56 protein-coding genes, 1 tRNA gene and 1 riboswitch (2 of these 58 running past the window's edge) are annotated in these 57,671 nt (G+C 71.1%); of the genes, 10 read left to right on the top strand and 47 right to left on the bottom strand.

Annotated features, from left to right (window positions below):
• Both BJ986_RS14215 and BJ986_RS14210 read left to right on the top strand, forming a co-directional pair.
• Positions 1-812 carry the 3' portion of a hypothetical protein gene (locus tag BJ986_RS14215; RefSeq protein WP_179422702.1) on the top strand. It extends 70 nt beyond the left edge of the window, so only the last 812 of its 882 coding nucleotides appear in the window; its start codon lies off the left edge, out of view; its stop codon occupies positions 810-812.
• Positions 813-951: 139 nt separating this feature from the next.
• A complete protein-coding gene (locus tag BJ986_RS14210; RefSeq protein WP_179422700.1) occupies positions 952-1,572 on the top strand; it encodes a hypothetical protein in 621 nt (206 codons plus the stop codon).
• Positions 1,573-1,609: 37 nt separating this feature from the next.
• Here BJ986_RS14210 and BJ986_RS14205 read toward each other — a convergent pair whose 3' ends face one another.
• Entirely contained in the window at positions 1,610-3,244 is a 1,635-nt protein-coding gene (locus tag BJ986_RS14205; RefSeq protein WP_179422698.1) for an NUDIX hydrolase, read from the bottom strand.
• A 220-nt stretch (positions 3,245-3,464) separates the two neighbouring features.
• Here BJ986_RS14205 and BJ986_RS16685 point away from each other — a divergent pair, with 220 nt between their 5' ends.
• The gene (locus tag BJ986_RS16685) at positions 3,465-3,587 is read left to right on the top strand and encodes a hypothetical protein (RefSeq protein ID WP_272955407.1); all 123 of its coding nucleotides are present in this window, start codon (positions 3,465-3,467) and stop codon (positions 3,585-3,587) included.
• A 40-nt stretch (positions 3,588-3,627) separates the two neighbouring features.
• The gene (locus BJ986_RS14200; RefSeq protein ID WP_179422696.1) at positions 3,628-3,951 is read left to right on the top strand and encodes a hypothetical protein; all 324 of its coding nucleotides are present in this window, start codon (positions 3,628-3,630) and stop codon (positions 3,949-3,951) included.
• A gap of 20 nt (positions 3,952-3,971) precedes the next feature.
• On the opposite strand, the gene BJ986_RS14195 is transcribed toward BJ986_RS14200, so the two are convergent.
• From BJ986_RS14195 to BJ986_RS14085, 23 genes are all read right to left on the bottom strand, one after another.
• Positions 3,972-4,054, bottom strand: a tRNA-Leu gene (locus BJ986_RS14195).
• 118 nt (positions 4,055-4,172) lie between these two features.
• A complete protein-coding gene (locus BJ986_RS14190; RefSeq protein ID WP_179422694.1) occupies positions 4,173-4,697 on the bottom strand; it encodes a hypothetical protein in 525 nt (174 codons plus the stop codon).
• A 49-nt stretch (positions 4,698-4,746) separates the two neighbouring features.
• A complete protein-coding gene (locus tag BJ986_RS14185; protein ID WP_179422692.1) occupies positions 4,747-5,973 on the bottom strand; it encodes a hypothetical protein in 1,227 nt (408 codons plus the stop codon).
• On the bottom strand, positions 5,970-6,710 hold the full coding sequence (locus tag BJ986_RS14180) for an ATP-binding cassette domain-containing protein (protein WP_179422690.1): 741 nt from the start codon (positions 6,708-6,710) through the stop codon (positions 5,970-5,972). The genes BJ986_RS14185 and BJ986_RS14180 overlap by 4 nt, the downstream gene beginning before the upstream one ends.
• A complete protein-coding gene (locus BJ986_RS14175; RefSeq protein ID WP_179422688.1) occupies positions 6,707-7,153 on the bottom strand; it encodes a hypothetical protein in 447 nt (148 codons plus the stop codon). The genes BJ986_RS14180 and BJ986_RS14175 overlap by 4 nt, the downstream gene beginning before the upstream one ends.
• Before the next feature lie 126 nt (positions 7,154-7,279).
• The gene (gene pyk, locus BJ986_RS14170) at positions 7,280-8,731 is read right to left on the bottom strand and encodes a pyruvate kinase (RefSeq protein ID WP_179422686.1); all 1,452 of its coding nucleotides are present in this window, start codon (positions 8,729-8,731) and stop codon (positions 7,280-7,282) included.
• A 113-nt stretch (positions 8,732-8,844) separates the two neighbouring features.
• Positions 8,845-10,299 (bottom strand): glutamate synthase small subunit, encoded by a 1,455-nt coding sequence (locus BJ986_RS14165; protein WP_179422684.1) that lies wholly within the window; start codon positions 10,297-10,299, stop codon positions 8,845-8,847.
• Complete coding sequence (gene gltB, locus BJ986_RS16480; protein WP_179423915.1) at positions 10,292-14,836, bottom strand: glutamate synthase large subunit; 4,545 nt, start codon at positions 14,834-14,836, stop codon at positions 10,292-10,294. Before gltB ends, BJ986_RS14165 begins: the two co-directional genes overlap by 8 nt.
• A gap of 137 nt (positions 14,837-14,973) precedes the next feature.
• On the bottom strand, positions 14,974-15,849 hold the full coding sequence (gene lgt, locus BJ986_RS14155; protein ID WP_179422682.1) for a prolipoprotein diacylglyceryl transferase: 876 nt from the start codon (positions 15,847-15,849) through the stop codon (positions 14,974-14,976).
• A 62-nt stretch (positions 15,850-15,911) separates the two neighbouring features.
• Entirely contained in the window at positions 15,912-16,598 is a 687-nt protein-coding gene (locus tag BJ986_RS14150) for a hypothetical protein (RefSeq protein ID WP_179422680.1), read from the bottom strand.
• Positions 16,599-16,695: 97 nt separating this feature from the next.
• Positions 16,696-17,472, bottom strand: a complete 777-nt coding sequence (locus tag BJ986_RS14145) for a DsbA family protein (RefSeq protein ID WP_179422679.1) — start codon at positions 17,470-17,472, stop codon at positions 16,696-16,698.
• A 67-nt stretch (positions 17,473-17,539) separates the two neighbouring features.
• On the bottom strand, positions 17,540-18,022 hold the full coding sequence (locus tag BJ986_RS14140; RefSeq protein WP_179422677.1) for a DoxX family protein: 483 nt from the start codon (positions 18,020-18,022) through the stop codon (positions 17,540-17,542).
• Positions 18,019-18,837 (bottom strand): tryptophan synthase subunit alpha, encoded by an 819-nt coding sequence (gene trpA / locus BJ986_RS14135; protein ID WP_179422675.1) that lies wholly within the window; start codon positions 18,835-18,837, stop codon positions 18,019-18,021. Before trpA ends, BJ986_RS14140 begins: the two co-directional genes overlap by 4 nt.
• On the bottom strand, positions 18,834-20,105 hold the full coding sequence (gene trpB, locus BJ986_RS14130) for a tryptophan synthase subunit beta (RefSeq protein WP_179422673.1): 1,272 nt from the start codon (positions 20,103-20,105) through the stop codon (positions 18,834-18,836). The genes trpA and trpB overlap by 4 nt, the downstream gene beginning before the upstream one ends.
• Entirely contained in the window at positions 20,102-20,896 is a 795-nt protein-coding gene (gene trpC, locus BJ986_RS14125; RefSeq protein ID WP_179422671.1) for an indole-3-glycerol phosphate synthase TrpC, read from the bottom strand. Before trpC ends, trpB begins: the two co-directional genes overlap by 4 nt.
• 151 nt (positions 20,897-21,047) lie before the next feature.
• On the bottom strand, positions 21,048-21,308 hold the full coding sequence (locus BJ986_RS14120; RefSeq protein ID WP_179422669.1) for an HGxxPAAW family protein: 261 nt from the start codon (positions 21,306-21,308) through the stop codon (positions 21,048-21,050).
• A gap of 49 nt (positions 21,309-21,357) precedes the next feature.
• Positions 21,358-21,957 (bottom strand): Trp biosynthesis-associated membrane protein, encoded by a 600-nt coding sequence (locus tag BJ986_RS14115; RefSeq protein ID WP_179422667.1) that lies wholly within the window; start codon positions 21,955-21,957, stop codon positions 21,358-21,360.
• A complete protein-coding gene (locus BJ986_RS14110) occupies positions 21,954-23,507 on the bottom strand; it encodes an anthranilate synthase component I (RefSeq protein ID WP_179422665.1) in 1,554 nt (517 codons plus the stop codon). The genes BJ986_RS14115 and BJ986_RS14110 overlap by 4 nt, the downstream gene beginning before the upstream one ends.
• The gene (hisI, locus tag BJ986_RS14105; protein WP_337795335.1) at positions 23,504-23,869 is read right to left on the bottom strand and encodes a phosphoribosyl-AMP cyclohydrolase; all 366 of its coding nucleotides are present in this window, start codon (positions 23,867-23,869) and stop codon (positions 23,504-23,506) included. Before hisI ends, BJ986_RS14110 begins: the two co-directional genes overlap by 4 nt.
• Before the next feature lie 92 nt (positions 23,870-23,961).
• On the bottom strand, positions 23,962-26,010 hold the full coding sequence (locus BJ986_RS14100; protein ID WP_179422661.1) for a spermine/spermidine synthase domain-containing protein: 2,049 nt from the start codon (positions 26,008-26,010) through the stop codon (positions 23,962-23,964).
• Positions 26,011-26,114: 104 nt separating this feature from the next.
• On the bottom strand, positions 26,115-27,461 hold the full coding sequence (locus tag BJ986_RS14095; RefSeq protein WP_179422659.1) for an FAD-dependent monooxygenase: 1,347 nt from the start codon (positions 27,459-27,461) through the stop codon (positions 26,115-26,117).
• Positions 27,462-27,558: 97 nt separating this feature from the next.
• Positions 27,559-29,340, bottom strand: a complete 1,782-nt coding sequence (locus BJ986_RS14090) for an ABC transporter transmembrane domain-containing protein (RefSeq protein WP_179422657.1) — start codon at positions 29,338-29,340, stop codon at positions 27,559-27,561.
• Complete coding sequence (locus BJ986_RS14085; protein ID WP_337795332.1) at positions 29,337-31,166, bottom strand: ABC transporter ATP-binding protein; 1,830 nt, start codon at positions 31,164-31,166, stop codon at positions 29,337-29,339. Before BJ986_RS14085 ends, BJ986_RS14090 begins: the two co-directional genes overlap by 4 nt.
• Positions 31,167-31,234: 68 nt before the next feature.
• On the opposite strand from BJ986_RS14085, the gene BJ986_RS14080 reads away from it, so the two are divergent.
• Positions 31,235-31,879: a TIGR03085 family metal-binding protein gene (locus BJ986_RS14080; RefSeq protein WP_179422653.1), complete on the top strand. Its 645-nt coding sequence runs from the start codon at positions 31,235-31,237 to the stop codon at positions 31,877-31,879.
• Between the two features lie 95 nt (positions 31,880-31,974).
• Here the strand turns inward: BJ986_RS14080 and hisF are convergent, their stop codons facing one another.
• On the bottom strand, positions 31,975-32,748 hold the full coding sequence (hisF, locus tag BJ986_RS14075; RefSeq protein ID WP_179422651.1) for an imidazole glycerol phosphate synthase subunit HisF: 774 nt from the start codon (positions 32,746-32,748) through the stop codon (positions 31,975-31,977).
• Positions 32,749-32,779: 31 nt separating this feature from the next.
• On the opposite strand from hisF, the gene BJ986_RS14070 reads away from it, so the two are divergent.
• The 4 genes from BJ986_RS14070 to BJ986_RS14055 are packed head-to-tail and all read left to right on the top strand — an operon-like array spanning position 32,780 to position 36,311.
• Positions 32,780-33,346: a nucleoside/nucleotide kinase family protein gene (locus BJ986_RS14070; protein ID WP_179422649.1), complete on the top strand. Its 567-nt coding sequence runs from the start codon at positions 32,780-32,782 to the stop codon at positions 33,344-33,346.
• Positions 33,347-33,395: 49 nt separating this feature from the next.
• Entirely contained in the window at positions 33,396-33,971 is a 576-nt protein-coding gene (locus tag BJ986_RS14065) for a DUF5655 domain-containing protein (RefSeq protein ID WP_179422647.1), read from the top strand.
• A 1-nt stretch (position 33,972) separates the two neighbouring features.
• Complete coding sequence (locus BJ986_RS14060) at positions 33,973-35,091, top strand: FUSC family protein (RefSeq protein WP_179422645.1); 1,119 nt, start codon at positions 33,973-33,975, stop codon at positions 35,089-35,091.
• Between the two features lie 23 nt (positions 35,092-35,114).
• Positions 35,115-36,311, top strand: coding sequence for an MFS transporter (locus BJ986_RS14055; RefSeq protein WP_238338103.1), 1,197 nt, complete (start codon positions 35,115-35,117; stop codon positions 36,309-36,311).
• Positions 36,312-36,440: 129 nt separating this feature from the next.
• Here the strand turns inward: BJ986_RS14055 and BJ986_RS16825 are convergent, their stop codons facing one another.
• From BJ986_RS16825 to ribD, 8 genes are read right to left on the bottom strand one after another with little or no spacing between them, the layout of a single operon-like run.
• Positions 36,441-36,950: a PH domain-containing protein gene (locus BJ986_RS16825; RefSeq protein ID WP_337795328.1), complete on the bottom strand. Its 510-nt coding sequence runs from the start codon at positions 36,948-36,950 to the stop codon at positions 36,441-36,443.
• Complete coding sequence (gene hisG / locus BJ986_RS14045) at positions 36,947-37,792, bottom strand: ATP phosphoribosyltransferase (RefSeq protein ID WP_179422643.1); 846 nt, start codon at positions 37,790-37,792, stop codon at positions 36,947-36,949. Before hisG ends, BJ986_RS16825 begins: the two co-directional genes overlap by 4 nt.
• Positions 37,793-37,807: 15 nt before the next feature.
• Positions 37,808-38,071, bottom strand: coding sequence for a phosphoribosyl-ATP diphosphatase (locus BJ986_RS14040; RefSeq protein WP_179422641.1), 264 nt, complete (start codon positions 38,069-38,071; stop codon positions 37,808-37,810).
• Positions 38,068-38,553: a 6,7-dimethyl-8-ribityllumazine synthase gene (gene ribH / locus BJ986_RS14035; protein WP_179422639.1), complete on the bottom strand. Its 486-nt coding sequence runs from the start codon at positions 38,551-38,553 to the stop codon at positions 38,068-38,070. The genes BJ986_RS14040 and ribH overlap by 4 nt, the downstream gene beginning before the upstream one ends.
• Entirely contained in the window at positions 38,550-39,776 is a 1,227-nt protein-coding gene (gene ribB / locus BJ986_RS14030) for a 3,4-dihydroxy-2-butanone-4-phosphate synthase (protein ID WP_179422637.1), read from the bottom strand. Before ribB ends, ribH begins: the two co-directional genes overlap by 4 nt.
• Positions 39,773-40,477, bottom strand: a complete 705-nt coding sequence (locus BJ986_RS14025; protein ID WP_179422635.1) for a nicotinamide mononucleotide transporter family protein — start codon at positions 40,475-40,477, stop codon at positions 39,773-39,775. Before BJ986_RS14025 ends, ribB begins: the two co-directional genes overlap by 4 nt.
• On the bottom strand, positions 40,474-41,079 hold the full coding sequence (locus BJ986_RS14020) for a riboflavin synthase (protein WP_179422633.1): 606 nt from the start codon (positions 41,077-41,079) through the stop codon (positions 40,474-40,476). Before BJ986_RS14020 ends, BJ986_RS14025 begins: the two co-directional genes overlap by 4 nt.
• Complete coding sequence (gene ribD / locus BJ986_RS14015) at positions 41,079-42,104, bottom strand: bifunctional diaminohydroxyphosphoribosylaminopyrimidine deaminase/5-amino-6-(5-phosphoribosylamino)uracil reductase RibD (protein WP_420372049.1); 1,026 nt, start codon at positions 42,102-42,104, stop codon at positions 41,079-41,081. The genes BJ986_RS14020 and ribD overlap by 1 nt, the downstream gene beginning before the upstream one ends.
• Before the next feature lie 118 nt (positions 42,105-42,222).
• Positions 42,223-42,351, bottom strand: a riboswitch (FMN riboswitch).
• 158 nt (positions 42,352-42,509) lie between these two features.
• On the opposite strand from ribD, the gene BJ986_RS14010 reads away from it, so the two are divergent.
• On the top strand, positions 42,510-44,045 hold the full coding sequence (locus BJ986_RS14010; RefSeq protein ID WP_179422631.1) for an HNH endonuclease signature motif containing protein: 1,536 nt from the start codon (positions 42,510-42,512) through the stop codon (positions 44,043-44,045).
• 10 nt (positions 44,046-44,055) lie between these two features.
• Here the strand turns inward: BJ986_RS14010 and rpe are convergent, their stop codons facing one another.
• The 14 genes from rpe to BJ986_RS13940 all read right to left on the bottom strand — a co-directional run.
• Positions 44,056-44,712: a ribulose-phosphate 3-epimerase gene (rpe, locus tag BJ986_RS14005; protein WP_179422629.1), complete on the bottom strand. Its 657-nt coding sequence runs from the start codon at positions 44,710-44,712 to the stop codon at positions 44,056-44,058.
• A 127-nt stretch (positions 44,713-44,839) separates the two neighbouring features.
• Positions 44,840-45,901 carry an MsnO8 family LLM class oxidoreductase gene (locus BJ986_RS14000; RefSeq protein WP_179420120.1) on the bottom strand — a complete coding sequence of 354 codons (1,062 nt, stop codon included), beginning with the start codon at positions 45,899-45,901 and terminating at the stop codon, positions 44,840-44,842.
• Between the two features lie 37 nt (positions 45,902-45,938).
• Complete coding sequence (locus BJ986_RS13995) at positions 45,939-47,561, bottom strand: RsmB/NOP family class I SAM-dependent RNA methyltransferase (protein ID WP_179422627.1); 1,623 nt, start codon at positions 47,559-47,561, stop codon at positions 45,939-45,941.
• Positions 47,554-48,492, bottom strand: a complete 939-nt coding sequence (gene fmt, locus BJ986_RS13990) for a methionyl-tRNA formyltransferase (RefSeq protein WP_179422625.1) — start codon at positions 48,490-48,492, stop codon at positions 47,554-47,556. Before fmt ends, BJ986_RS13995 begins: the two co-directional genes overlap by 8 nt.
• Complete coding sequence (def, locus tag BJ986_RS13985; protein ID WP_179422623.1) at positions 48,492-49,037, bottom strand: peptide deformylase; 546 nt, start codon at positions 49,035-49,037, stop codon at positions 48,492-48,494. The genes fmt and def overlap by 1 nt, the downstream gene beginning before the upstream one ends.
• Positions 49,038-49,136: 99 nt before the next feature.
• Entirely contained in the window at positions 49,137-51,221 is a 2,085-nt protein-coding gene (locus BJ986_RS13980; RefSeq protein ID WP_179422621.1) for a primosomal protein N', read from the bottom strand.
• 26 nt (positions 51,222-51,247) lie between these two features.
• Positions 51,248-52,468 carry a methionine adenosyltransferase gene (metK, locus tag BJ986_RS13975; protein ID WP_179422619.1) on the bottom strand — a complete coding sequence of 407 codons (1,221 nt, stop codon included), beginning with the start codon at positions 52,466-52,468 and terminating at the stop codon, positions 51,248-51,250.
• 119 nt (positions 52,469-52,587) lie between these two features.
• Positions 52,588-53,958, bottom strand: coding sequence for a bifunctional phosphopantothenoylcysteine decarboxylase/phosphopantothenate synthase (locus BJ986_RS13970; RefSeq protein ID WP_179422617.1), 1,371 nt, complete (start codon positions 53,956-53,958; stop codon positions 52,588-52,590).
• A gap of 38 nt (positions 53,959-53,996) precedes the next feature.
• Entirely contained in the window at positions 53,997-54,260 is a 264-nt protein-coding gene (gene rpoZ, locus BJ986_RS13965; RefSeq protein ID WP_179422615.1) for a DNA-directed RNA polymerase subunit omega, read from the bottom strand.
• Between the two features lie 73 nt (positions 54,261-54,333).
• A complete protein-coding gene (gene gmk / locus BJ986_RS13960; RefSeq protein WP_179420119.1) occupies positions 54,334-54,918 on the bottom strand; it encodes a guanylate kinase in 585 nt (194 codons plus the stop codon).
• Positions 54,915-55,232 (bottom strand): integration host factor, actinobacterial type, encoded by a 318-nt coding sequence (mihF, locus tag BJ986_RS13955; protein ID WP_179420118.1) that lies wholly within the window; start codon positions 55,230-55,232, stop codon positions 54,915-54,917. Before mihF ends, gmk begins: the two co-directional genes overlap by 4 nt.
• A gap of 113 nt (positions 55,233-55,345) precedes the next feature.
• Positions 55,346-56,245, bottom strand: a complete 900-nt coding sequence (gene pyrF / locus BJ986_RS13950; protein WP_238338102.1) for an orotidine-5'-phosphate decarboxylase — start codon at positions 56,243-56,245, stop codon at positions 55,346-55,348.
• A gap of 17 nt (positions 56,246-56,262) precedes the next feature.
• Complete coding sequence (locus tag BJ986_RS13945; protein ID WP_238338473.1) at positions 56,263-57,207, bottom strand: dihydroorotate dehydrogenase; 945 nt, start codon at positions 57,205-57,207, stop codon at positions 56,263-56,265.
• Between the two features lie 11 nt (positions 57,208-57,218).
• Positions 57,219-57,671, bottom strand: partial view of an iron-sulfur cluster-binding protein gene (locus BJ986_RS13940; RefSeq protein WP_179422611.1) — the 3' portion only. The gene runs 453 nt beyond the window's last position; the window shows 453 of its 906 coding nt (coding positions 454-906); its start codon lies beyond the right edge, outside the window; its stop codon occupies positions 57,219-57,221.

Below are 57,671 nucleotides of genomic sequence, written 5' to 3'. Positions count from 1 at the left end.
CGTTCCTCGGCGGCGGCCTGGTCGGACTCTTCCTCGTGCTTCCCCGGACCCGCTGGCTACGTCCACGCCGGGTGCTCGCCTGTGACCTCTGCCAGCGCCGTCACCGGCGACTGCTGGTCGCGATGGTGGTCCTGGCTCTCCTCTCCGTCTCCGGGTTCGGCCTGCGGGTCTCCCAGCGAGCCCGCCAGCTGCCTGCCTGCGTCGCCGACACGTCCATCGCGGAAGGCCGGCGCGTCATCGACCCACGCGCTCCGAAGCGGCCGCCCCTGTGGTCGACGGTCCGCTCCGTGATGACGGCACCGGTGAGCGGGCTCGCGTTGGCGTTCGCGCAGGCCCCTGGTCGGGGGCTGTGCAGCGTGGGTGACCCGCCCATCACGCTGGCCTTCGTCCCGCAGGCCGCGGGGCACATGGGCAGCATGGTCGGCGAGGTGTTCATGGCCTCCCCGGTCCCGCGCATCAACCCCATCCGGGCCCGTGACCTCGCCCAGCACGAGTCGCGACACGTCGACCAGTGGGCGGTGTGCAGCATCGTCGGAGGGATCGCCCTGCTGCCGGTGCTCTACCTCGTGGACAACACCCTCTACCCGGGATCGGAGAACCATTTCGAGCAGGCCGCCGGTCTGTTCGACGGCGCCTATCCCCCGCCTCCCAACCCGCCGAAAGGACCCCAGGGCTGGGCGATCGCCCTCTGGGTGGGAGTGCTCCTGGTGATCACCCGCCGGCGGATCCGCTGGACGGTCCGGACCGTGCTGAGTCCCGACCGGGCGCCGGACATCGGCCGGTGCGGTGTGCACACCACCGGCTGGCGGTAGTCGGCTCGACGCCTGGCGGTAGTCGGCTCGACGCCTGCGAGCGATGCGGCGCTGGCCAACTCGACAGGGCGGTCAACGGGGAGCAAGGTGGAGCGACAAGCCCTTGGACACCACTTCCCTGAACCACAAGGAGGCGCACATGACCAGCACGGACGAGACCCAGAGCTTCGGGCGCGACGAGGAGCCTGCGGCATACGGCGAGAGGCGGGTTGCAGCGCAGGCTGAACGGTTCGGCGGGATGAAGCTGGGATCCGCCTTCTTCGGCTGGCTCACAGCCATGGGTATGGCGGTGATCCTCACCGCGATCCTGGCGGCCGCGGGCACCGCCGTCGGGCTGGGCACCGGGACGGATGCGACCGCGGCAGCCGCGAAGGCGTCCAAGGACGTCGGAACGGTCGGCATCGTGGGGGCGGTGGCGCTGGCCGTCATCCTCTTCGTCAGCTACTACTGCGGCGGCTACGTGGCCGGTCGCATGGCTCGTTTCAACGGCGCCAAGCAGGGCCTTGCGGTGTGGTTGTGGGCCCTGGTCATCGCACTCATCGTCGGCATCGTCGGCGCCGTCGCGGGGACCAAGTACGACGTGCTCGGACAGCTGAACAGCTTCCCGCGCCTGCCGATCAAGTCAGCCGACCTCACCACCGCGGGGATCGTGGCACTCGTCCTCGCCGCTGTCACCAGCCTGGCCGGCGCCATCGTCGGCGGCAGCGCCGGGATGCGGTTCCACCGCAGGGTCGACCTCGTGGAAGTCGACACGTACTGACGCTGTGCAGCGCTCCGGTCTGACGGTGTCAGGCGCCTCATTCCCCACGAGTCAAACGGAAGAGGCCCTCGGGCGGCGGGCTCGGCTCCTCCCCGACCAGTGACACAACATGCGCCTGCACGCCCTCGGGCGACCCGAAACGTTCAAACAGGGCGCCTGAGTTGTGAGCGATCAGGGAGCTCGTGAGGTGGGGGGTGTGGTCTGGCGAGTTGAGCGACCAGCGCAGGACGCTGTCGACCCACTCGTCTGCCGACTGCGAACCGCCCGGAGGTCGCTCGGGAAGGAACCAGAGATCGTCGTCCAGCTCCCACAGCCCCTCAGCGGGGTCCGCAAGGGCCGCCCGGCGAGCCAGATGAGCAGCTGTCACCTCCACGCGGCACGTCGTGAGCAAGCTGTGGGTGCCCACCTCGTCGGCCGAGTCGAAGTGGGTCAACCCGAGGATGCGGAATCGGTCGGTGCTCATCTCGAGCGCCAGCTCCTCCTTGGCCTCGCGTGCCAGGGCGATGAGCGGGTCTGGCACCCCGTCCCGGTCGGCGTCGTACAAGATGCCGAAGCGCTGGCGCATTTCGAGGTTGCCGTTGATGGCAGGGGTCAGCAGTCCGGCGTTGAACACATGCTTGGAGCGTCGCCCGAAGGCCAGGAAGCCGTCGCTGGTTACCGGTGTGCACGAGAGCGTGAGGACGTTCGCCTCGTGGTTCAGCTCCTCTCGCGCTCGACCGGTGCCGCGGCTGCCCGGGTACTGCGTGGCGACGATGGCGCTGTATGAGGTTTCGGCCAGCTCGAGGTGCAGGCGCCGCCACCCACTGGCGGGGTCGCGCTCGACGAGCGCGCCCCGGAAACAGGGAAGGACTCCATCGAACGTCTTGCCCGTGATGTTCTTCGCCACGAGCTCCTGATCGGACTGCTCGAGCGAGACGGGGATGGTGCGAACATCATCTGTGTTTGCGAGCCACTCACTGAACTGTCCGGCCAGCACGACCCGCTCGTGGACGTGGGTGACCGTGAGGACGTTGATGTGGTTCCCGGGCGCGGACCCTTGCTCGATATGACTGAGAGCCAGATGGGTCTTTCGCTTGGGTAGGGCGATGGTCAGCGTCGGGTCTTCCGTCGACGACGCGCGCCCCAGCGCGAACATTGCGGTCGTCTGAAGTCGACGCGCTGTTGCGTCAGCGATCTCGGCTTCCTGACCGATGATCGGCGCGAAGCCCCCTCCCAGCAGGCCGCGGGCACGAAGCCGAACGGCGTATTTCCGGTATGCAGCGCTCAGCGCAGCGAGCTCGGCAGCGGTGTCAGACCTCCCGAACCCGTACATGGCGACCGGACGGACGGGTTCGAGTTCCTCGTCCTTGCCCTTCTCGTCTTTGCCCTTCTGGTCTTTGCGCTTCTTGCCTTTGAGCTTCTTGTCTTTGAGCTTCTCGTCTTCGGGGTCTACGTCGAGCCATCGCAGTTCGTCGGCAACATCTCGGCTGCCGCTCCCTGAGAGCACTCGCTTCGTGCGCGACTCGCACCGCTTCCGCGCAGCTCGCCGCGACTGGCCTCCATATTCTTCGAGCACGGGGCCGACCGTCTGCGTGCGATCAGCATCGAGCGCGCCCTTGACCAGCGGGTTTCGACCACGAATCCACATGAAGACAGCCGCAGCGGGAACCAACACGGTGACGAAGTTGGCCACCACCGAAAGCCCCGCTGGGACGTGGACGGCGATCTTCGTCAGCGCTGAGAGTGCGGTGGAAGCGACCCCTGCCAGGACCCAGCCAGCTTGCAACACGGACGAGTCCCCCTGTGGATGTTTCACTTGGCTGTCGATCGAAAAGAGACCGGTGTCCCGGTCTGCCCGGCCAAGGGTAGAGCCTGCCGGTGTCAATCCGGGCTGCGCGGGGTAGACATGGCCCATGCGCGTGGGAAGAGTCGACGTCCGGCCCCTTGGGGGCGCTGCAGGCTGCCTCACGATGATCCTCGTGTCAATACTTCTCTCGGTCGCGCTGACCGTCGTGCTCAACCTGCTCACGCACTGAGCTGGTGGACAGCGAGGGGCTTGCCCATCAGTCTTGGGCCATGGGGAAATGGCTGGTTGGTGGGGTGGCGATCCTGTCGCTGGGTGGGCTGATCGGTTACGGCGTCGGGCGCGATGCGGCGCAACCGATGTGGCTTACGGGCTCCGCTCACGTGTCGACCATGGGCCGGCAGGCATCCTTCGTGGCAGACGGGTGGTCCTACGGCTTCATGGGGTCGGTTTCCTGGATCGACGCTCAAGGCGTGATGCACATGGACGGCTGGCCCGACTGCCTCACCGACCAGACGAAGTCAGCTCGGTTCGAAGCGGAGTCGCAGGCGGTCGACGTGATCGGCAAACCTGTGCTCGCAGTCGACTGCCGGTAAAAGGAAACAGCTCAGCTGGGTGCCGAAGGCGGGACTCGAACCCGCACGCCCTTTCGAGCAGAGCATTTTGAGTGCTCCGTGTCTGCCATTCCACCACTTCGGCCTGCCGAACATCAGGCACTTCGGCGGGTGGCGCCGACCTGCGTCGACACCGCCGCACAGGATAGCGGGACGACGCCGCCCGACGACAAGCTAGTGGGCGGTCGGGCGATCCGATCGCGCTAGAACCCTCGGCCTCGCCGCGGATTGGCCACGTAGACGGCGCCACAGGCCAGCAGCACTATAGCCGCGACCACGACCCCGCCATCCCGCACGGGCGCGTGAGCCAGCGGCGCCCACCATCGAGCGGGCTCCCCTCGCGGAGTCAGGACGGCGGAGGCGAACAACAGGAACCCGTACAGGATCGAAGCGCCCTCCGACACGAGCGCCAGGAGACCAGCCACCCCCGCGCCCCAGCCGACGGCGAACACCAGACGCCGGGGCGCAAGGTCGAGGCCCGCCACCGACTCGGCGACTGCGACCACCACGAGCAGCTGCACGACGAACCACAGCAGGCGGTATCTCGCGCCCGCCCGGACGCTGAGGGCCCTGGCAGCGCGTGACCGCAGGCTCAGCGCGAAACCCACGCAGCTGCACAGCAGGGCGAGCAGCCCCACCGTGATCCCCTGGTACGACTCCCCCAGCGGGCTCGCGAGGATCGGCTGACCGGTCACGAGGGCGACCCCTGCCAGACCCGTGGACAACACCGCCAGATGCCAGTCGTGATCGGCCAGCCAGCCGCGGATCACCGCACACCTACTCCAGGCCGAACGACGCCGGGACCTTCGCCGGTTCGCACTCCTGGAGTGCCGTCGCCGCCTGAAGGACGAGGTCGTGTGCCCCGACGGAGCCCCGTGTCGCCAGGAGCCGGCCGTAGGGCTCGGCGCTCTGACCGTTGAGCTCGCTCATCACGTAGGACTCGACCAGCGCCGCGCTGTAGAACCAGGAGTTCGGTGGCGGCTCGGGCGCGTGCCACAGCTCGCAGGACTTGGGAGCGACGACTCCGGACACCACATCGCGGGTCCGGAGAGGGGCACGGATCTTGCCCGGATCGATCAGCATCAGGTTGTCCAGCTGGTCGTTCCCGGGTTGCCACATGACGAACCACCTGTGTGTGGGCGCCCCGAGCGCCTGCAGCGTCGCCGCGCTCGCGCCGGCGATCTGCGAGGCCTTCTCGGCCCGGGCGCGAAACTCCGGCGGCGCACACACGACGACGGGCGTGGACGTGCAGCTGTCGGCCCGCACCTGCACCACCGTGTAGCTGTCGTTGGACCCGAAGGCCACTTGCCCGATGAGCAGGGCGACGCCGAGCGCCGCGGCGAGGGGGACCCGTTTGCCCGCGCCAGTCACGACGAGGGCCACGATCGCCGCGCCGACGAGCACCATCCACACGAGCCGCATCGCGAAGTACGGCGGATTGGCGCTCGTTCCCAGCATCGTCCCGCTGGCGGTGTACTCCGCGAGCCCGGTCGCGATGACGCCCATGCGGTCGAGGATCAGGACCCCGGCCGTGAGCAGCGCGGCAACGACCGAGCCCAGCCAGGACTTCAGCACGACACCCAGGGCGTACCCCACCAGGAAGGTGAGCAGTGCGCCGCCGATCTGGGTGAGCGCCGGCCACGGCGTCGCGTTGGGGATCGACGGGTCGGTCCACCGGGAGGCCAGCACCACGAACAGGTTGGCCACGGCATACAGCACCACCACGGGGACGGCCCACACGGCGAGGGTCGCGCAGAGGTGCTTCAGGCGGAGCCGTGCATCCGGGATCAGCGTGAGGAGGCCCTGGATGTCCTGCCAGCCGACGATCGCGGCAGCGCCCGCCAGCAGCGGCAGCATCAAGCCCTGCGCGACCCCGATGGTCTCCTGGCCCCAGAGCGGGTCTCCCATCCAGTCCGCGTCGCGCAGCGCAAGCACCGTCGCCATGGCCGCCAGCATCGAGGCCGTCACCAACCAGGGCATCGGCCGCCGCAGCTGTGCCCTCATGCGCTGCGCTCCTGCGGCGCGATCAGGTCCAGGAGGAAGCTCTCAGCCGAACCGGAGGCACGACTCAGGTCGGTGCGCAGCAGGTCTCCCTCGAGAGCCTGGCCGACCACGCCGGCGTAGACGGCGACCATCTGGTCGCAGAACTCGACCGATGCCGACGCCTCGTGGGTGGCGACCACCACGGGCAGGCGTCCCGAGAGCTCGCGCATCAGCTCCCAGATGGCGCGCGCCGCACCGACGTCGAGGGACGCGGTCGGCTCGTCGAGCAGCAGCACGGTCGGCGACCCGAGCAGGCACTGACCGACCAGAGCCCGCTGCTGCCACCCACCGCTGAGCTGTCGCATCGGGCTGGCCTCGTGGTCGAGGAGTCCGGCCATCCGCAGGGCCGTCTGCACCTCGGCCTCCCGCTCGCGGCGCCCGACCCCACGCAGGGCGGCGAGGTAGCGGTACAGGTCCGCCACCGACACGGCGCTGGACAGGCGGGCAACCTGGGGCAGGACGTTCACCCGGGCCGCCTGCTCGACCTCGCCCTCGGTAGGGCGCAGCCGGCCCGACAGCAGCTCGAGGAGCGTCGTCTTACCTGCGCCGTTGAGCCCCACGACCGCGGTCAGTCCCGGCAGGGTCCGCCACTCGGGACAGGCGAGGACAAAGGACCCGCGACGCATGGTGACGTCCCGCAGCCGAGGGCGGAGGTCGCTCTCGTCGCCCTCGGCTGCCAGCTGATGGTCGTCAGTCACCACTTCTGGTTGGTCCAGGCGCTCCCCTTGCACGCGTCCGGGCCGAGCTTGTCGTTCTGGCAGGCCTCGCCGCGCAGCTCCGCGGCGCTGTAGGTGGTGTTGAGGTTGCCGTTGACGAACCTGTCGACCCAGGTGGCCGTGGCGTTGTCGACGCCACGGGCATCACGAGGGCCGTCGAAGATCGGGACGGTGTAGTTGTAGTGGATCTTGGCGTAGGCAGGGCTCCCGCCCGGTCGCGGGTCGTAGGACGTGGCGTGTCCGCCGATCACGTCCAGCCCGTAGTCGACGCCGACGGTCCCCTTTCCCTTCGCCACCAGGGTCGAGCCCTCGTAGGCGTTCACCACTCCCCAGCTGTAGTAGTTGGCGAACGCCGGTGCAGCCAGCACCACCGTGCTGAGGCCGCACACCACCGGGACGACAGCCCAGCGCTTGATCGATGTCATGAGATCCCCCTCCGTGCCCGCCCAGTGCGGACACGGTCATACAACCACAACCGCCTAGACTTGACTAGGCTTCTTCGGGTTTGTCGGGAAAGACCCGAGGGGAAACCTTGCGAGCGACGCGAGAGGTCAGTCGGCGAGGTCCTCGTAGGCCGGCGCCACCTTGTTGATCGCATCGCCCATCTTGTGGACGCGCAACGCGTTGGTGGACCCGGGGATGCCGGGGGGCGAGCCGGCGACGATGACGACGAGGTCGCCCTCCTGGACGCGGCCCGAGGCGAGCAGCGACTTGTCGACCTGCTGGGCCATCTGGTCGGTGTGCCGGGCCATCGGCACGAGGTAGGTCTCGATGCCCCAGGCCAGCGCGAGCCGCGAGCGGGTGTGCGGCTCAGGGGTGAACGCGAGCATGGGGATTCGCGGACGGATGCGGGACATCCGCTTGGCCGTGTCGCCGGACTGGCTGAAGGTGATGAGGAACTTGGCGCCGAGCAGCTCACCGATCTCGACCGCCGCCGCCGCGACGGCACCGCCCATCGTGTGCGGCTTGGTCCCGAGGGGCCGGATCCGCTCCAGCCCGTGCTCCTCGGTGCTCTCGATGATCCGGGCCATCGTCTGCACCGCGATGATCGGATAGGCGCCGACGCTGGTCTCCCCCGACAGCATCAGGGCATCGGCCCCGTCGAGCACGGCGTTGGCGGCGTCCGAGGCCTCGGCCCGGGTGGGGCGCGGGTTCTCGATCATCGACTCGAGCACCTGGGTGGCCACGATGACCGGCTTGGCGTTGCGCCGCGCGATCTCGATGGCCTCCTTCTGGACGATCGGCACCTCCTCGAGCGGCAGCTCGACCCCGAGGTCTCCCCGGGCCACCATCACGCCGTCGAACGCCTCGATGATCTCGACGAGGTTCTCGACTGCCTGGGGCTTCTCGATCTTGGCGATGACGGGCAGCCGGACGCCGACCTCGTCCATCACGGCGTGCACGTCGTCCAGGTCGGCGGCCGAGCGCACGAACGACAGCGCGATCATGTCGGCCCGCAGACCCAGGGCCCAGCGCAGGTCCTCCTTGTCCTTCTCGGACAGGGCAGGCACCGAGACGGCGACTCCGGGCAGGTTGATGCCCTTGTTGTTGGACACCGTGCCGCCGACGGTCACCACGCAGCGGACATCGGTGTCGGTGACCTCGACGGCCTGGAGCGCGACCTTGCCGTCGTCGATGAGCAGCGAGTCGCCCGGCCTCACGTCACCCGGGAGCCCCTTGTAGGTCGTGCCGACCTCGGTCACGGACCCGTCGACGTCGCGCGTCGTGATGGTGAACTCCGCGCCGTTGAGCAGCTCGACCGGGCCGTCCTTGAACCGCGCCGTGCGGATCTTGGGGCCCTGGAGGTCGACGAGGATGCCCACCGCGTGACCGATCTCGTCGCTGGCTCGCCGGATCTCCTGGTAGATCTTCTCGTGGTCGGCGTACTCACCGTGCGAGAGGTTGAGCCGGGCCACGTCCATGCCCGCCTCGACGAGCTCGCGGATGCGCTCGGGGGAGGACACTGCGGGGCCGAGGGTGCAGACGATCTTGGCGCGGCGCATGGCATCGACCCTAGCGGTCGACTCCCGGCGAACGTGACCCCGGTCACCCTGCGGACACCCGCTGGTATGCCGTGTCGCGGCATACCTCCGGGTGCACCACCCAGCGAGGTGGGTCAGACGACCAGGGGGCGGTCCTTCGGGTTGATGGGACGCGGCAGGGCGGTGGCGCCGGTCAGGAACCGGTCGACCCCGGCCGCGGCAGAACGCCCTTCGGCGATGGCCCACACGATGAGCGACTGCCCGCGACCGGCATCGCCGGCCACGAAGACACCGGGCACCGAGGACATGTAGTCGTTGTCCCGCTTGACGTTGGAGCGCTCGTCGAGCTCGACCTCGAGCTGTTCGACGACCCCTGGGCCCTGCGGACCGAGGAAGCCCATCGCGAGCAGGATGAGCTGGGCCGGGAGCACGCGTTCGGTGCCCTCGACCTCCTCGAACCCCTTGTCGCCCAGGCGCACCTCGACGACCCGGATCCCGCAGACCTTGCCGTCCTCGCCGAGGATCTCCTTGGTGGACGTCGCGTAGACGCGCTCGCCACCCTCCTCGTGGGCCGAGGCGACCCGGAACAGCATCGGGTAGGTCGGCCACGGCTGGCCCGCGACCCGCTCCTCCCCCGGCTGCGGCATGATCTCGAGGCTGGTGACCGAGCGCGCACCCTGGCGGTGCGAGGTGCCGATGCAGTCGGCGCCGGTGTCGCCACCACCGATGACGATGACGTCCTTGCCCTCCGCGGTGACCTGGCCCTCCACGGTCTCGCCGAGCGCGACGCGGTTGGCCGGGGGCAGGAAGTCCATCGCCTGCATGACGCCGTCGAGCTCACGTCCGGGGACGGGCAGGTCGCGCGGCACCGTCGCACCGATGGCGAGCACCACCGCGTCGTAGCGGTCGCGCAGCTGCTTGCCGGTGACGTCGCCACCGACGTCGACCCCACTGCGGAAGCGGGTGCCCTCGGCCTCCATCTGGGCGATCCGGCGGTCGAGGACCGACTTCTCCATCTTGAACTCGGGGATGCCGTACCGCAGCAGGCCGCCCGGCTTGTCGGCACGCTCGTAGACCGCGACCGTGTGACCCGCGCGGGTCAGCTGCTGGGCGGCTGCGAGACCGGCTGGTCCCGAGCCCACCACCGCGACGGTCTTTCCGGAGAGGCGCTCGGGGGCCTGCGGCTGGACGTACCCGGCGTCGAAGGCACGGTCGATCGTCGTGACCTCGATCTGCTTGATGGTCACCGCCGGCTGGTTGATGCCGAGGACGCAGGCCGTCTCACACGGCGCCGGGCAGAGCCGACCGGTGAACTCGGGGAAGTTGTTGGTGGCGTGCAGCCGCTCGATCGCCTCGCGCCAGTCGCCCTTCCAGGCCAGGTCGTTCCACTCGGGGATGAGGTTGCCGAGCGGACATCCGCTGTGGCAGAACGGGATCCCGCAGTCCATGCAGCGACCAGCCTGGCGCTGCAGCTGTCCGAGCTCCTGCTCCTCGTAGACCTCTTTCCAGTCACGGATGCGCACCGGCACGGGTCGGCGGGCCGGCAGCTCGCGCTCCCGCGTCTTGAGAAAGCCCTGGGGGTCAGCCACGGGAGGCCTCCATGATCCGCTCCCAGACCTCGGAGCCGTTGATGTCGAGTCCTTCCGCCTCCGCGGCGGAGCGCACGTCCAGGACGCGCTGGTAGTCCCGCGGAAGGACGAGGGTGAAGCGCGACCTGGTGGACTCCCAGTCCTCCAGCAGCCGTGCTGCGACAGGGGACTCGGTCCACTCGACGTGTGCGCCGAGCAGGTCCCGCACGACCGTCTCGTCGTCGGGTCGCAGGGGCGACAGGTCGACGAGCTCGGTGTTGACGCGTCCGGGGTCGAGGTCCAGCACGTACGCCACTCCCCCGGACATGCCGGCGGCGAAGTTGCGACCGGTGGGGCCCAGGACGAGGACCGTGCCGCCAGTCATGTACTCGCAGCCGTGGTCGCCGACTCCTTCGACGACGGCCGTGGCACCGGAGTTGCGGACACAGAAGCGCTCGCCCACGAGGCCACGCAGGTAGAGCTCGCCCGTGGTGGCGCCGTACCCGATGACGTTGCCGGCGATGACGTTGGCCTCGGCCTGCAGCGGGGCAGCCCGGTCGGGGCGGACCACGATCCGCCCACCCGAGAGGCCCTTGCCGACATAGTCGTTCGCGTCCCCGAGCAGCCGCAGGGTGACGCCCCGCGGGACGAAGGCGCCGAGCGACTGACCCGCCGAGCCCCGCAGGGTCAGGTTGATCGTGTCGTCGGGCAGCCCTTGCGGGTGCGCCTTCGTGACCTCGTGGCCGAGCAACGTCCCGATCGTGCGGTTGACGTTGCGGACGGCCACCTCCCCCGTGACCCGCGTGCCGTCGTTGATCGCCTCGCGCGCGATCGTGATGAGGTGGTGGTCGAGGGCCTTCTCGAGACCGTGGTCCTGCCCGGTGGTGTTGCGCCGGGCCGAGCCGTCGGGGCTCTCCACGTCGGTGAAGATCGGCGACAGGTCGAGGCCGGCGGCCTTCCAGTGGTTGACCGCACGGGTCGCGTCGATGGCGGAGACCTGGCCGATCGCCTCCTCGATGCTCCGGAACCCGAGGGCCGCGAGGTGCTCGCGGACCTCCTCGGCGACGTACTCGAAGAAGGTCTCGACGAACTCGGGCTTGCCCGAGAACCGGGAGCGCAGCTCGGGGTTCTGGGTGGCGATGCCGACAGGACAGGTGTCGAGGTGGCAGACGCGCATCATGATGCAGCCACTGACCACCAGCGGAGCCGTGGCGAACCCGAACTCCTCGGCCCCGAGCAGGGCGGCGATGACGACGTCCCGCCCGGTCTTGAGCTGGCCGTCGCACTGGACGACGATGCGGTCGCGCAACCCGTTGAGCACCAACGTCTGCTGGGTCTCGGCGAGGCCGATCTCCCAGGGGCCGCCCGCGTGCTTGAGCGAGGTGAGCGGTGACGCGCCGGTGCCTCCGTCGTGACCGGAGATGAGCACCACGTCGGAGTGCGCCTTGGAGACGCCAGCCGCGACGGTGCCCACGCCGATCTCGGAGACGAGCTTGACGTGGATCCGGGCCTCGGGGTTGGCGTTCTTGAGGTCGTGGATCAGCTGGGCGAGGTCCTCGATGGAGTAGATGTCGTGGTGCGGCGGCGGACTGATCAGGCCGACGCCCGGCGTCGAGTGCCGGGTCGCCGCGATCCACGGGTAGACCTTGTGGCCGGGCAGCTGGCCGCCCTCACCGGGCTTGGCTCCCTGAGCCATCTTGATCTGGATGTCGCCGGACTTCGTGAGGTACAGCGAGGTGACGCCGAAGCGACCCGAGGCGACCTGCTTGATGGTCGAGCGTCGCTCAGGGTCCATCAGCCGGTCCACGTCCTCGCCACCCTCACCGGTGTTGGACCGCCCACCGAGGCGGTTCATGGCGATGGCCAGCGTCTCGTGGGCTTCCTGGCTGATCGAGCCGTAGGACATCGCGCCGGTGTTGAACCGCTTGACGATCTCGCTGACCGGCTCGACCTCCTCGATCGGGATCGCGGGCCGAGGCGAGGAACCACCGAGGGTGAACAGGCCGCGCAGCGTCATCAGCCGCTCGGACTGCTCGTCGATCCGCTGGGTGTACTGCTTGAAGATGTCGTAGCGGCGCTGACGTGTCGAGTGCTGCAGCCGGAACACGGTGTCGGGGTCGAACAGGTGCGGCTCGCCCTCACGCCGCCACTGGTACTCCCCGCCGACGCCGAGCTTGCGGTGCGGCAGCCGCACCCCGTCCGGAGGGTATGCCGCGGCGTGGCGGGCCGCGGTCTCGGCGGCGAGGACGTCGAGACCGACCCCGCCGAGCTGGCTGACCGTGCCGGTGAAGTAGCGGTCGACCAGCTCCTGCGAGAGGCCGAGCGCCTCGAACACCTGGGCGCCGCGGTACGAGGCGACGGTCGAGATGCCCATCTTGGACATGACCTTGAGGACACCCTTGCCGAGCGCCTTGATGAGGTTCTTGACGGCCTGCTCGGGAGTCACGCCGTCGATCGCGCCGGACCGGACGAGGTCCTCGACGGACTCCATGGCCAGGTACGGGTTGACGGCCGCTGCGCCATACCCGACGAGGAGTGCCACGTGGTGGACCTCGCGGACGTCGCCGGCCTCGACGACGAGGCCCACGAGGGTGCGGGTCTTCTCGCGGATCAGGTGGTGGTGGACCGCGGAGGTCAGCAGCAGCGACGGAATGGGTGCGTAGTCGCGACCCGAGTCGCGGTCGGAGAGCACCACGAACCGCGCGCCTTCGGCGATCGCCGCCGACACCTCGGCGAAGATCTCCTCGAGGCGCGCCGTCATCGCAGCCGCACCGCCGGTCACGTCATACAGGCCCCGGACCACGTGGGTGGCGTAGCCGGGCAGGTCGCCGTCGGCGTTGACGTGGACGATCTTGGCCAGCTCGTCGTTGTCGATGACAGGGAACGGCAGGACCACCTGGCGGGCGTGGGCCGGGCCGGCCGCCAGGGCGTTGCCCTCGGGACCGATGACCGTGCCGAGCGAGGTGACGAGCTCCTCGCGGATGGCGTCCAGCGGCGGGTTGGTCACCTGCGCGAAGAGCTGGGTGAAGTAGTCGAAGACCAGGCGAGGGCGGTCGGACAGCACGGCGATGGGGGTGTCGGTGCCCATCGAGCCGAGGGCCTCTCCCCCGGTCCTCGCCATCGGGGTGAGCAGGATCTTGAGCTCCTCCTGCGTGTACCCGAAGGTCTGCTGGCGACGGGCGACGGAGGCGGCCGTGTGCACGATGTGCTCGCGCTCGGGCATGTCGTCGAGGTGGATGAGACCAGCGTGCAGCCACTCGTCGTAGGGGTGCTGAGCGGCGAGCTGGGACTTGACCTCGTCGTCGGAGACGATGCGGCCGTGCTCGGTGTCGACGAGGAACATCCGTCCGGGCTGGAGCCGGCCCTTGCGGACCACGCGGGTCGGGTCGAGGTCGAGCACCCCGGACTCCGACGCCAGCACGACGAGCCCGTCGTCGGTGACCGAGTAGCGGCCCGGACGCAGCCCGTTGCGGTCGAGCACGGCACCGATCAGCGAGCCGTCGGTGAAGGTCACGCACGCCGGGCCGTCCCACGGCTCCATGAAGGTCGAGTGGAACTCGTAGAAGGCGCGGCGAGCCGGGTCCATCTCGTGGTTGTTCTCCCACGCCTCCGGGATCATCATGAGGACGGCGTGCGGCAGCGGCCGACCGCCGAGGTGGAGCAGCTCCAGCGCCTCGTCGAAGGACGCCGAGTCGGACGCCCCCGGCGTGCAGATCGGGAAGAGCCGCTCGAGGTCGCCGGGGATCAGGTCGGACTGGAGCTGGCTCTCGCGCGCGCTCATCCAGTTGCGGTTGCCCTTGACGGTGTTGATCTCACCGTTGTGGGCGATGAGCCGGTAGGGGTGGGCCAGCGGCCAGCTGGGGAAGGTGTTGGTGGAGAAGCGCGAGTGGACCAGCGCGAGCTGGGTCTCGAACCGTCGGTCGGACAGGTCCGGGAAGAACGGCTCCAGCTGGCCCGTGGTCAGCATGCCCTTGTAGACGAGGGTGCGACAGGACAGCGACGGGAAGTAGACCTCGGTCTCGCGCTCGGCGCGCTTGCGCAGGCAGAACGCCAGGCGGTCCAGCCCGAGCCCGACCATGCGCCCCACGGCCGCCGAGACGAAGAGCTGGCGGAAGTACGGCATGCAGTCACGGGCCGCCTGGCCGACGAGCTCCGCGGCCACCGGAACGTCACGCCACCCCAGGACGGTGAGGCCCTCCTCGCCCGCGATCTCCTCGATGCGGGCCTCGACCCGGGTGCGCTCGGCCTGGTCACCCGGCAGGAAGGCGATGCCCACGGCATACGCCCCCTGGACGGGGAGGTCGAAGTCCACGACGGCACGCAGGAACGCGTCGGGCACCTGGGTGAGGATGCCTGCGCCGTCGCCGACGAGGGGGTCCGCGCCGGTGGCACCGCGGTGGTCGAGGTTGCGCAGCGCGGTGAGGGCGTGGTCGACGATGTCGTGACCGGCGCTTCCCCGCATGGTGGCCACGAGGGCGACACCGCAGGCGTCGTGTTCGAACTCACGGCGGTAGAGGCCGGTGTCGGCAGGCTGGGCGGAGAAGCGCGCACGAGTCACGTTCGGGTCACCGTCCTTGGGGGAGAAGTGCGTCGTGGAACCCAAGTTGGGCACACCAGGTCACGCGCGTGGACGGCCTTGGCCACGGCTGCAGGCAGGATAGCCCGAGTGCCGTTTGTCCCGCCATGTGAGCCTGCTCATTCCGTATGCTGAGACACCGCTTCGCGCGGGACGGCCACCTCGCGGCGCCTCCCGAACCAGACGATGGCGACTCCGATCAGGAAGACGATGATGCTCGTCCACACGTTGACGCGCGCGCCGAGAATGGTGTGTGCGGGGTCGCTGCGCATCAGCTCGAAGACGATCCGGCCCAGGGGGTAGCCCATCACGTAGAGGCCGAAGAGCTGCCCGCGGCGCAGCGTCCAGCGACGGTCGGCCAGCACGAGGAAGAGCGCGAGGAGCAGGCACCACAGCGACTCGTAGAGGAAGGTGGGGTGGTAGGTGCCGAGCACCACGGCCTTCCCGCTCGAGTCCACCACGGCGTGACCGGCCGACTGGTCCCACTGGTGGATGGTCAGGCCCCACGGGAGGTCGGTCGCGCGACCGTAGAGCTCGTTGTTGAACCAGTTGCCCCAGCGGCCGAGGGCCTGGGCGACGGCCACCCCGGGTGCGGCGGCGTCGATGTAGTCGAGGAAGGGCACGCCGTGCCGACGGGCGCCGATCCAGGCACCGACCGCACCCAGCGCGATGGCGCCCCAGATGCCGAGCCCGCCCTCCCAGATGTACAGCGCCTTGATCGGGTGGCCGCCCTGCCCGAAGTACGGGTCGGGGGTGGTGATGACGTGGTAGAGCCGACCACCGACGATCCCGAACGGCACCGCCCAGGCCGAGATGTCGACGGCCTTCTCCCTGGCGTGCCCGCGGTCGACCAGCCGCCGACCGGTGATCCAGACGGCCAGCACGATGCCGGCGAGGATGCACATGGCGTAGGCGCGGACCGGGAACGGCCCGAGGTGCCACACGCCCGACGTCGGGCTGGGGATAGACGCCGGGACTCCCACGTGCACAGCCATGCGAGTAACCCTTCAGCGTTGCCGAGCCGACCGCGACCGCAGCCTGTAGGGAGGCTACCTAGTCACCGAATGGGACGGTACGGAAGGTCCGGATAGTGCGCAGCCATCGCCTCCGACACGCAGGACCGGCCCGCCTCGACCCGGGCCCCCTCGGCGTATCCGTTCCTCGCCCCGACCACCTGCCCGAAACCGGTGCTGCCTCGCACGTCGTAGCCCCGCCGGGACATGCACGCGACCACGGCGCCAGCCAGCAGCGGGGTCATGTGAGTGGGGGTGTCCGCGGCATAGATCGCCCACACGGGAAACCAGTAGCTTGCCTCGCAGTCGTCGATCCGGCTGGCCTCGTCGGTCGGCTCGGTCGGCTGCTGGTCGCCAGCGGACGACGGCAGAGCAGCGCCCACCCGGCGGTAGGTGTAGAGCAGCTCGACGTTGCTGACGGGGTCCCAGACAGGGTCCGACACCTCGAAACCGACATCGGACACGCACCCGGCATAAGCGCGCCACGCCTGGTCGAGCTCGCTCCGGCTCACGTGCCCGTCAGCGAGGATCTGCCTCTGTGGCGAGCCGGGGTCCAGCTCATTGACCAGGAGTCGGAGCCTCGACTCCCCCACCCGATAGGCGCTCGGCGCTCGGTAGGTCGCCACCTGGGAGGCCGGCGTGGCACCGGGAGCCGGGCTGTCGGCGCTGCAACCGGTGCCGGCTGCCGTGAGGAGCACGGCAGCCGTCACGGCCGTCAGAAGACGAGGCACGCGCCGGTGGTGGACCTTCGCCCTAGATCCCCCATGTTCATAGTCATGGGTGGACCCTACATGTCTGAGCCGCAGACCTGCACAGGGTTCTAGCGGACTACTTGGTTGCGGCCTTCACCTGTGCCGCGAGGGTGTCACGGGTGAGCCCGGCGAGGGCCACCGCCTTGCCGTTGAGCTTGAGCGTCGGGGTGCCGTTGACGCCGTCCTTCTCGGACTGCGTCTGCACCGACTCGACCCACTGGTTGTGCGCCTTGGCTGCATAGCACTGGTCCCAGGTGGTGAGGGTCGGTCCACCCAACCCGGCCTGGACGGCGAACTGCTTGAGCTGGGCATCGGTGTAACCGGCCCCCTCCGTCGAGGGCTGACCCTGGAACGTCGCCGCGTGGTACTGCAGGAACTTGTCGGCGTCCGCCGCACAGGCCGCGGCATTGGCCGCACGCTTCGAGGAGTCGTTGTGCAGGTTGTCGTCGAGGAAGGACAGCGGGTGGGCGACCAGCTTGATCTGGTTGGCCTTGACCATGTCGACGACCTGCAGGCCGAAGATGTCCTCGAACCGCGCGCACACCGGGCACTGGAAGTCCTCGTAGAGGTCGAGCGTCGGCACGGTGGCCGGGGCCCCCGGGTTGACGACGATCCCGGCGCCCATGGCGGCGACGCCCTTGGGCAGGGTCGAGCCCCCGGCCGTCGTGGCTGCCTGCTTGCCGTGGCTGCCCAGGATGACTGCGGTGATGACCGCGGCGAGCACCACCACGACCACGACGGTGGCCACGACGACGCGGTTCGGGCCCTTGCCCCCGCCCTGGCCGCTGCGGAGCGAACCCTTGGGCGCTGCGGCCTGGATCTTGGCCTTGCGGCTGGCGCTGCTGCTGGTCATGCGTGGGGCCTCTCGTGGTGCTGATCGGGATGCTGCTGGTCAGTCGGGCTGTCGACCCGGTGCCGTCTTACTCGGGGAACAGGAACCGCTCGACGCTGAAGGCTGTTCGAGGCCGCACGACGAGCCAGGCGGCGCACAGGAGGAGCCCGACGTCGCGGGCGATCTCCTGCGGATACTGCGTCTGGGCGGCCGCAATGGTTCCCCCGTGGCCGAAGCATCCGCAGTCGATGGACAGCCCGCGCGCCCAGGCCGAGGCGATCCCGGCGATGAACACCAGCATGAGCAGCCCGCCCACCACGGCGGCGAAACGGGTGAACAACCCCAGGATCAGCAGTGCTCCGACCGCGATCTCGAGGATCGGCAGTCCGTAGCCGACGTAGCCCGCAACGTCGTAGGGCAGCAGCTGGTACGCCCGCACCGAGCGCGCCGAGGTCTCGAGGTGCCCGACCTTGAGCAGCCCAGCCGCGAGGATGACGCCGCCGAGGACGAGCCGGGCGAGGAGCCCGATGAGATCGCGCAGCCGCGGAGTCGCCTCGGCGCTCCTGGTCAACGCCCGCTCCGGACGCCCTCAGCCAGCTCGCCGACCAGCGCGCGCAGGGCTGAGATCCCGCCCGCGAGATCCTCCGCCTCGGTCAGGCAGCGCACCAGGGCCGAACCCACGATCACGCCGTCCGCGTAGGCCGCCACCTCCGCCGCCTGGGAACCACCGGACACCCCCAGACCCACGCAGACCGGCTTGTCGGTCACTGCCTTGGTGCGGTTCACGATGACGGCGGCGGCGTCTCCCATGGACGTCCTGGCCCCGGTCACGCCCATGTGCGACACGGCATACACGAAGCCACGGCACTGCTCCGTCACAGCCGCGATGCGCTGCTCCGTCGAGCTCGGCGCGACGAGGAAGACGCGGTCGAGGCCGGTCTCCTCACTCGCCGCGATCCACTCCCCTCCCTCGTCCGGGATGAGGTCGGGCGTGATGATGCCGGCGCCACCCGCCGCAGCGAGCTCACGAGCGAAAGCGGTGGGGCCGTGGCGCAGGATGAGGTTCCAGTAGGACATCACCAGCGGCGGCGCTCCGGCGTCCCGCACGGCACGGGTGGCGGTGAACGCGTCGTTCACCCTGACCCCGCGCTTGAGTGCCTGGTCGGCCGCGTAGGCGATCACGGGGCCGTCCATGAGGGGGTCGCTGTAGGGGATGCCGACCTCGACGATGTCGACACCGGCCTCCACCATCGCGACCATGGCCTCGACCGAGCCCTCGACCGAGGGGAAGCCGACGGGGAGGTAGCCGACGAGGGCGGCACGGTTCTCGGCCCGGCACTGCTCGAGGACGCGACCGACCCCGAGGTCGGTGGTCGTGGGGCTCACAGCTGGGTCCTTCCGTCGCCTTCGGCGCGCGGTTCGTCGGCGGTGCCTTCCGGAGTCGCCTCGCCGTCGAGGAGGCCGAAGTACTCCGCCGCCGTGTGCATGTCCTTGTCACCACGGCCGGAGAGGTTGACCAGCAGCAGCGCGTCCGGTCCGAGCTCGCGGCCGACCTCGAGCGCCCCGGCGAGGGCGTGGGCCGACTCGAGCGCGGGGATGATCCCCTCGGTGCGGCAGAGCAGCTCGAACGCGTGCATGGTCTCGGCGTCGGTGGCGTAGCGGTACTCGGCGCGCCCGGTGTCGCGCAGATAGGCGTGCTCGGGTCCGACGCTCGGGTAGTCCAGCCCCGCGGAGATGGAGTGCGACTCGAGGGTCTGGCCGTCGTCGTCCTGCATGAGATAGCTGAACGTGCCGTGCAGCACCCCCGGCGAGCTGGCTGCGAACCTCGCGGCGTGCCTGCCCGACTCGACGCCCTCTCCCCCGGCCTCGATCCCGATCAGGTGCACGCCGGCGTCGTCGATGAAGCGGTGGAAGATGCCCATGGCGTTGGATCCTCCGCCGACACAGGCGATCACGGCGTCAGGCAGTCGTCCGGTGAGGTCGAGCACCTGGGCGCGAGCCTCGACACCGATGACCCGGTGGAAGTCGCGCACCATCTCGGGGAAGGGGTGCGGCCCCGTGACGGTGCCGAGGATGTAGTGGGTGTTGCCGACGTTGGTGACCCAGTCGCGCAAGGCGTCGTTGATCGCGTCCTTGAGGGTCGCGCTGCCTGTGGGGACTGGGACGACCTCGGCGCCGAGCATCTTCATCCGGGCGACGTTCAGGGCCTGGCGCTCGGTGTCGACCTTGCCCATGTAGATCACGCACTCGAGGCCCATCAGGGCCGCGGCGGTGGCCGTGGCGACCCCGTGCTGGCCTGCGCCGGTCTCGGCGATGACGCGGGTCTTGCCCATCCGCTTGGTCAGCAGCGCCTGGGCGAGGACGTTGTTGATCTTGTGGGAGCCCGTGTGGTTGAGGTCCTCCCGCTTGAGGATGATCCGCGCGTTCCCGGCGTGGGCGGCGAACCGTGGCACCTCGGTGATGATGCTCGGACGTCCTGTGTAGGTGCGGTGCAGCCGCTCGAGCTCGCCCATGAACTCGGGGTCGACCATCGCCTTACGGCGGGCCTCGTCGAGCTCCTCGAGGGCCGGGATCAGGGCCTCGGGGACATAGCGCCCACCGAACTCGCCGAAGCGACCGGGGCGGGCCAGTGGTTCTGGGGTCAGGTCGCTCATGATGTCGGGGCTCCTGCCGCGATGAGTTCGTATGCCGCGCGGCGGGGGTCGTTGCCCCGCACCAGTGCCTCGCCCACCAGGACTGCGTCCGCGCCTTCACGCGCGAACCGGGCCGCGTCGTCGGGGCCGCCGACGCCCGACTCGGCCACCCTGACCGCGGAGTCGGGGATCAGCGGGGCCAGCCGACCGAAGGTGTCCGGGTCGACGGCGAGGGTCTTGAGGTTCCGTGCGTTGACGCCGATCACGGAGGCCCCCGCATCGACGGCGCGACGGGTCTCCTCCTCGTCGTGCACCTCGACGAGCGCGGTCATCCCGAGGTCGTGAGCGAGCCGATGCATGCGGACCAGGTCGTCCTGGGCCAGGGCGGCGACGATCAGGAGGATGAGGTCGGCGCCGTGCGCCCGTGCCTCGAACAGCTGGTAGTCCTCGACCATGAAGTCCTTGCGCAGTACCGGGATCCGCACGGCCCCGCGGACCGCGTCGAGGTCCTCGAGCGAGCCGTGGAAGCGGCGCCGCTCGGTCAGGACGCTCACCGCGGTCGCACCTCCGGCCTCATAGTCCGCGGCCAGGGCAGCCGGGTCGGCGATGGCCGCCAGCGCCCCCTTGCTCGGGCTGGACCGCTTCACCTCGGCGATGAGGGCCAGTCCTGGGCGCCGCAACGCGGCCTCCGCGTCGAGTGCAGGGGCAGCCCCAGCCGCGAGCTCCTCGATGCGGGAGCGCGGGATGACGGCCTGCGCGTCGGCGAGGTCTTCGCGGACGCCAGCGACGATGTCGTCGAGCACGGTGGGCATGACCACAGGCTATCGAGCAGAACCGGACGGTCCCTGCACGGGTCAGCGGGTGGACCGGGCCGGACGCCCGGCCCTGGTCGGCGAGCTGACCTCGAACGGAGCAGGTCAGCCAACCAGGCAGCCAACCAGGCAGCCCGAGGGCTGCCGGGGGTCAGTTGACCCCGACCTCGGGCCTGCCGGTCTCGGGGGCGTCGGGTCCGTTGACCGTCACGGCGCCGTAGCCGGCCATCGACAGGACCTTGCCCGCGACGGCCCCGAGGGCGCAGATGACCAGGCCGATGACGAACAACGGCGTGCTGGTCAGGACCACCGCCAAGGACGCCAGAGCGGACCCGACGAGGATGATGATCACGGCCGTCCAGGCGGCGATGCTGTGTCCGTGGTCCTCTTCGTGGATCTCGTGCTCTGCCATGGGGGTGGCTCCTGCGTGCTCGTCGCGGTGGGGTTCGATGCCCATTCTGTCAGGTGCCCGCGGACGGGTCGCGCAGAGTGGGGTCGTCGCCGGCGTCGAGCCGGTCCCAGTCGGTCGCCACGCGCTGTCCACGGGCACCCGCCGAGGTGGACGGGGTCTCGTACCGGGCCCCCAGGCCGCGCCACCTGACGGCGCCGACCCACCCTGCGACGGCGGCCAGCACCAGCATGAGCGCGGCGACGACGCAGACCACTGGCCAGGCCGAGGCCGTGGCATGGGTCTCGAGGGAGCCGGTCCGGCCTGCCGCCTTCGCGGCGATGGCCCCCAGCGAGCTCGCCGGAGACAGCGCCACCCGCGCCGCGACGGCACACTCCGCAGCACCAGCCAGCGCGAGGACCACCAGGGTGACCCGTCGCACCAAGGCCCCGCTGGTGGCGCTGGCCAGGGCCGCAGCAGCGCCCACGAGCGCAAGAGCCACCACGCCAGAGGCGACCTCACTGCCGGTGCCGGAGATGCGGCTCGCTCCGAGGACGGCGTCGTTGACCGTGCCGCTCACCCAGACCCGGCCGGCCCCGACCAGCAGGACTGCGGCACCCACGAGGGCCAGCAGCACGACGGACAGCTTCGACGTCAGACGGGAGCTGGTCACTGGACGGTCCTCAGGGCAGCGGCGGTGGCGACGGCGCGCAGGGCGGCCGCGGCCTTGTTGACGGTCTCCTCGAACTCGGCCGTCGGCACGGAGTCCGCGACGATCCCGGCTCCTGCCTGCACGTGCGCGACGCCGTCCTTGATGACCGCGGTCCGGATGGCGATGGCCATGTCGAGATCTCCGTGGAAGTCGAGGTAGCCGACCACGCCTCCGTAGACCCCCCGGCGACTGGGTTCGTAGTGCTCGATCAGGCTGAGCGCGCGCGGCTTCGGCGCGCCGGACAAGGTGCCGGCCGGGAACGTCGCGACGAGGACGTCGTAGGCCGACCGGTCGGGGCGGATGTCGCCCACGACGGTGGACTCGAGGTGGGTCACGTGGGAGTAGCGGCGGACGTTCATGAACTCGACGACGTCCACGGTGCCCGCTTCGCAGACTCGCTGCAGGTCGTTGCGACCGAGGTCCACGAGCATGACGTGCTCGGACCGCTCCTTGGGGTCGGCGAGCAGGTCCTCGGCGAGCCGTTGGTCGTCCTCCGGGGTCTTGCCTCGCGGGCGCGAACCCGCGATCGGGTGTGTGATCGCTCGGCGACCCGTCACCTTGACCAGCGCCTCCGGCGACGAGCCGACCACGTCGTATGCCGTGTCGTCACCTGCCGGGAGTCGCACCAGGTACATGTACGGACTCGGGTTGGACGACCGCAGCGCGCGGTAGACGTCGAGGGCATCGGCCCGACACGGAGTCGAGAACCGTTGCGACAGAACGACTTGGAAGACCTCACCCGACCTGATGTCCTCCTTCGCCTGCTCGACCATCTCCTCGAAGTCGGCCTGGGTCAGGTTGCTGCGCACCTCGTCGCGGGCCCGGCGGAACTCGTCCTGGTCGACCGTCGCCACCGTGCTCGGCGCCGGGGCGGCGAGGTCTGCGGTCATCACGTCGAGGCGGCCCACGGCGTCGGCCCAGGCGTCCTCGACCCGCTCGTCGGTCGCGTCGTAGTTGATGGCGTTGGCCACGAGCAGCACGGAACCGTCGGCATGGTCCAGCACCGCCAGGTCGGTGGCGAGCATCATCGAGATCTCGGGCAGCCCCAGCTCGTCGGGAAGCGCGTCCGGCACCCGCTCCCAACGCCGCACCGCGTCATACGTGATCGCACCGACCATGCCGCCGGTGAGGGGTGGCAGGCCCTCGATCGGCTCTGTCGCCAGCGCGGCGACGGTGTCGCGCAACGCGTCGAGCGGACTGCCACCGGTGGGGACCCCGACGGGCGGCTCCCCCACCCAGTGGGCCTGACCGTCCTTCTCCGTCAACGTCGCCCGGCTCGCCGCACCCACGATGGAGTACCGGGACCAGACGCCGCCGTGCTCCGCCGACTCGAGCAGGAATGTGCCGGGCGCATCCTTGGCGAGCTTGCGGTAGAGCCCGACCGGCGTCTCGGCATCGGCCATCAGCCGGCGCACCACGGGGATGACCCGACGGTCCTTGGCGAGGATCTGGAAGGTCTCGAGACTGGGCCAGGTGGTGCCGAAGGACAGGTCGGGGCTGACGTCGCTCACGGCGACCCCGCCGCCGCGCCGAGGTCATCGGCGTCGAAACAGCTCCGGTCACCGGTGTGGCAGGCGGCCCCCACCTGGTCGACCCGCACCAGCAGCGCGTCGCCGTCGCAGTCGAGGGCCACGGAACGCACCCACTGCACGTGGCCGCTGGTGTCGCCCTTGCGCCAGTACTCGCCACGGCTGCGCGACCAGAACGTCACGCGTCCCTCACCGAGCGTGCGGCGCAGCGCCTCGTCATCCATCCAGCCGAGCATCAGCACCTCGCCGGTGTCGTGCTGCTGGACGATCGCTGCCACGAGTCCTTGCGCGTCGCGCTTCAGGCGCGCCGCGATGGCCGGGTCGAGGACTGCTGGGGAGGTCACCCGACCATTCTGCCGTGTGCGGACCACCGCGGTCGGGCCGCCCACCATGCGTCAGGTATGCCGGGGTGGGCTGGGACCCGCCGCGGACCACCTCAGACCCGAGGGTGCACGAGGTGCTTGCGGCCGGTGAGCAGCGCCGCGCCGTACAGCAGGGCCACCACCACGAGCAGGGTGTTGAAGCCGAAGATCAGCGCGAGGTACTCCAGGGCGCCGCCCACCATCGCACCGAGGAGGTTCGCCCCGAAGGCGACCGTGCTGGAGCCAGCGCCCTTGAACCGCACCGCGAAGAGCAGGTTGGCGATGAAGATCGGCGCGAACGCGATGCTCACCCCGGCCAGGAACCGGGGCACCAGCGAGAGGTTGAGCAGAGCGTCCTGCGGGATCAGCCAGGCGGCCGCGAGAGCCGCCAGCAACGCGGCATACAAGAGGATGGGGCGAGGGATGGTGACGCGGCGGGCCACCTCGATGGCGGCGAGGACGCTCAGCAGCACCCCGGCGAAGACCGCCGCGTTCACCGCCCAGGTGGTGCCGAAGAGGAGCGCGAACTGCACCACGTTCTTCGTCTCCAGCAAGAGGAAGGCGGCGCCCATGAAGAACAGGTCGACGTACGGCCGCATGGTGCGCAAGGGCCCCGCCACGGTGCGCACCGCGACGGTCGACGCCAGCAGCACCAGGCCGAGCATCCAGAGGTAGAAGGACGGGATGGTGCGGGTGCCGAGGTAGGGGAACGGACGGTCGTCGACCGATGGCTCGAGGGCTGTGGTCCGTGGTGACCAGGTCGTCGTGCAGCCGCCGGTGCTGGCGTCCTTGCGCAGGGTGAGCACGGCCTGCTGGCGCGGTCCGTAGCTCGGTCCGAGCTGCACGCAGGGGGCGGCGTCGTAGACGGTGCGCACCGTGTTGGCGTAGCGGTCGAGCAGCCACGGCTCGTAGTAGTTGTACATCGCGAACGTGCCGCCGGGCTTGAGCAGCGCACGCGCCCGCTTCAGGGCCTGCGTGGTGAAGAGGTAGTTCTCCAGTCGCAGCGCGGACTGGCCGGTGACGATCGTCGCGGAGTCCGGGAGTGCGAGAAGGATCAGGTCGTACCGGCGGTCGGTGCGCTCCATGAACGCCCGACCGTCGTCGACGTGGGTCGTCACCCGCGGGTCGGAGTACGGGCGGTCGGGGTGGTGGTCGCGCCCGAGCTGCATGATCGCCGGGTCGATCTCGACGGCGTCGACCCGCTTGGCGCCCTGGGCAAGCGCCACCGCGACGTCGTTGCCGGTCCCCGCGCCGATGACGAGCACGTCGTCGCGCGAGCCGGCGTAGGTGTAGGGGTAGAGGTAGAACGGCGAGTCGCGCCGGATGTCGGCCACCGGGAGCGCGGTCTGGAGCGGCGTGTTGTTGACCTCGACCCGGAACATGCCGCCGGCGAGCTGGGTGGTGTGGATCTTGTAGTAGGGCGACCACTGGAAGCTGCCGACCAGGGACTCGGTGCCCAGCAGCAGGACCAGGACAGCCAGGGCGATCACCGGCCCGCGCCACGGCGACAGCAGCCGCCGCCCGAGCAGGACGACGAAGACGGCTGCGGCCACGAGTCCCCACCCCAGCGGCGGCAACCGCAGGAACGACAGGGCCGCGAAGCAGGCGATGCCGGTGAGGCTGCCGACCACGTCGAGCCGGTAGGCCTCGAGTGGCTCGAACCGGGCAAAGGTCCGCGCCACCTCCTGCGCCAGAGCCATCAGGGTCGCGACCGTGAGAGCGAAGATCACGGAGAGGCTGAGCCAGCGAGGAAGCGGCGCCCAGTCGAACATCCCGATCAGCCGCCACTGGCCACCGCGCCCGGTGCCGGTGCGCACCGGGAAGGCCAGGACGAATGCGACCAGGGTCGCGAGCAGGACCGGACCGAGGGGGAAGAGGTCGCGCCCGGCTCTGGCCCGCAGGAACCCCAGCCCGATGCCGAGGAAGCTCGCCAGCAGGACGAAGTTGGTCATGTGGACCAGGTAGAGGTTGTTCGACGACGTCCAGCGGATCAGGGCCAGCTCCACGAACAGCATCAGGGCACTGGCCAGGACCAGCCTGGCTCGGTCCCCCGGGGTGCGAAGGCGCAGCCACGACCGAACGGCCGCGGGCTCGCCCACCTCGCGTTCCTGTTCCTGTCGCATGACTACCCCTCGTATGCCGGTCGGCGCTGACCGAGGGCAACGTACCAACTGGCTCGGGCTGTCGGGCGTTCCGGCGGCCTGCTGCCTGGCGCTACTGCTCCGGCTCACTCACCCGGCGGGGCAACGCGCGGGTGCCCCACCGGGGCCGCCCGGTGCGGTCCCGGGACGGATGCTGCGACCACCCTGCCGACGACCGACGGCCGCAGCAGCGAGGCCGTGGGCTCCACGAGGTTGAGCACCAGGTTGAACGACTTCGCCAGCCTGACCGAGGTGTGGGTCCCCCTCACGACCCGCAGGACGTAGCGGTTGACCGCATCCGTCCCCTTGGCCTTCGGTCCGACCGTGTCCGGGTGGAGGAAGTCCGCCCCCACGGCGATCGACCACGGTGCGTCGATGATCGTGGCGGCTCGTCGGTGGAAGAGTCTCGGCAGGTCCGGCGAGTGGGCCCCCACCTCGCGGACCGTGGTATCGAGTGCCGCGGCCTGGAGGGCGGCACACGACATGCCCTGCCCGTAGATGGGGTTGAAGCTGCACGCCGCGTCGCCGAGGGTGAGCAGCCCCGGCACGAGCCGCTCGACCTTCTCGTAGTGCCGGCGCTGGCTGAACGGGAACCGGTATGCCGCCACGTCCGACAGCGGGCCGGCCCGCTCGAGCAGCTGGGCCACCGCCGGTGACAACAGGCTGCGCGCGAAGGCCAGCACCTCGTCCTCGCTGGTTCCGGGTGGGTCGCCGTGCACCCCGGCCAATGTGACCATCCACCGCTCCCCCTCCACGGGCATGACCGCACCGGCGCGGAACGACGTCGGTGGTGAGGTGCCGCAAACCACGAAGGTGCCCTCGAAGTCGTCGCGGGACCGCGGAAGGAAGCCGCTCGTGTAGGCGCAGTCGATGCTCACCCGCGACACCGGTGGCACAAGCACACCCGACTCCTCCAGCTGGTGGGCGATCCGCGAGGAGCGGCCGGAGCAGTCGACGACCAGGTCGGCCGGTCGTGACACACCGTCGACCACGACCCCGGTCACTCGTCCGTCGGTGAGGTCGAGCCCACTCGCGAGCACGCCGTCCTCAAGGGTCACGTTGTCCAGCAAGGCGATCCGGCGACGGAGGACCTGCTCCAGCAGCGGTCGCGTCAGGCTGAGCGCGGACGGCCCCCAGTCGCCCTGCGCGCGGTAGCCACCTGCCTGGTAGACCCACGCGCGACTGCCGTCGATCCGCACCGCCCCCAGTCGTTCGAGCTCGTCGTCGATCCCCGGGAACCACTCGGTCAACCGGTTCAGCCCGGCGATCAGCAGGAGGTGGAGGTGCCGGCCCTGGGGGACGTGTCCGCGGGGGCGGGGGGAGTCGGTGAGCCGTTCCCGTTCCAGGACCACCACGTCGTCCAGGTGGTCGGAGAGGACTCGAGCGGTCAGCAGTCCCGCAACGCTCGCACCGACGACGATCCCAGACGCCACCCTCGAAGTCTCCGCCGCGGGTTGCGCCAGAGGAAGGTCGAGGTCGCCCGCACACGGTGGTTCAGCAGCCCGCGGCCGGACAGGGGACGGGAGCTCGCTAGCCGCGCTGTTGAGCGGCCCAGGACGCGTGCAGCGCGGCATACACGCCGTCCTGCTGGACGAGGTCACGGTGCGGGCCGCGCTCCACGATGCGCCCGCGGTCGACGACGATGACCTCGTCGGCGGCCTCGGCGGTGGAGAGCCGGTGGGCGATCGCGATGGAGGTGCGCCCCCGGGTGAGGCCCTCGAGGGCTCGTTGGAGGCGGACCTCGGTGGACGGGTCGACCGCGGAGGTGGCCTCGTCGAGGACGAGCAGGTCCGGGTCGGCGAGGTAGGCGCGAGCCAGGGCGACCAGCTGCCGCTCGCCGGCAGACAGCGACTCACCCCGCTGCCCGACGTCGGTGGCCAGGCCCTGCGGCAGGCCCTCCAGCCAGGCATCGAGGCCCAGCTCGGTGAGGGCCAGCCTGATGTCCTCGTCGGTGGCGTCGGGACGCCCGAACCGGACGTTCTCGCGCAGCGACGCGTCGAACAGGAATCCCTCCTGGGGCACCAGGACGACGCGCTCCCGCAGGGAGGAGAAGCGGACCTGCCGCAGGTCGACGCCGTCGATGCGTACGGTGCCCTCGGTGGGGTCCATCAGGCGGGTGAGAAGCTTGGCCAGGGTGGACTTCCCCGAGCCGGTCTCGCCGACGATCGCCACCCGGCTGCGCGGACCGATGGCGAGGTTCACGTCGTGCAGGACGGTGTCGGCGCCGGGGTACGCGAACGAGACCGCATCGAAGTCCACCGCGATGGGTCCCCGGGGCAGCACCTGTCCCTCGTCCCCGGGGTCGGCGACGTCGGCCGGGGTGTCGATCACCCCGATGACGCGACGCCATCCGGCGACCGCGTTCTGGAGCTCGTTGAGGATCTCGGTGGCCTGCTGCACCGGCTGGGTGAAGAGGTTCACCAGGAAGAGGAATGCGAGCAGCTGCCCGAGGGTGAGGTGGCCATGGGTCGCCTGGATGGTCCCGACGACCAGCACGACCGCCAAGGTCAGGCCGGCGACGAGCTGACCCGAGGAGAAGGCCACGACCGAGCGCACCTGGGCCCGGATCGACGCGCTGCGGTGTGCCTCGATGGCGGCGTCGATGCGGTGCGCCGTGCGCTCCTCGACCCCGTAGGCCCGGATGGTGGCCGCCCCCACCACGGACTCCGAGACCGCCGCCAACAGGTCGCCCACCCGTTCGCGCACGAGCGTGTAGGCCCGGCCGACGATGGTCTGGAACCGCCGGATGACGAACAGCAGGGGCACGAAACACAGCCACACGACCGCCGTCAGCAGCGGGCTGTAGTAGAACATCAGCCCCGTCGCGACGGCGATCTGTCCGAGGCTGAGCACCAGGATGATGCCGCCGAACTGGACGAACTGGCTGATCGTGTCGACGTCAGAGGTGACCCGGCTGACCATCGAGCCCCGCCGCTCGGTGTTCTGGGTGAGCATCGACAGGTCATGGATGTGGCGGAACGCCTTGAGCCGCAAGGACGCCAGCCCGGCCTCGGAGGCCTTGAACAGGCGCACGTTCACGGCATACGCACTCACCGCGGTGGCGGCGACGGCGATGAGGGCCAGCAGCACGTAGCGGGTCACGAGCGCCGGGTCCGGCCCGTTCTTGCCGAGCAGGCCGTGGTCGGTGGTCTGCTGGACCACGAAGGGCACGACGATCCGCCCCACCGTGGTGACCGCCGCGAGCGCGAGCGTGATCCCCAGCCCGCGTCGGAGCTCGGGTGACAGGTCGAGGCCGCGACGCAGCGTCGCCAGGGTCCCCAGGGACGAGGTCGTGTCGATGGACGTGCTCACGCCGAGGCCCCTTCCTCGTCGGCGGCCAGCGCCGCCCGCTCAGCCGCCTCCCGCGCGTAGGCCGTGACGAGACGCTGGTAGCCCTCGCACCGCTCCTCCAGCTCGCGGTGCGTTCCGTGGTCGACCACCCGGCCGCCCTCGACGTAGACGATCTGGTCGGCCAGCGTGATCGTCGACATGCGGTACGCGACGACGAGGACCGACGTGCCGGCACTGGACCGTCGAAGGCCCGCCAGGATCGCCTGCTCGACCGCGGGGTCGACGGCGCTCGTGGCGTCGTCGAGGACGAGCAGCTGCGGCCTGCGGATCACGGCGCGGGCCAAGGCGATCCGCTGGCGCTGGCCACCCGACAGTGACGCGCCCCGCTCGCCCACCCGGGTCTGCAGGCCCAGGGGCAGCTCGGAGACGAAGCCGGTCGCCTGCGCCAGCTCCAGCGCGTCCCACACCTGCTCGTCGGTGTAGTCACCGCCCAGCGCGACGTTGCCGCTGACCGTGTCGTCGAACATGAACGTCTGCTGCGGCACCAGCGCGGCCGCGGCGGAGACGCCGCCCCGGGCGATCTCGCGCAGGTCGAACCCGTCGAGGGTCACGTGCCCACGGTGCGGGTCGACCAGGCGCAGCGTGAGGTTGGTGAGCGTCGTCTTCCCCGAGCCGGTCGGGCCCACCAGGGCGACCGTCGACCCCGCAGGGACCTCGAGGGAGACGCCGTGGATGGCCTCGAAGGTCGTCTCCTGACCCGCCTCGTCGAGGATGTCGTAGGAGTACGAGACCCCGGTCAGCTCGGCGTGCGAGGCCCCGCGGCGCGGCAGCGCGGTGTCGCCGAATGCCAGCTCGCCGCGGGCCTTGAGGACCGCGTCGACCCGGTCCCAGCCGACCACGGTGCGCGGGAGCTCACCGAGCACCCAGCCCAGGGCGCGGACCGGGAAGGCAAGGACCGAGATGAGGTAGGCGACCTGCACGACGGCGGCCGGGGTCAGCGCGCCCGACGCGACCTGGTGAGCCCCGACCGCGAGCACGGCGAGCGTGCCCAGGGTCGGGATGGACTCGATGACCGGGTCGAAGGTGCCGCGCGTGCGGCCGACCTCGACGTTGGCCGCCTGCAACCGCCGGGTGACCTCCTCGAACCGGTCGGACTCCTCCTGCTCGCGCCCCATCGACTTGACGATCAGCGCGGCCTCGAAGCTCTCGTGCGCGACCTCACTGACCTCGGCCCGCAGCTGCTGGGCCCGGGAGACCCGGGGCGACATTGCCCGCTGGAAGACCATGTTCGCCAGGAACAGCAACGGGAACACGGTGAGACCGATGAGCGCCATGACGGGGTCGACGAGCACCATCTGCACGATGCCGGCCACCAGCATGACGATCACGCCGATCGCCATGGGCAGGGGCGCGAACACGTTCCAGGTGGCCTCGACGTCGGCGTTGGCGTTCGACAGCAGCTGCCCGGACGGGTGCCGGTGGTGCCACGCGAGAGGGAGGCGGAGGTACTGCCGGGTCACCTCGCGCCGGAACCCGGCCGCGACGTTGTACATCGTGTAACCGGCCGCGATGCGACGGATCACGACCCCGACCACGTTGACCAGCACGACGCCCGCGACCCACCCGAGGATGGTCCACAGCTGCGTCGGCGTCGCGTGTCCAGCGGCGACAGCCGGCTGGACCTGCTCTCGCGTCACCTTGCCGATCGCCCAGGCCGTCAGCACGGTCATGACCCCGTAGAGCGTGCTGCCGGCGACCGCGAACGCGAACCATCGCGGCTCACGCCGGATCCCCACGCCCACGATGCGGAGGCTGCGGCTCAGCGACGGCGCAGCGTCGACGGACACGACGAACCTCCGGATCGGGCACATGGGTAGGGAAAGCAACCCTCTCACGGGCCCGGCATGATGACTCCATGACCCACCTGGCCAGGCTCGAGCGCGAAGCCCTCTGTGACACCTTGGTGACGACCGGTCCGGGCGCGCCGACCCTCTGCTCGCCCTGGACGACGGCAGACCTCGCGGCGCACCTCGTGGTGCGCGAGCGCCGGCCCGACCTCGCGCCCGGGATCTGGGTCCCCGCCCTGGCCTCCCGGCTCGAGGACGGCATGGCCGAGTACGCGGCCAAGCCGTGGGACGAGCTGGTCGACCTCGTCCGATCCGGTCCCCCGGCCTGGTCCCCGACCCAGAACAGCCGGGTCGACAACGCGGTCAACCTCGTCGAGTTCTTCATCCACCACGAGGACGTCCTGCGCGGGGACGAAGCGGTGGGGCCGCGACGCGAGCTCACCGAGCGGGAGAGCCGCGCTCTGTGGAAGACCCTGTCCCGCATGGGCAAGCTGTTCTTCCGCCGAAGCCCGGTCGGGGTCGTCCTGCGTACGCCGGGCCGCGACTCGCTCCAGGTCAAGGAGGCGACCGACCTCGGCACGGTGGTGGTCGAGGGCCTCCCGTCCGAGCTGCTCCTCGCGGCCTACGGTCGGCGCCGGGTGGCCGCCCTCGACGTGACGGGCGGCGAAGCGGCCGTGGCGGGCCTGTGGGACGCCCCCCTCGGCTTGGGATGAGGCTCTCCCGCCGGCCGGAGCGTGAGCCCGTCCCGCCGGAGCGTGAGCCCGTCCCGCCGGAGCCTAGGCCCGCCAGAGGATGGGCCCAGGCGCGTTCAGCGCACCGGTATGCCGCCCTCCCGCAAGGCGTCCTTGACCTCACCGATGGTGAGCTCTCCGAAGTGGAACACGCTGGCCGCCAGGACGGCGTCCGCCCCAGCACGCACCGCGGGGGCGAAGTGGTCGACCCGTCCGGCTCCCCCGCTGGCGATCAGGGGGATCCGCACCTCGCGTCGCACCAGCTCGATGAGCTCGAGGTCGAAACCGTCCTTGGTGCCGTCGGCGTCCATCGAGTTGAGCAGGATCTCCCCGGCACCCAGGTCTGCCGCCCGGGCGCACCACTCGATCGCGTCCAGGCCAGCTCCCTGGCGGCCGCCATGCGTGGTGACCTCGAACTCGCTCGTGGGAGCACCCGACGCGTCCCGGCGCCGGTGCACATCCGCCGACAGCACGAGCACCTGCGAGCCGAACCGGTCCGCCACCTCCGAGATGAGCTCGGGTCGGGCGATGGCGGCCGTGTTGATCCCGACCTTGTCGGCGCCGGCCCGCAGCAGCCGGTCCACGTCGTCGACGGTGCGGACTCCCCCACCGACGGTCAGCGGGATGAAGACCTGTTCCGCGGTGCGGCGCACGATGTCGTACGTCGTCTCCCGGTTGCCGCTGCTGGCCGTCACGTCGAGGAAGGTCAGCTCGTCCGCGCCCTGCTCGCCATAGGCCCTCGCCAGCTGCACCGGGTCCCCCGCATCGCGCAGGTCGGCGAAGTTGACGCCCTTGACCACCCTGCCCCCGTCCACGTCCAGGCACGGGATCACACGGGTCGCAACATTCACTCGACGAGCCTAGCGATCTAGGCTGGAACACATGCCCAGCGACCAGATAACGGAAGCAGTCGCGGCTATCACGACGCTGGTCGATGCCAGTGACGCCCTTTGCGGCACAACGCGCCTTGTCTGCATCGATGGACCGAGTGGGGCCGGCAAGACGACCCTGGCGAGTGCCGTCGCGGCCGCCCTCGCCGCTCCCACCGTGCACATGGACGACCTCTACCCCGGGTGGGGTGGGCTCCGGGCCGGCACGCAGCGGGCCCAGGAGTGGATCGTCGGCCCGCTCACCGAAGGCCTCCCGGCTCGGTACCGCCGCTGGGACTGGGCCAGGGACGAGTACGCCGAGTGGGTGCAGCTGCCATCGTCCGAGGTCATCGTCATCGAGGGCTGCGGGGCGGGCGCCCTCCCGGCTGGCAAGGCCGCGTCGGTGCTCGTCTGGGTGGAGGCGGAGGAGTCCGTGCGCAGGGCACGGGGCGTGGCCCGCGACGCCGGGTTCGCGGCCTTCTGGGAGGACTGGGCCATCCAGGAACGTCGCCTCTACGAGGCGGACCGCACCTGGGAGCGGGCGGACCTGTTCATCGACACGACCGAGGTGCGCCAGTAGGGCGACAGCGCGGGGCTGCACGGGAGTCGCGGCATACATAATCGGAGTCATGGAACCGGCAGACATGATGGCGGCCGTCACCACCTCCATGGCGGAACGCACCGGTCGTGGGCTGGACGAGTGGGTGGCGCTGGTGCGCGAGTCGGGTCCGGATCCCCTCGACCAGCGGGCCGTCCGCGCCTGGCTCAAGGACGTGCACGGAGTCCCGCAGAACTCCCAGTGGGCCATCGCCGACGCTGCGGCGACCGGCGCGGGCTGGCAGCGCCCTGACGTCGACGCCTACACGGATGCGCTCTACAGCGGGTCGAAGGCGCACCTGCGCCCGATCCACGACGCCGTCATGACCCTGGCGGAGGCTCTGGGGGACGACGCCCGGCGTGAGGGGCGGGGTACCTACATCCCGGTCATCCGCAAGACCCAGTTCGTGGCGGTGGCTCCGGGTCCGCGCGGGACCGTACGCGTGGGCTTCCGCTTCCGGGGGCCCGCTCCCGAGGACGAGCGCCTCTCTCCCGCCAAGGGTTTCGCCCAGGCAACCCACTGGCTGCACCTGGCCGCGGACGCCGACGAGGACGACCTCCGCTCGCTCGAGCCGCTGCTCGAGACCGCCTACCGCCAGAACGGCTGACGTGCCCAGCGCCGACCTGGCCCGCGCCGCCGCCCGCTCGCGCAGGGAGGCCCGGGCCCGCACCGACCGGCTGCTCAGCCGGATGTTCTTCATCGTCCAGTGCGGGCTCGGCGCCGCCACCGCTTGGTGGGTCGCCAGCGCGGTCCTGCACCACACCCGGCCGTTCTTCGCCCCGGTGACGGCGATGATCTCCCTGGGGATGTCGTTCGGCCAACGACTGCGTCGGGTCACCGAGGTCATGATCGGCGTAGCGGTGGGCGTCTTCGTCGGGGATGTCTTCGTCCACTTCTTCGGGTCGGGGTTCTGGCAGATCGTGGTCGTCGTGGTGCTCGCGATGAGCGTCGCCGCCCTCCTCGGTGCCGGGATGCTGCTCATCACCCAGGCGGGGGTGCAGTCGGTCATCGTCACCACCCTCGTGGCGGGGTCCGGGCAGGCGTTCACCCGATGGCTCGATGCCGTGGTCGGCGGGGTCGTCGCGCTGCTGTTCACCCTCGTCGCCCCGGCAGCGCCGCTGCGCAGGCCGCGGCAGCAGGCCTCGCTGGTGGTCCACGAGATCGGGGAGATCCTCGCTGACACGGCGCGCTCACTCCGGGAGCACGACTCGGACCTCGCGTCCGCCACGCTGTCCCGCGCGCGCAACTCCGAGTCGATGCTCGACGAGGCCAGGGCGCTGTCCGCCGAAGGCATCGCGCTCGTCCGGCTGTCACCGTTCCGGCGGCGGCACCTTCCCGGGGTGCAGGCCATTGCCGACCTCCTCGAACCGCTCGACCGCGCGATCCGCAACCTGCGGGTCCTGGTCCGGCGCGCCGCGATCGCGACCTGGCGTGGGGAGGAGGTCCCCCCGGCCTACCTGCGGCTGCTGGACACCCTCGCCGAGACGAGCCAGGACATCTCCCGGGAGCTCGGCGAACGCCGGCTGCCGACGAACGCGCGCGTCGGACTGCAGCGGATCGGCGAGGCGAGCGCCGTCATCGACCCGTCCGCGGGACTCTCCAGCGAGGTGATCCGGGCCCAGATCCGGTCCATGGTCGTCGACCTGCTGATGCTCACCGGGATGCCCCTCACGCAGGCCCGTGAACTGGTGCCCGAGTCGACGTCGACCAGCCCGCAGGCCGACTGAGCGGGGCTGCGAGACTGAGAGCGATGTCATCTCGTCGCAGCCCCCACCTCCCTCCCGTGTGGCTGATGGCCCTGGCGCTGGTCGCTGTGGCTGCCAACCTGCGGACGGCCATGGCCAGCGTCCCGCCGCTCACCGAGTCGATCGCGCACGACCTCGGCCTCTCCAACACCGCGCTGGGCGCGCTGACGACCCTGCCGGTGCTGTGCATGGGCCTCTTCGCGCCGTTCGCCCAGCGAATCGCCGCTCGGCTCGGGGCCGCCGCCTCCATCGAGCTGTCCATCGCGGCTGTGGCGGTGGGGCTGGCGCTGCGGTTCGCCGGTGGCGCCACGTGGCCCTTGTATGCCGGCACGTTCGTCGCCGGCGTCGGCATCGCCATCGGGGGCACGCTGCTCCCCGGTCTGGTCAAGGAGCTGTTTCCCCCAGAGCGTGCCGGGCTGGTCACCGGCCTCTACATGCTGGCGATGATGGGCGGAGCGGGCGCGTCGTCCGCGCTGTCGGTGCCGCTGCAGGGCTGGCTGGGCTCCTGGCAGGCCGCGCTGGGGTCGTGGTCCGGGCTGGCGCTCGTCGGGGTGCTCGCCTGGGTCCCCGTGCTGACAGGGCACGCCCGGCACCGCGCGGCCAACCCCTCGGTGGTGGCCCCGGCACGGTTGCCCTGGCGACACGCGACCGCCTGGCTGGTCGCGGGGTACCTGTCGGTGCAGTCCGTCGAGTTCTACTCCACGCTGGCCTGGCTGGCCCCCTCCTACACGACCCGGGGCTGGGACCCGACGCATGCCGGCTACCTGCTCTCGGTCTTCACCGCGGCTCAGCTCGTGTCCGGCCTGGCGGCCCCGGCCCTGACCGACAAGATCAGCGACCGCCGGGTGCTGCTGCTGTCGGCCTCCGTGCTCGGGCTGTTCGGGCAGGCCGGGCTGTGGCTGGCCCCGGCCGTGGCGCCGTGGGCGTGGGCCACCGTGCTGGGGCTCGGCCAGGGCGCGGCCTTCGCACTCGGCCTGGTGCTGATGGTCGACTACGCGGGCAGTCCCGCGGCGAGCGGACGGCTGGCCGGGATGGCGTTCTTCGTCAGCTACACCATCGCGTCGTTCGGCCCGGCGACCATGGGAGCGATCCGCGACCTGTCAGGGTCGTTCACGGCGGTCTGGGGCACGCTGACCATCCTCATGCTCGGACAGCTCGCACTGGCATCGCTGCTGCGGCCCCGCCTGCGCAAGGTCGCCTGACCGGCTCACGACCTCACGCGGCCTCCGGCCGGGTCGCAGCGGACATCTGTGCACAGACCCTGCGCGTTCTTCCCCGTGAGCTGATCTCTGGGCGGAGGTGCAAGCCTCTGTGCACAGACTCCTGGCGAGTCAGTCGAGGGTGACGTCAGGGCTCGCGGCGGATGGCCCCAGCGCCTGGACGAGGGCCGCCAGCCGGCCGGCCTCCGAGCGCCCGAAGTCGGAGTCGGCCTTCTGGATCGCCATCACGGCGAGGGTGTCGGTGTCGGACAGGGCGATCGTCACCCAGGGGTCGCCACCGGAGAACCGCACGTCGACGATCTCCTGCCAGTCCACCGTGCGGGTGGTGAACAGGTTGCGCACGGTCAGGGCCTCGCGCGTCGGAACCGCCCGGATCGAGGCGAAGCGCCACAGCAGGGCCGCGATCGCGATCCCCACCCCGGCGAAGAAGATCCTGTCGCCGGTCTGCCAGTTGCCGCCCTCGGCCGGTCCCGGCAGCAGGGCGGCGATCACGCCGAACACCACCACGGTGGCACCGCCGAACACGTAGGCCACCGAACGGCCCCGCCGCGCCCGGAAGGTCGCGAAGGCAGCCTGCTCGTCGGCGTTCGCGGCCCGACCCGATGGGGTCACCGCGGTCACAACCGGCAGGCAGCGATGTCGGTCACCAGGATCGCGCGCGCCCCGACGTCGTACAGCTCGTCCATGATGGCGTTGGTCCGCGCCCGCGGCACCATCGCCCGCACCGCGGCCCACTCCTTGTTCTGGAGTGCCGAGACCGTGGGCGACTCCAGTCCGGGGGTGATGGCACAGGCGGCCTCCACGAGGTCGAGGGGGACGTCGTAGTCGAGCATCACGTAGTGGCGCGCGGTGACCACCCCGGTGAGGCGTCGCCGGAGCACGTCGACGGCCGCGGTCTCGTGCGAGCCCTCACGCCGGATGAGGACGGCCTCGCTGCGCAGGATCTCCTCGCCGAAGACCTCGAGCCCCTGCTGCCGCAAGGTGGTGCCGGTCTCGACGACGTCGGCGATGACGTCCGCGACGCCGAGGGTGATGGCCGTCTCGACGGCTCCGTCCAGTCGGACCACCTCGGCGCTGACGCCGTGGTCGGCGAGGTGCTTGCCGACGAGCCCGGGATAGCTCGTCGCGACGCGGTGGCCCGAGATCTCGGGGACGCTCGCGCAGGTGCCGGGCTTCGCGGCATACCGGAAGGTCGAACCCCCGAACCCGAGGGTCATGACCTCGATCGCCCCGCTGCCCGCGTCGAGCAGCAGGTCGCGTCCGGTGACACCGCAGTCCACGGTGCCCGACCCGACGTAGACCGCGATGTCGCGCGGGCGCAGGTAGAAGAACTCCACCTCGTTGTCGGCGTCGGTGAGCACCAGCTCCTTGGTGTCACGACGGGTGCGGTAGCCGGCCTCGCGCAGCATCTCGATCGCGGGCTCGGACAGGGAACCCTTGTTGGGCACAGCAATTCGCAACATGTCCGTCAGGTCCTTCTAGAGGTGTGCGTAGACGTCGTCGAGGGTGAGGTCGGAGGCGACCATGAGGACCTGGAGGTGGTACAGCAGCTGGCTGATCTCCTCGGCCGTGCGGTCCTTGCCCTCGTGCTCAGCAGCCATCCACACCTCGGCGGCCTCCTCCACGATCTTCTTGCCGATCGCATGCACGCCGGCGTCCAGCGCGCGCACGGTGCCGGACCCCTCGGGACGGCTCACCGCCTTCTCGGCCAGCTCGGCATACAGGGAGTCGAAAGTCTTCACGGGGCAAGGGTACGGGGAGCCAGGGCACCGAGGGTGACCGCGGTCGCCACCGCGGCCATCGCCGCCTCGTGGCCCTTGTCCTCGCTGGACCCCGGCAGCCCGGCGCGGTCCAGGGCCTGCTCGTCGTCGTCGCACGTGAGCACGCCGAAGCCGATGGGGCACCCCGTGGCGACCGCCACGTCTGCCAGGCCGTGGGTGACGCCGGAGCAGACGTACTCGAAGTGCGGTGTGCCACCGCGGATCACGACCCCCAGGGCCACCAGCGCGTCGTAGGCGGGCGCGAGCCTGGCGCAGGCGACGGTCAGCTCGGCGGTGCCCGGCACCCGGACGAGGGGCGCGTCCTGCACCCCGGCCCCGGCGAGGGCGCGCTGCGCTCCCGCGACGAGCCCGTCCATCACCTCGGTGTGCCACGACGCGGCCACGATCGCAACCCGCAGCCCGGAACCGTCGGCTGTGACGTCAGGGGCGCCGTGCCCACTCACGCGCTGGCTCCCTGGTCGCTCGCGTCGATGACGAGGTCGTGACCCATCCGGTCGCGCTTGGTCCGCAGGTAGGCCCGGTTGGCGGGGTTGGGCGCGATCGAGAGCCGTTCGACGGCCGCGACCTCGATCCCGTACCCCTGCAACGCCTCGACCTTCGCCGGGTTGTTGGTCAGCAGTCGCACCACGTCCAGGCCGAGCGCAGTGAGGATGGCCGCGCCGGCGGCGTACTCCCGGCCGTCGATGGGGAGGTCCAGCTCGAGCTGCGCGTCGACGGTGTCGAGACCCGAATCCTGCAGGGCGTAGGCCTGCAGCTTGGAGACGAGCCCGACGCCGCGCCCCTCGTGGCCACGCAGGTAGACCAGGACCCCGCCCTCCGCGGCGATGCGTTCCATGGACCTCTCGAGCTGGGGCCCGCAGTCGCACCGCAGCGAACCGAAGGCGTCACCGGTGAGGCACTCGGAGTGCAGTCGCACCAACGGTTTCGGTCCGGTGGCGCCACGCGGGCTGACCAGCGCCACGTGCTCGTCACCGGTCAGCTTGTCGCGGAACCCCACCGCCGAGAAGTCGCCGTGCCGCGTGGGCAGCGTCGTCTCGGCCAGGGTCTCGACGCGGTCGTGCAGCTGACGCCAGGCGATCAGCTGCTCGATGGTGATGACGGGGATGTCGTTGACCGCTCCGGTGGCGAGCACCTCGGGCAGCCGCATCATCGTGCCGTCGTCGTTGACGAGCTCGCCGATCGCGCCGACCGGCGCCAGCCCCGCGAGCCGGCAGAGGTCCACGGCGGCCTCGGTGTGACCGGCTCGCTCCAGCACGCCGCCGGCCTTGGCCCGCAACGGGATCACGTGACCGGGACGGACGAAGGACTCGGACGTCGCGGAGGGCTCTGCCAGCAGCCGGATGGTCTTCGCACGGTCGGCCGCGCTGATGCCCGTGGTGACGCCGTGTGCGGCGTCGATGCTCACCGTGTAGGCGGTCCGCAGCGGGTCGCGGTTGTCGGCGACCATGAGCGGCAGCCCGAGCCGGTCGGCGGTCTCGCTCGTGATGGGGGCGCAGAGGTAGCCGCTGGTGTGGCGGATCGTCCAGGCCAGCCACTCGTCCGTCAGCGTCTGCGCGGAGAGGATGACGTCGCCCTCGTTCTCGCGGTCCTCACTGTCGGTGACCAGCACCGGACGCCCTGCGCGCAGTGCCGCGAGAGCAACCTCGATGCTGGCCAGGCCGATCATGCGGACACCTCCGCCAGCTCGGGAGCGGGGTCGCGCTCCTCACGGGAAGCCTTGAGCCACACGAAGAAGCCGTAGATGACCAGGGCGCCGTAGACGACGAAGAGGATGGCCGTCGGGTAGTACTGGGAGTGCCAGAGCAGGGGCACCCCGACGAGGTCGACCGCGATCCACGCGAGCCAGAAGTCGTTCCAGCCGCGGGCCATCGCGTAGGTGGCCACCATCGAGCCGACGAAGATCCAGGCATCGCACCAGAAGTACCAGCGCGGCGCAGGCCAGCCTGCCCCGATCACCGAGAACACCCACTGGAACACCACCACGCCGGCCGCGGCCGCCACCAGGTATGCCGTCCGCTCCCGGACCGTGGCCCAGCGCGGGGTGATGGCGGCGGCGGACGGGTCGCTGTGCGCCTTGCGGTGCTCGTTCCAGCGCCACCAGCCGTAGACGCTGGTCAGGATGAAGAAGACCTGCCGACCGGCCTGGCCGAACAGGGGCTGCTGGGCCTGGGCGTCGAAGGTCGCACCGATGAACACGGTGAACAGCAGCACGTTGCCGACGATGCCGGTCGGCCAGGCCCAGACGCGGCGTCGCAGCCCCCCGATGGCTGAGGCGAAGCCGAAGGCGTTGCCCACGATCTCGCGCCACGTGATGGGGTGGCCGGCGATCGTCAGGTGCGCCTCGTAGAGCCGACTGAAGATGTTCATGCGGAGGTCTCCTTGGTGGTGATCATGCGTTCGACGTACTTGGCGAGGACATCGACCTCGAGGTTGACGGTGTCGCCAACCTCCTTGTGTCCCAACGTGGTGAGGGCGAGCGTGGTGGGGATCAGGGAGACGCTGAAGGTCACGTCGTCGACGGAGGAGACCGTGAGGCTCACCCCGTCGACCGTGATCGACCCCTTTTCGACGACGTACCGGGCCAGTGCGTTCGGCAGGCCGAGCTGCACGACCTCCCAGCGCTCCCCCGGTGTCCGGGCGAGGATCGTGGTGGTGCCGTCCACGTGACCCTGGACGATGTGGCCGCCGAACCTGCTCGTGGCGGCCATCGCGCGCTCGAGGTTGACGCGGTCACCGGCACGCAGCGCACCGAGGCTGCTGCGGTCGAGGGTCTCGGCCATGACGTCGACGGTGAACTGCCCGGAGTCGTCGTGCTCCACCACCGTCAGGCAGACGCCGTTGACGGCGATCGAGGCGCCGTGGACGGCGTCGGACGTCACGAGTGGTCCCGCGACGGTGAGCCGGGCCGAGTCCGCGCCGCGTTCGAGCTCGACGACGTGGCCGAGCTCTTCGACGATGCCCGTGAACATCAGCGAGCTCCCTTCAGTGAGGCCGTGATCCGCACGTCGGTGCCGATCAGCGTGATGTCGGTCGGCTGCAGGCGCAGCGCGTGGTCGATCGAGGTGATTCCCAGATCGCTGACGGAGGGGCGCCCGCGCCCGAGCAGGACGGGTGCGACGTAGGCCACCAGCTCGTCGACGAGGTCGGCGGCCATGAAGGCCGCCGCGACGGTGGGGCCTCCTTCGAGCCAGAGGTGGTGCACCTCGGCCTCGGCGAGCGCCGTCAGGACGTCCTTGGGGTCGCGGGTCCGCAGCTGCCAGGTGGGCGCCGCGTCGTCGAGGACGCGGGCGCCGGCCGGCAGGTCGCGCTCACCCATCACCACGCGCAGCGGCTGCTCGGGGTACAGCGTGCCGTCGGGGCGCCGGGCGGTGAGCTGCGGGTCGTCCACGAGCGCCGTGCCGGTCCCCACGAGGATCGCACCGCACCGGGAACGCTGCTCGTGGACATCGGCCCGGGCCGCCTCGCCGGTGATCCACTGGCTCGACCCGTCGGCGGCCGCGCTGCGACCGTCGAGGGTGGTCGCGAGCTTCCAGGTCACCCACGGCCGCCCTGTGGTGACGAGGTGCGTCCAGGTGGGGTTCAGGGCCTGGGCCTCCGTCGCCAGGATGCCGCCGTCCACCCTGACGCCCCTGCGGCGAAGCCACCGTGCGCCACCGGCCGCTGCCGGGTTGGGATCGGTCTGCGCGTAGACCACGCGAGCCACGCCCGCGGCATACAGGGCCATCGCACAGGGCTGGGTGCGGCCACTGTGGTTGCACGGCTCGAGGGTGACGTAGGCCGTGCACCCGGCAGCCCGCTCGCCAGCGGCACTCAGTGCGTCGGCCTCCGCGTGCGGTGTCCCCGCGCCCCGGTGCCAACCGGCCGCCACGACCTCGCCCGAGGCGTCCACCAGGACGCACCCCACGCGCGGGTTCGGGTTGGCCCGGGGACCGTGGGCGGCCAGCGCGAGGGCACGACGCATCATCGCCGTGTCGATCGTCGACTGCACTGCCACTGTCCTGCCCTTGCTCGAAACCGTGTCGGTTGAGCTCCGGGGAATGCAGGCGGGCCTGCTGGCGAGGGTGGGCGCAGGGTCGGCAACTGCCGCACTGCGAACCCACTGGTCCCGCTGTCGCGTGCTGCCTACCATCCGGACTTTCACCGTCGGTCTGGGAGTTCCACCCAGTCAACCGGCCGCTGGCTGCGGTCGGGTCGCGGACTGTCACCGCCGGTTCGGAATTACACCGACCCCGGAGCACGTCACGGTCCAGTATGCCGCAGTGCCAGCGGGAGCGCCGCGTCCGTCCGCGTGACGGTCCTCACGGGCAAAATCGTCAACGACGCGAGTTTGGTTGTGCTGCCGTCGAACCGGCTGTGGAGAAATCTTCCAACCGTGTTCGAACACCTGTACGATTGGTACATGTCATCGAGTCCCCTTGCCGCCCAGCGGGCCGAGGCCCAGCGGGCCTTGTGGGCCCGCACGGCGACGGCTGCCGGCCGGCTCAACAGGGCGCACGCCGAGCTGGTCGACGTCGCCGTGGAGCTGATCGAGGGCGGGCTCTGGGGAGACGGAGGGTTCCGTTCACCGGAGCACTACTTCACGGTGCGGGCCGGCCTGTCGCCCGCCCACGCGCGCGACGTGGTCGTCGTCGCGCGACGTCGCGCCGAGCTGCCTGAGACGGCCGCTGCGGTGAGCGCCGGCGAGCTCTCGCTCGATGCGGCTGCCGTCGTGGCCCACCACGTGCCCGCGAGCTACCAGGCCTCGATGACCCATCTCGCCCGCCATGCCACGGTGCCCCAGCTGCGCCGCGTCGTGAGTCGGCACGCCTTCCACGATGCCGGTGCCCTCGATGCCGGTGCCCTCGATGCCGGTGCCCACGATGCCGCGGCCGAACCTCTCGCTGACCCAGCCGAGTCGGAGGCCGTAGGGATCACGCCAGAGACCCGGCCGGCGACACCGCCCGGGAGCGAGTCAGAGCGGCGAGCGTGTGCAGTCCCGGAGCTCACCATGAGCTACGACCGCGACGGCCGGTTCCAGCTCCGCTACAGCGCACCGGCGACCATCGGCGCCCTCGTCGAGCAGGCCGTCAAGGAGGCGAAGGACGCCCTGTTCCTCCGCCAACGGGGCGATGACCGGCGGGCGGCGGACAGGACCGTGTCGGACGCCCAACCGGGCGCATCGGCCGTGGGTGGGCAGGAGCGCCTGCACCCGACCTATGCGGACGCCCTCGCGGAGATGGCTCAGCGGTCCCTGGCCGGCGTGGCATCGACGAGCAGTGCCAGCCACTACCGGGTCTACCTCCACCTCGACACCGCAGGGGCGTGGGTCAACAACGGGGGCGCCATCCCGCAGCGACTGCTGGCGCGTTTCCTCGCCGACGGTGTGCTTCAGCCGGTCTGGGAGACCCAGGGACGGCCCGTCAGTGTGGGTCGGACCATGCGGATCCTCCCACCGCGCTCGCGCAGGCTGATCGAGGACCGCGACCGCGGATGCCGGTTCCCGGGATGTTCGGTCACCCGGTTCGTCGAGGTCCACCACCTCAGGGAATGGGCCACCGGCGGGACCACCGATGTCGACAACCAGGTGAGTCTCTGTCCGTTCCACCACGACGCCCTCGACCGTGGGGACTTCACCATCACCGGCGACCCGACCCGACCCGACGGCCTCGTTGTCGTCAACCGCCACGGTCACCGGCTGCGGCCCCCGGACCCGGACGAACTGAGGCGACCGGACTCGGAGTCGGACATCGACGCCGGACTCGAGACGACCTACGTACCGCCGACGGGAGAGCCGGCTCGCTGGATTGACATCGAGGTTCCGCCAGACCGCGTGTTGACGACCTTCCCGCCGCGCGTTGGCGACTCAGCGGATGGGCCAGGACGCGCGATGGCGGAACCTGCCGTGGTCGAGCGCGACCCCTTCGACGCCTACCGCCGCTGGGACGAGACAGGCTGACACGGCTGGATCAGCAGGCGTGGGCGGTCGCCAGGGTGCGCAGCTCCTCCACCGCGGCGGCGGCGTCCTGGGCGCCGTAGACCGCCGAGCCGGCCACGAACACGTCGGCTCCGGCCGCGGCGCACTCCTCGATGGTCTTGGCCGACACTCCCCCGTCCACCTGCACCCAGATCTCGCCACCGTGGCGGCGGACCGCCTCGCGGACCTGGGCGACCTTCGGCATCTGGTCGGCCATGAACGACTGGCCGCCGAACCCGGGCTCGACAGTCATCACCAGGACCATGTCGAGGTCCGGCAGGAGGTCTTCGTAGGGAGCGAACGCCGTGCCCGGCTTGATCGCCATCCCGGCCCGGGCTCCGAGCCCACGCAGGTTCCGGGCCAGGGCCCGGGGGTCGTGCGCGGCCTCGATGTGGAACGTCACCGACGAGCCACCGGCCTCGGCATACTGGGGCGCCCAGCGGTCGGGGTCCTCGATCATGAGGTGGCAGTCGAGCGGGATGGGGCTGACCCGGGCCAGGGCCTCGACGACCGGCAGGCCCAGCGTGAGGTTGGGCACGAAGTGCCCGTCCATGACGTCCACGTGGGCCCAGTCGGCGTTGGCGATGCGCTGGAGCTCGGACTCGAGGTTGGCGAAGTCCGCGGACAGGATGCTCGGCGAGATCTGCACGCCGCCACAGTAGTAGGCGGCACCGGTGATGCCCGACCCACTACCCGCCGCGCGCTCTTCACCCACCACCCACGCGACTACCCACGCGACTACCCACACGACTACCCACACGACTACCCACCCAGCGCTAGGCCTCCTGCTGCCCGAACGCTTCTGCCAGCAGCGCCAGGGTGGCCTCCCGGGCCGGGGCGCGGTCGGCCGGGGTGCCCGCCAGCGCGCCCGCGACGGGGTGCACCATGACCTCGTCGACGGCGTGCTCGGACGCCAGCGCGACGACCTGTTCGGCCACCGAGTCGGGAGTGCCGACGACCCACCGGCTCCGCATCTCGTCGGCCAGCGCCCGGTGCGCGTCAGCGATCCCGGCCTCCTCGGCCTGCTCGACGAGGAGCTGGGGCGCCAGCGGTCCGCCGGTGCGCAGCGCGACCATCGAGGCCAGGTTGGGCAGCACGAGCCGGTCGGCCTCTGCCTGCGTGGGGGCCACCACGACGTTGAGCGTGAGGAACGTGCGAGGGGCCGGGTGGGTCTCGGTCGGCGTGTAGCCCGAGCGGTAGAGCTCGAGCGCGGCCGCCGTGCCCCGCCCCGAGAAGTGGTGGGCGAAGACGTACGGCAGTCCGCGCTCGGCCGCCAGACGCGCCGAGTAGTCCGACGAGCCGAGCAGCCAGACCTCGGGCACGGACTCGGCCCGGGGCGTGGCGTTCAAAGGGTGCACGTCCCCGCCCACCCGGATGCCGACGCCCTCGGTCGACATCAGCGAGATGACGTCGTCGACGTACTGCGGGAAGCGCGCCACCGCATCGGCCTCGACGCCCCCGGCGCCGTGGCGCAGCGCGTAGCTGGTCACCGGGTCCGTGCCCGGTGCACGACCGATGCCGAGGTCGATCCGCCCGGGGTGGGCGGCCTCCAGCAGCGCGAACTGCTCCGCCACGACCAACGGCGCGTGGTTGGGCAGCATCACCCCGCCGGAGCCGACCCGGATCCGCTCGGTGGCCGCGGCGACCATCGCGATCAGCACCGGTGGGTTCGTCGCCGCGACCGCAGGCATGTTGTGGTGCTCGGCCAGCCAGTAGCGGCGGTAGCCGTGCCGGTCGGCGACCCGGGCCAGCGACCGCGTGGCGGCCAGCGCATCGCGGGTGCTCTGGTCCTGGCGGACGGGGACGAGGTCGAGGACGGACAGCGCGGGGGTGCTCACCTGTGGGCCAACCTGCCGCCCGCGGTGGCTATTCCGGTCAGCGCTTGCGCAGCAGTGCCAGGAACATCCCGTCGGTGCCGTGCACGTGCGGCCACAGCTGCACAGTCGGCCCCGGTCCAGGCACGACCACCGGGGCACCGTCAGCTGCACGAACGAACTCGCGCGCGTCGAGCAGCTCGACATCCGAGCGGCGCTTCGTGACGTCGCCCACCACGAATGTGGTCTCGGCGAGGTGGGGGCTGCAGGTCGCGTAGGCGATGACCCCACCGACAGCGGTCGCGTCGATGGCTGCGGCGAGCAGCTCGCGCTGCAGCTTGCCGAGATCGGCGAGGTCGGCCGGGGTGCGCCGCCAGCGCGCCTCCGGGCGACGGCGCAGGGCACCCAGCCCGGTGCACGGCGCATCGACCAGCACCCGGTCATAGCGGGCGGGCTCTTCCTCCCCCACCAGCCGGCCGTCTCCGGTGCGCACGGTCAGGCTGCGACCGGCCGCGTCCGCCCGGGCGATCGCCGGACGGAGCGTCTGGCGGACCAGGTCGGCGCGGTGCTCGCTCACCTCGTTGGCCGTGAGGTCGGCGCCTGCCTGAAGGGCCAGGCCGGCGAGCAGACCGGCCTTGCCGCCGGGGCCGGCGCACAGGTCGAGCCACTGCTCGGTCGCGCCAGCCCGGTGAGCCCGGTCAGCCCCGTCAGCCCGGTCAGCCCCGTCAGCCCGTTCGGTCGCCAGGGGAACGGCGGCGAGGGCCAGGGCGACGAGCTGCGAGCCCTCGTCCTGCACCGCCGCGCGCCCCTCGCGCACCGCAGGTATGCCGCCGGGGTCGCCTCCGTCAAGGACCGCGCCGACGGGTGAAAGCGGGGACGCGACAGCGCCCGCGTCCACCAGCTCGGCCACCGTGGACAGCCCGGGTCGGGCCACCAGCGACACCTTGGCCGGGGCGTTGTCCGCGGCCACCAGGGCCGTCAGCTCGGCGTCGGCCGTGTCGGCGTCCGCGGCACCATGGCCGAGCAGGGCGGCTCGCAGCGCCTTGACGATCCACTCCGGGTGCGACTGCTCCACCGCCAAGCGCGCGGTCAGCTCGCCCGACGGGACGACCTCGGTCAGCCATGCGTCGAGGTCACGCTCGCTGACCCGGCGCATCACGGCATTGACGAACCCGGCAGCGCCGGCGCCGTTGACCTTCCGGGCCAGGCCCACCGTCTCGTCGACCGCCGCGTGGGTCGGCACCCGCATTCCCAGCAGCTGGTGGGTGCCGAGTCGGAGGGTGTCCAGGACGTTGGGGTCGATCTTGGCGAGGGGCCGTCCCGCCGCCACGCTGATGATGGGGTCGTAGAGACCGTGCATGCGCACCGCACCGTAGACGAGCTCGGTCGTGAAGGCCGCATCGCGGCCACGGATTCCCCTGTCCCGCAACACCTTCGGGAGCTCGAGGTTGGCGTAGGCTCCCTCGGCGACGGCGCGCAGCACCGTGTAGGCCGCGAGGCGCTGCGGGTCGCTGCTGCGGTTGCGTTCGCTGGGTCGCTGCGCCGAGCGCTCCCGGTCGCCGTGCGTCCGCTCGGGGCGCTGTCGGCCCTTGGCGTTGCGACGGCCACCGTCGTCACGACGGTCAGCGTCGTCGCGGCGGCCACCGTCGTCGCGACGTGGCCCGCGTGGTCCCTGGTCACTCATGGCTGAACCGTTCTCCTGCCTCGAGGCGGGCGCCGCGCGCCCAGTCGGCCGCCGTCATCTGCTTCCTGCCGTGGGGCCTCAGGTCTGTGAGGCGGACCGGACCACTGCCCGTGCCCACGTGGACCTCGCGCTTCCCGGCGGCGACCTCGCCCGGCGCCAGCGGCGGCCCGGCATACCCCTCGTCGACGTGGACGGGCAGCAGCCTGATGCGCTCGCCACGGAAGGTCGACCACGCGCCCGGCGCGGGAGTGCACCCGCGCACCTGCCGATCCACGGCGACCGCTGGTCGGTCCCAGCGCACCCGCGCGTCCTCGACCTCGATCTTGGGGGCGAGCGAGACGCCGTCACTCGCCTGCGGCACGGGCGTGAGGGCCCCGTCGGCGATGCCGTCCATCGTGGCGACCAGTAGGCCCGCTCCCCCTTCGGCGAGCCTGCCGAGCAGGTCACCGGCGGTGTCCCGCGGACGGATCCGCTCGGTCATCAGCCCGAAGACCGGACCCGTGTCCAGGCCCGTCTCGATGAGGAAGGTCGAGGCGCCGGTCACCTCGTCCCCCGCCATCACGGCGTGCTGCACCGGCGCGGCCCCGCGCCAGGCAGGCAGCAGCGAGAAGTGCAGGTTGACCCAGCCGTGCCGGGGGATGTCGAGGGCCGGCTGCGGGAGGAGGGCACCGTAGGCGACGACAGGGCAGGCGTCCGGGGCGATCGCCCGCAGCCGATCCAGGAACTCAGGGTCACCGGGACGGTCCGGGGTCAGGACCTCGATGCCGAGCTCCTCGGCCCGTAGGCGCACCGGGGACTTCACGACGCCCCGTCCGCGCCCCGCCCGCGCATCCGGCCGGGTCACCACGGCGACGACCTCGTGGGGCGAGGCGACGAGGGCATCGAGCGACGGCACAGCCGGCTCGGGGGTGCCGGCGAAGACGAGTCGCATCACATTCCCCGGCCGAAGGTGGCGTGCGGGCTGACCTTGACCACCGGGGCGTCGCCGCCGTTCCACTGCGCCTCGCGGATCGCCCGCATGGCGGCCTTGCGCTGCTCGCGGTCCATCCGGTCGATGAACAGGATCCCGTCGAGGTGGTCGGTCTCGTGCTGCAGGCACCGCGCCAGCAGTGCCGAGCCCTCGACCACCACCGGTTCGCCGAACTGGTTGAACCCCTTGGCCACCGTCCGCAGCGCCCGCGGCGTCTCGAACTTCAGGCCCGGGAACGACAGGCAGCCCTCCTCGCCGTCCTGCAGCTCGGTCGAGAGGTCGAGGTCGGGGTTGACGAGGTGGCCCAGCTCGCCGTCGACCCAGTAGGTGAACACCCGAAGGCCCACCCCGATCTGCGGCGCGGCGAGCCCCGCCCCGGGGGCGTCCATCATCGTCTCGGTCAGGTCCTTCACCAGCTGCCGCAGCTCCCGGTCGAAGTCGACGACGGGCTCGGCCGGGGTGCGCAGGACGGGGTCGCCGAAGAGGCGGATGTTCTGGATCGACAACGCATTCCTTGGACGAGCATGGCTTGGACGAGCATGACTGGGCTGGGCGACAGGGGCTGCCAGTGTATGCCGCGGCCGCGCCGCTGCTGGAACGCCCGGTCAGGTGGCGGGGTCGCGCGGGTCCATCCTCACCTGGATGCTCGTCTTCTCCTTGCGGGCGCTGCGCACGGCCTTCATGGCGACCAGGGACGAGGCGAGGGCTGGGCCCTCCTCGAGCGGGGCGCGCAGCAGGACCCGGACGGCGTCGTCGGAAACCGGGAGCGGCCCCAGCTGGTCGACCCCCGGGGGCAGGTGTGCCAGCCGGAGCGCCACCTCGACCGCCCTGCGGTCGCCCGTCACGGCGGCCATCGCGACGGTCGGAGGCAGGGAGAGCTCGCCGCGCTCGGCGAGCTCGCGGGCGGCGAACCACGCGGGGTCCCAGCGGACCAGGGCCTCGACGACCGGCAGCGTCGTGTGGCCGGGAGCACCGCACAGCACCAGCTGGCCCCCCGCCGCGGCCCCACGGGTCAGGGCGCCGGCCGCAAGCCACCGACGCAGCGCCTCCTCCCCCGCGTCGAGGGTGGGTCGGTCCAGGCTGGCCCAGGCGTCGAGGAGCAGGCACGCGGCATACCCCCCGTCGGCGACGGGTTCGGCGCCCGGGGTGGCGATGACGAGCGACGGCGTCGCCGCCACCCGGTCGAGCACGGCGCCGGCTCCCGAGGTGTGGACCGGGACCCCGGGGAACGCCCGGCCCAGCTCCTCTGCCGTGCGCCGCGCGCCGACCACCGACGAACGCAGCTCGCGGCCCCCGCAGTGCCGGCACTCGAACCGGCCGACCCCTCGCCCGCACCAGCGGCAGGCGGGCTCGGCCTGACGGGAGCCCAGCGCGACCGGTCCGCCGCAGTGGGAGCACCGCACGGCGGTGCGACAGGTCTGGCAGGACAGTGAGGGGACGTAGCCGCGGCGCGGCACCTGCACCAGGACGGGCCCGGACTCGAGGGCCGCCTTGGCGGTCCGCCAGGCGAGGGACGGCAGGTGCGCTGACGCCGCCGCGGCGTCACGCTCGACCTCGACCCCTTCGCCGGCCACCTGCACGCGGGGGGCGGCACCTCGGACGCCACCGCCTGCGATGACCCGCAGCTCTCCCGTGTCGACCAGCCGTTGCACCGCCACCGTGCGCGTGAACCCTCCCGACAGGACCGCAGCTCCCTCCACCGACGCGCGGGTCAGGAGCACGTCGCGGACGTGGGGATAGGGGGACCTGGGCTCGTCGAGAAGGTCGTCGCCGTCGTCCCACCAGGCCACCAGCCCCAGCTCCCGCACCGGCGCGAACGCGGCCGCCCGGGTGCCGACGACGACCGACACGTGCCCGCGCAGCACCTTGAGCCACGCTGTGTAGCGCGCTTGTGGTCCCTGGTCGGCTGTGAGCCGCACATGGCGCCCGGGGCCGAGGGCCTGCGTCAGGGCGGCATCCACCCGTCCCACGTCGCGGCGGTCCGGGACGACGATCACACTGCCGCGTCCACCGGCGAGGGTGGCGGCGGCCGCCGCCGCCAGGGCCGCCGGCCAGTCCTGGGACGGGTCCGTGATCGGCTCCGCCAGCCATGACGCCGCGGGCGACTCCCCCGCCGTCAACCGCGACAGGTACGCCGGCCCGGCGGCATACCTGTCCCAAGGGCCTGCCGGGCCTCCCGCGCCTCCCGTGCCTACCGCGCCTCCTGTGCCTCCCGCGCCGGGCAGCGGGTCGGGGGTCGGCGGGTCGAGGGCCAGGGCCTTCTCCGCGGCGGCGTGGCGCGGGGGCACCGCGAGCCTGAGCACGTCGCCCAGCGACCCAGCGCAGCGAGCCGCGACCGCCGTGGCGACCCGGAGCTGGGTCGGCCCCAGCACCGGCTCGGGCGACACGACCCGGCGGATGGGCGCGAGCCGCCCCTCGTGCTCGGCGGTCGCGGCCCGCGCCACCACGAAGCCATCGAGGTCCTGGCCGGCGAAGCGCACCTTGACCCGCGCGCCGGGCACGGCCGTGTCGGCCATCGACTCCGGGACGAGGTACTCGAACGGACGGTCAAGGTGCGCCAGCCCGGTGTCGACGACGACCGAAGCCACCGGGTCCGTGGACGCGGTGGCTTCGGTGCGAGGCGTGCGGGTGCGCGGCAGCGTGGAGCGGATCAGCTCCAGCTGCTCGGTCCCGCCCTCCTGTCCGCTCACGGGAGCGAACCTAGCGGAGGGGGCCGTCAGTCCTTGACGGCCTTCTGCAGGGCGTCGATGCGGTCGGTGCGCTCCCAGGTGAAGGGGTTCTCCACGTAGCCCGCCTGGGTGCGGCCGAAGTGGCCGTAGGCCGCCGTCGGCTTGTAGATCGGGCGGAGCAGGTCGAGGTCCTGGACGATCGCGGCCGGGCGCAGGTCGAAGACCGTCGAGATCGCGGCCTGGATCTTGTCGACCGGCACGCTCTCGGTGCCGAAGGTTTCGACGTAGAGGCCGACCGGCTGGGCCTTGCCGATGGCATACGCGACCTGGACCTCGCAGCGACGGGCCAAGCCCGCGGCGACGACGTTCTTGGCGACCCAGCGCATGGCGTAGGCGGCCGACCGGTCGACCTTCGACGGGTCCTTGCCGGAGAACGCGCCGCCACCGTGACGGGCCATCCCGCCGTAGGTGTCGACGATGATCTTGCGACCGGTGAGGCCGGCGTCGCCCATCGGTCCACCGATGACGAAGTTGCCGGTCGGGTTGATCAGGGTCCGGTAGTCGGACAGGTCGAGCTCGGTGCCCTCGTCGGCCAGCTCGGCCAGGACGGGCTTGATGACGTGCTCGATGATGTCAGGTGCCAGCAGCCCGTCGAGCGAGATGTCCTCGGCGTGCTGCGTGGACAGGACGACGGTGTCGAGCTTGACCGCCTTGTCACCGTCGTAGCCGATGGTCACCTGGGTCTTGCCGTCCGGGCGCAGGTAGGCGACGTCGCCGCTCTTGCGCACGGTCGTGAGGCGCTCGGCCAGCCGGTGGGCGAGGTGGATCGGCAGCGGCATCAGCTCGGCGGTGTCCTCACACGCGTAGCCGAACATCAGGCCCTGGTCGCCGGCGCCCTGCTTGTCGAGCGGGTCGACCCCACCCGTGCGGTTCTCGTAGGCCGTGTCGACGCCCTGGGCGATGTCGGGGCTCTGCTGGCCGATCGAGACCTCCACGCCGCAGGACGCTCCGTCGAAGCCCTTGGTGGAGGAGTCGTAGCCGATGCCGAGAACCGTGTCGCGCACGATCTTGGGGATCTCGACGTAGGCCTCGGTGGTCACCTCGCCGGCCACGTGAACCAGGCCGGTCGTCACCATCGTCTCGACCGCGACCCGGCTGCCCGGGTCCTGGTCGAGCATGGCGTCGAGGATCGCGTCGGAGATCTGGTCGCAGATCTTGTCCGGGTGGCCCTCGGTGACGGACTCGGACGTGAACAGGCGAGCGGACACTCAAATCTCCTCTGGAGCTGCGAATGCTGACGGTGCTGAGCGGTGCTGATGGTGGTGCGGAGGATGGCGGGGCGTGCGCGACGACGGACATGTCGCGCAACCCCGAGAGTCTACCTAGGTCAGAGAATCTCCTGGACGGCGTCCCACACTGCGGCGGCCACCAGCTCCTTGGACGCCGGTCCCGCCTCGGTGACGTGGCTGGACCCCAGCCGCAGGATGTGGACGGTGTTCTCGTCCTGCCCGAACGTCTTGTCCAGCCCCACCTCGTTGACGACGAGCAGGTCGCAGCCCTTGCGCGCCAGCTTGTCGCGGGCGTGCTCGAGGACGCCACCCCGGTCGTCGCCCGTCTCCGCCGCGAACCCGACGATGACTGGGCTGGCCTCCTCGCCGCGCGCCTCGACGAGCCCGGCGAGGATGTCCGGGTTGCGGACGAGCTGGATCGTCGGCGCGGCGTCGGGCTGGTCCGGGTCGTGCGTCTTCTTGATCTTGGCGTCGGCGTACTGCGCGGGGCGGAAGTCCGCCACGGCGGCAGCCATCACGACGACGTCGGCGTCCTTGGCGGCGCGCTCGACGGCGGACTGGAGCTCCAGGGCGGTGGACACCGGCACCACGGTCACGCCCGAGGGGGTGGGAAGGGAGGGGTTGGCCGCAACCAGGGTCACCGTCGCCCCCCGACGGGCGGCCACCACGGCGAGGGCGTAGCCCTGCTTGCCCGAGCTGCGGTTGCCGAGGAACCGCACCGGGTCGATCGGCTCGCGCGTCCCCCCGGCGGAGATGACGACCCTGCGCCCCTCCAGCTGGGATGTCGTGGCCTGGGATGTCGTGGACTGGGACGTCGTGGCCTGGGACGTCGTGGACTGGGATGTCATGGACTGGGACGTCGTGGCCTGGGACGTCGTGGCCGAGGTGGCACTGGCCGCGGCGGCACTGGCCGCGGTGGCCCTGGTCGAGTGGGGAGCGGGGTGCGCCAGGATCCGCTCGCACACGGCATACAGCGTCTCGGGCTCGGGAAGGCGCCCTGGCCCCGAGTCCGCGCCGGTGAGGCGCCCCGACGCGGGCGGGATGATGTGTATGCCGCGTTCGGCCAGCGTCGACACGTTGGCCTGGGTGGCCGCGTGGTCCCACATCTCGGTGTGCATGGCCGGAGCCATCACCACGGGGCACCGCGCGGTCAGCAGGACGTTGGTGAGCAGGTCACCGGCCAGGCCGTGGGCGGCCCTGGCCAGCAGGTCCGCCGTCGCGGGCGCGACCACGACCAGGTCCGCGGTCTGCCCGAGCCGCACGTGAGGCACCTCGTGCACGGACTCCCAGACCCCGGTGTGCACGGGTTTGCCGGACAGCGCCTCCCAGGTGGGGGCACCGACGAACTGCAGTGCCGACTCGGTCGGCACGACGGTCACGTCGTGGCCCGCCTCGGTGAGCAGGCGCAGCAGCGAGCACGCCTTGTAGGCCGCTATCCCGCCGCTGACTCCCAGGACGATGCGCGCCATTGCGCCTGTCCCCCGCTCTCGTCCGTCCCGTTCCGGGCTCAGCCCTCGATCGGCTCGGAGGTGACCAGGCCCTCGTTGATCTCGCGCAGGGCGATCGACATGGGCTTCTCGTGGACCTGGCTGTCGACGAGCGGGCCGACGTTCTCGAGCAGGCCCTCCTGCAGCTGGCTGTAGTACGCGTTGATCTGGCGGGCGCGCTTGGCCGAGTAGATGACCAGGGCGTACTTGGAGTCGGCCTTGGTGAGCAGGTCGTCGATCGGCGGGTTGGTGATGCCGATCGGGTTGGCGACGGTTCCAGACACGGGGTACTCGCTTCTGTTGTCAGGTGCAGCTGTTGTCAGAGGCAGCTGCGAGGGGACAAGGGCAGCTGTTCGGTCAGTGGGATCGCATCAATGATACGAGTTCTTCGGCCGCACGACGAACGTCGTCGTTGACGATGGTCACGTCGAACTCGTCCTCGGCGGCCATTTCGACCTTCGCGGTGTCCAGCCTGCGCTCGCGCTCCTCCGCGTCCTCGGTCCCGCGACCGACCAGTCGGCGCACCAGCTCGTCCCAGCTGGGCGGCGCGAGGAACACGAAGAGCGCTTCCGGCATGGTCGCCCGGACCTGCCGGGCGCCCTGCAGGTCGATCTCGAGAAGGGCCATCCGGTGCTCGCGCAGGGCCTGCTCGACCGGGGCGCGTGGGGTGCCGTAGTGGTTGCGACCGTGCACCACGGCGGACTCGAGGAGCTCGCCTGCCTGCTCCATCCGGGAGAACTCGGGCTCGTCGACGAAGTGGTAGTGGACACCCTCGACCTCGCCCGGCCGCGGCCTGCGGGTGGTGGCGCTGACCGAGAGCCAGACCTCGGGGAAGTGGTCGCGCACGTAGGCCGAGAGGGTGCCCTTGCCGACTGCCGTGGGTCCGGCGAGCACGACGAGCCGCCGGGGGCGGTCCTCGCCGACGGGTTCGGGTCGGCTCACGCCTCGTCGAAGCGGGTGAGCAGCGCGGAGATCTGGTTGGCACCCAGGCCGCGGACTCGGCGGCTCTCGGAGATGCCGACCTCCTCCATGATCTGGCGGGCGCGGACCCGGCCCACGCCGGGCATCGACTCGAGCAGCGCGGAGACCTTCATCTTGCCGACGACCTCGTTGGCCTTGCCGTCGGCGATGACCTCCTTGAGCGAACCTTGGGCGTACTTCAGGCGGTTCTTCACCGCCGCACGCTCGCGACGGGCTACCGCAGCCTTCTCGAGGGCCGCGGCACGCTGCTCCGGGGTCAACGGGGGAAGGGCCACGGTGGTACTCCTTGCGCAAGCGGATTCGGCACGGGTTCGTGTCTCGGTGATCTCTTCCGACTCTAGCAACCGCGCCGCCGGGTTTCCCGTCGAGGCTCCCGGGCGGGTCGTCGTCAGCGCAGCAGGGCGGCCAGCGACTCGCTCGTGCGGACCGCCCGATCGCGCAGGCCGCCCACGTCAGGTCCGGCGCTGAGCACTTCACGGCTGCTCGACGGGAGCACGTTGGGGAGGGCATCGCCGAACACGCGACGCAGGTCCTCGCTCGTGCCACCCTGCGCCCCCACCCCGGGAGCAAGCAGGGGCGCCGCCGCGCCGGCCAGGTCGAGACCGAGCTCCTGGACGGCCGAGCCGACGGTCGCCCCGACGACGAGCCCCACACTGCCGAGCTGCCCGCGCTCGCGCGCCCCGGCGTTCTCGGCGGCCGCACCGGCCACCATCGACTCGGCGACGCTGACGTCCCGCAGTCGCGCGTGCTGGACGGTCCGGCCTTCGGGGTTGGACGTCAGACCCAGGACGAAGACACCCCGCCCGGTCTGGGCCGCGAGGTCGAGCGCCGGACGCAGTGACTCGAACCCGAGGTAGGGGCTCAGCGTGACCGCGTCGGCCGGCGCGACCGCGTCCTTGCCGAGACTGGCCTCGGCATAGGCCGCCATGGTCGAACCGATGTCACCGCGCTTGGCGTCCAGGATCACGAGGGTGCCCGCCTCCCGCAGCGCCCGGACGGCACCCTCCAGGACGGCGACCCCCGCGGACCCGAACACCTCGAAGAAGGCGGACTGCGGCTTCACCACGCCGACATGCCCGGCGAATGCTTCGACGCACGTGTCCGTGAAGGCAGCGAGGCCGTCGACGTCGTATCGCAGACCCCACGACTCCACCAGGGCGCGGTGCGGGTCGATGCCGGCACACAACGGGCCGTAGCCGTCCATCGCGGCGCGCAGGCGCTGTCCGAACGTCGGTTCCTGCAGGCCCACGTCCCGCAGGCTCGCGTCGTCCATGTTCGCGTCGTCCATGTTCACATCCTCCATGCTCACGCCAGCCTCCCGTGGGCGACGCCGACCGCATCGGTGAGCCGCTCGAATCCCTTGTCCTGCAACAGCTCTGCGAGCTCACGACCCACCCGCACGGGGGCGTTGGGGTCGTTGAACGTGGCAGTCCCCACCTGGACGGCGCTCGCTCCGGCCGCGACCAGCTCGAGGGCGTCCCGCCCGTTGCGCACGCCCCCGACGCCGATGATCGGCACCGTCGGCAGCCGCCCCTCCAGCATCGCGGCGCGGGTCTGCCAGATGGCACGCACGGCCACCGGCCGGATCGCCGGACCGGAGAGCCCGCCGGTCACCCCGGCCACCTGGGGGCGCAGCCGGTCGGTGTCGATGACCATGCCGAGCAGGGTGTTGATCATGGTGAGCCCGTCGGCGCCCGCCTTCACGCAGGCCTGCGCGACGCCGACGATGTCGGTCACGTCGGGAGTCAGCTTGGCGAAGACCGGGGTGTCGCGCGGCAGCTGCTCACGCACCAGGGCGACGACCTTGGCACTGGCCATCGGGTCGCAGGCGAACACGAGGCCGCGGTTGGCGACGTTGGGGCACGAGATGTTGACCTCCACGCCCACGACGGCGTCGAAGGCGTCACTGGAGCGCAGCGTCGCCGCGACGTCGGCGAACTCGCCACTGGTGTTGCCGGCGATGGAGACCAGGGTCCGGGCACCGGCCTGCTTGAGCCACGCCAGGTCCTTGTCGACGAACGCGGAGATGCCCGGCCCCTGCAGGCCGATCGAGTTGAGCATGCCCGCTGGGGTCTCAGCCATCCGCGGAGTGCCGCGCCCCGACCTCGGGTCAGCCATCACCGACTTGGTGACGAAGGCCCCCAGCTCGCGGATGTCGAAGAACCGCGCCAGCTCGCGCCCGTTCGCCGCGCAGCCGGAGGCGGTCATCATGGGGCTGGGCAGCGTCACGGACCCGAGACGCACGGACATGTCCACCGGCATCAGTGGCCACCCACCCGCGGTGCTCCGACCGTGTCGGCGGGCACGCGGCACACGCCGTCGACGAAGGCGTCCCACCGCACCCGGTCGCCCCGGAACACCGGGCCCTCGACACAGGAACGGACCATCCGGGTGGCTCCGTCGTTGCCGGTCACCGGCATGACACAGGTCATGCACACGCCGACACCGCAGGCCATCGACTCCTCGACGGCGACCTGTGCGACGGCCCCCTCGGCGGTGGCGACGTCCGTGATCGACTTGAGCATCCCCATCGGGCCGCAGCCGTAGACCACGGCAGCAGAGGTGCGCCGGATGACGTCCGGCAGCACGTCGGACACCCAGCCCTTCGTCCCCGCCGAGCCGTCGTCCGTCGTCACCGAGACACCATCGCCATACCGACGCGCCTCGAGGACCCCGAACAGCTTGGACTCGGTGGCCGCCCCCAGGACCAGCTC

The sequence above is a fragment of the Pedococcus badiiscoriae genome, from assembly GCF_013408925.1.
Lineage (GTDB): Bacteria > Actinomycetota > Actinomycetes > Actinomycetales > Dermatophilaceae > Pedococcus > Pedococcus badiiscoriae.
Note: the sequence above shows the minus strand (reverse complement) of the source record. Positions and strands in the feature narration are given on the sequence as shown.

Coding starts and splice junctions, on each gene's coding strand:
- BJ986_RS14210 (WP_179422700.1), top strand. CDS start 952: ATGACCAGCACGGACGAGACCCAGAGCTTCGGGCGCGACGAGGAGCCT.
- BJ986_RS16685 (WP_272955407.1), top strand. CDS start 3,465: ATGCGCGTGGGAAGAGTCGACGTCCGGCCCCTTGGGGGCGCTGCAGGC.
- BJ986_RS14200 (WP_179422696.1), top strand. CDS start 3,628: ATGGGGAAATGGCTGGTTGGTGGGGTGGCGATCCTGTCGCTGGGTGGG.
- BJ986_RS14185 (WP_179422692.1), bottom strand. CDS start 5,973: ATGAGGGCACAGCTGCGGCGGCCGATGCCCTGGTTGGTGACGGCCTCG.
- BJ986_RS14175 (WP_179422688.1), bottom strand. CDS start 7,153: ATGACATCGATCAAGCGCTGGGCTGTCGTCCCGGTGGTGTGCGGCCTC.
- pyk (WP_179422686.1), bottom strand. CDS start 8,731: ATGCGCCGCGCCAAGATCGTCTGCACCCTCGGCCCCGCAGTGTCCTCC.
- lgt (WP_179422682.1), bottom strand. CDS start 15,849: ATGGCTGTGCACGTGGGAGTCCCGGCGTCTATCCCCAGCCCGACGTCG.
- BJ986_RS14145 (WP_179422679.1), bottom strand. CDS start 17,472: ATGACCAGCAGCAGCGCCAGCCGCAAGGCCAAGATCCAGGCCGCAGCG.
- trpB (WP_179422673.1), bottom strand. CDS start 20,105: ATGAGCGACCTGACCCCAGAACCACTGGCCCGCCCCGGTCGCTTCGGC.
- trpC (WP_179422671.1), bottom strand. CDS start 20,896: ATGCCCACCGTGCTCGACGACATCGTCGCTGGCGTCCGCGAAGACCTC.
- BJ986_RS14120 (WP_179422669.1), bottom strand. CDS start 21,308: ATGGCAGAGCACGAGATCCACGAAGAGGACCACGGACACAGCATCGCC.
- BJ986_RS14100 (WP_179422661.1), bottom strand. CDS start 26,010: ATGCGACAGGAACAGGAACGCGAGGTGGGCGAGCCCGCGGCCGTTCGG.
- BJ986_RS14080 (WP_179422653.1), top strand. CDS start 31,235: ATGACCCACCTGGCCAGGCTCGAGCGCGAAGCCCTCTGTGACACCTTG.
- BJ986_RS14070 (WP_179422649.1), top strand. CDS start 32,780: ATGCCCAGCGACCAGATAACGGAAGCAGTCGCGGCTATCACGACGCTG.
- BJ986_RS14065 (WP_179422647.1), top strand. CDS start 33,396: ATGGAACCGGCAGACATGATGGCGGCCGTCACCACCTCCATGGCGGAA.
- BJ986_RS14055 (WP_238338103.1), top strand. CDS start 35,115: ATGTCATCTCGTCGCAGCCCCCACCTCCCTCCCGTGTGGCTGATGGCC.
- hisG (WP_179422643.1), bottom strand. CDS start 37,792: ATGTTGCGAATTGCTGTGCCCAACAAGGGTTCCCTGTCCGAGCCCGCG.
- ribB (WP_179422637.1), bottom strand. CDS start 39,776: ATGATCGGCCTGGCCAGCATCGAGGTTGCTCTCGCGGCACTGCGCGCA.
- BJ986_RS14025 (WP_179422635.1), bottom strand. CDS start 40,477: ATGAACATCTTCAGTCGGCTCTACGAGGCGCACCTGACGATCGCCGGC.
- BJ986_RS14020 (WP_179422633.1), bottom strand. CDS start 41,079: ATGTTCACGGGCATCGTCGAAGAGCTCGGCCACGTCGTCGAGCTCGAA.
- BJ986_RS14010 (WP_179422631.1), top strand. CDS start 42,510: ATGTCATCGAGTCCCCTTGCCGCCCAGCGGGCCGAGGCCCAGCGGGCC.
- BJ986_RS13995 (WP_179422627.1), bottom strand. CDS start 47,561: ATGAGTGACCAGGGACCACGCGGGCCACGTCGCGACGACGGTGGCCGC.
- fmt (WP_179422625.1), bottom strand. CDS start 48,492: ATGCGACTCGTCTTCGCCGGCACCCCCGAGCCGGCTGTGCCGTCGCTC.
- BJ986_RS13970 (WP_179422617.1), bottom strand. CDS start 53,958: ATGGCGCGCATCGTCCTGGGAGTCAGCGGCGGGATAGCGGCCTACAAG.
- pyrF (WP_238338102.1), bottom strand. CDS start 56,245: ATGGACGACGCGAACATGGACGACGCGAGCCTGCGGGACGTGGGCCTG.
- BJ986_RS13945 (WP_238338473.1), bottom strand. CDS start 57,207: ATGTCCGTGCGTCTCGGGTCCGTGACGCTGCCCAGCCCCATGATGACC.